General features: G+C 49.6%; 48 protein-coding genes and 4 pseudogenes (1 of these 52 only partly in view). 28 read left to right on the forward strand and 24 right to left on the reverse strand.

Features of this window, described 5'->3' with window-relative positions; genetic code table 11:
• The 11 genes and pseudogenes from ABD920_RS07670 to ABD920_RS07720 all read left to right on the forward strand — a co-directional run.
• Positions 1–1,636: heavy metal translocating P-type ATPase (locus ABD920_RS07670; protein WP_345158036.1), on the forward strand; the 1,636-nt coding region annotated here is incomplete at its 5' end.
• 230 nt (positions 1,637–1,866) lie between these two features.
• Entirely contained in the window at positions 1,867–3,147 is a 1,281-nt protein-coding gene (locus ABD920_RS07675) for an efflux RND transporter permease subunit (protein ID WP_345158037.1), read from the forward strand.
• 1 nt (position 3,148) lies between these two features.
• Complete coding sequence (locus ABD920_RS07680; RefSeq protein ID WP_345158039.1) at positions 3,149–5,095, forward strand: efflux RND transporter permease subunit; 1,947 nt, start codon at positions 3,149–3,151, stop codon at positions 5,093–5,095.
• Between the two features lie 14 nt (positions 5,096–5,109).
• The gene (locus tag ABD920_RS07685; protein WP_345158040.1) at positions 5,110–6,363 is read left to right on the forward strand and encodes a TolC family protein; all 1,254 of its coding nucleotides are present in this window, start codon (positions 5,110–5,112) and stop codon (positions 6,361–6,363) included.
• A 4-nt stretch (positions 6,364–6,367) separates the two neighbouring features.
• The gene (locus ABD920_RS07690) at positions 6,368–7,690 is read left to right on the forward strand and encodes an efflux RND transporter periplasmic adaptor subunit (RefSeq protein ID WP_345158042.1); all 1,323 of its coding nucleotides are present in this window, start codon (positions 6,368–6,370) and stop codon (positions 7,688–7,690) included.
• Between the two features lie 131 nt (positions 7,691–7,821).
• The gene (locus tag ABD920_RS07695; protein WP_345158043.1) at positions 7,822–8,811 is read left to right on the forward strand and encodes a permuted SH3 domain-containing protein; all 990 of its coding nucleotides are present in this window, start codon (positions 7,822–7,824) and stop codon (positions 8,809–8,811) included.
• Between the two features lie 81 nt (positions 8,812–8,892).
• The gene (locus ABD920_RS07700; protein ID WP_345158045.1) at positions 8,893–10,932 is read left to right on the forward strand and encodes a glycogen debranching protein; all 2,040 of its coding nucleotides are present in this window, start codon (positions 8,893–8,895) and stop codon (positions 10,930–10,932) included.
• 118 nt (positions 10,933–11,050) lie between these two features.
• Positions 11,051–13,723: a cation-translocating P-type ATPase gene (locus ABD920_RS07705; protein ID WP_345158046.1), complete on the forward strand. Its 2,673-nt coding sequence runs from the start codon at positions 11,051–11,053 to the stop codon at positions 13,721–13,723.
• Positions 13,724–13,832: 109 nt separating this feature from the next.
• The gene (locus tag ABD920_RS07710) at positions 13,833–14,486 is read left to right on the forward strand and encodes an NAD(P)-dependent oxidoreductase (protein ID WP_345158048.1); all 654 of its coding nucleotides are present in this window, start codon (positions 13,833–13,835) and stop codon (positions 14,484–14,486) included.
• Between the two features lie 235 nt (positions 14,487–14,721).
• Positions 14,722–15,744, forward strand: coding sequence for an IS110 family RNA-guided transposase (locus tag ABD920_RS07715; protein ID WP_345158050.1), 1,023 nt, complete (start codon positions 14,722–14,724; stop codon positions 15,742–15,744).
• Positions 15,745–15,776: 32 nt separating this feature from the next.
• Positions 15,777–16,118 (forward strand): annotated as a pseudogene (locus tag ABD920_RS07720) (NAD(P)-dependent oxidoreductase); the annotation flags it as partial.
• A gap of 129 nt (positions 16,119–16,247) precedes the next feature.
• Here ABD920_RS07720 and ABD920_RS07725 read toward each other — a convergent pair.
• Together ABD920_RS07725 and ABD920_RS07730 are read right to left on the reverse strand one after the other, a co-directional pair.
• Positions 16,248–17,117 (reverse strand): transketolase, encoded by an 870-nt coding sequence (locus ABD920_RS07725; RefSeq protein ID WP_345158051.1) that lies wholly within the window; start codon positions 17,115–17,117, stop codon positions 16,248–16,250.
• Between the two features lie 141 nt (positions 17,118–17,258).
• Entirely contained in the window at positions 17,259–18,275 is a 1,017-nt protein-coding gene (locus tag ABD920_RS07730; protein WP_345158053.1) for an ion channel, read from the reverse strand.
• Between the two features lie 254 nt (positions 18,276–18,529).
• Here ABD920_RS07730 and ABD920_RS07735 point away from each other — a divergent pair, with 254 nt between their 5' ends.
• The 10 genes from ABD920_RS07735 to ABD920_RS07780 all read left to right on the forward strand — a co-directional run bounded on the left by ABD920_RS07735 (position 18,530) and on the right by ABD920_RS07780 (position 27,314).
• Positions 18,530–18,850, forward strand: a complete 321-nt coding sequence (locus ABD920_RS07735; protein ID WP_486357932.1) for a four-helix bundle copper-binding protein — start codon at positions 18,530–18,532, stop codon at positions 18,848–18,850.
• A gap of 71 nt (positions 18,851–18,921) precedes the next feature.
• The gene (locus ABD920_RS07740) at positions 18,922–21,402 is read left to right on the forward strand and encodes a multicopper oxidase domain-containing protein (protein WP_345158055.1); all 2,481 of its coding nucleotides are present in this window, start codon (positions 18,922–18,924) and stop codon (positions 21,400–21,402) included.
• A 172-nt stretch (positions 21,403–21,574) separates the two neighbouring features.
• Positions 21,575–22,087: a hypothetical protein gene (locus ABD920_RS07745; protein ID WP_345158056.1), complete on the forward strand. Its 513-nt coding sequence runs from the start codon at positions 21,575–21,577 to the stop codon at positions 22,085–22,087.
• A 237-nt stretch (positions 22,088–22,324) separates the two neighbouring features.
• Positions 22,325–23,764, forward strand: a complete 1,440-nt coding sequence (locus tag ABD920_RS07750; RefSeq protein ID WP_345158057.1) for an MATE family efflux transporter — start codon at positions 22,325–22,327, stop codon at positions 23,762–23,764.
• A gap of 250 nt (positions 23,765–24,014) precedes the next feature.
• Positions 24,015–24,806: a DUF6503 family protein gene (locus ABD920_RS07755; RefSeq protein WP_345158059.1), complete on the forward strand. Its 792-nt coding sequence runs from the start codon at positions 24,015–24,017 to the stop codon at positions 24,804–24,806.
• 12 nt (positions 24,807–24,818) lie between these two features.
• Positions 24,819–25,436 carry a DUF2911 domain-containing protein gene (locus ABD920_RS07760; protein WP_345158061.1) on the forward strand — a complete coding sequence of 206 codons (618 nt, stop codon included), beginning with the start codon at positions 24,819–24,821 and terminating at the stop codon, positions 25,434–25,436.
• A gap of 64 nt (positions 25,437–25,500) precedes the next feature.
• Positions 25,501–25,806 (forward strand): DUF6122 family protein, encoded by a 306-nt coding sequence (locus tag ABD920_RS07765; RefSeq protein WP_345158063.1) that lies wholly within the window; start codon positions 25,501–25,503, stop codon positions 25,804–25,806.
• A 348-nt stretch (positions 25,807–26,154) separates the two neighbouring features.
• Positions 26,155–26,586 (forward strand): hypothetical protein, encoded by a 432-nt coding sequence (locus tag ABD920_RS07770; protein ID WP_345158065.1) that lies wholly within the window; start codon positions 26,155–26,157, stop codon positions 26,584–26,586.
• A 63-nt stretch (positions 26,587–26,649) separates the two neighbouring features.
• Positions 26,650–26,841 (forward strand): hypothetical protein, encoded by a 192-nt coding sequence (locus ABD920_RS07775; RefSeq protein WP_345158067.1) that lies wholly within the window; start codon positions 26,650–26,652, stop codon positions 26,839–26,841.
• Positions 26,842–26,933: 92 nt separating this feature from the next.
• Positions 26,934–27,314 carry an MATE family efflux transporter gene (locus tag ABD920_RS07780; protein WP_345158068.1) on the forward strand — a complete coding sequence of 127 codons (381 nt, stop codon included), beginning with the start codon at positions 26,934–26,936 and terminating at the stop codon, positions 27,312–27,314.
• 324 nt (positions 27,315–27,638) lie between these two features.
• Here the strand turns inward: ABD920_RS07780 and ABD920_RS07785 are convergent, their stop codons facing one another.
• The 14 genes and pseudogenes from ABD920_RS07785 to ABD920_RS07850 form a co-directional block, all read right to left on the reverse strand.
• Positions 27,639–28,265: a DUF305 domain-containing protein gene (locus ABD920_RS07785; RefSeq protein ID WP_345158069.1), complete on the reverse strand. Its 627-nt coding sequence runs from the start codon at positions 28,263–28,265 to the stop codon at positions 27,639–27,641.
• A gap of 130 nt (positions 28,266–28,395) precedes the next feature.
• Positions 28,396–28,866 (reverse strand): hypothetical protein, encoded by a 471-nt coding sequence (locus ABD920_RS07790; RefSeq protein ID WP_345158071.1) that lies wholly within the window; start codon positions 28,864–28,866, stop codon positions 28,396–28,398.
• Between the two features lie 27 nt (positions 28,867–28,893).
• Positions 28,894–30,041, reverse strand: a pseudogene (locus ABD920_RS07795) (HAD-IC family P-type ATPase).
• Positions 30,038–30,232 (reverse strand): hypothetical protein, encoded by a 195-nt coding sequence (locus ABD920_RS24940; RefSeq protein WP_425568575.1) that lies wholly within the window; start codon positions 30,230–30,232, stop codon positions 30,038–30,040. The pseudogene ABD920_RS07795 and the gene ABD920_RS24940 overlap by 4 nt, the downstream one beginning before the upstream one ends.
• A gap of 23 nt (positions 30,233–30,255) precedes the next feature.
• Positions 30,256–30,561, reverse strand: coding sequence for a phosphoribosylpyrophosphate synthetase (locus ABD920_RS07800; protein ID WP_345158073.1), 306 nt, complete (start codon positions 30,559–30,561; stop codon positions 30,256–30,258).
• 78 nt (positions 30,562–30,639) lie between these two features.
• Positions 30,640–31,305, reverse strand: a complete 666-nt coding sequence (locus ABD920_RS07805; RefSeq protein ID WP_345158075.1) for a DUF2231 domain-containing protein — start codon at positions 31,303–31,305, stop codon at positions 30,640–30,642.
• A gap of 221 nt (positions 31,306–31,526) precedes the next feature.
• Positions 31,527–32,114: a helix-turn-helix domain-containing protein gene (locus tag ABD920_RS07810; protein ID WP_345158076.1), complete on the reverse strand. Its 588-nt coding sequence runs from the start codon at positions 32,112–32,114 to the stop codon at positions 31,527–31,529.
• 205 nt (positions 32,115–32,319) lie between these two features.
• Entirely contained in the window at positions 32,320–32,805 is a 486-nt protein-coding gene (locus ABD920_RS07815; protein WP_345158078.1) for a hypothetical protein, read from the reverse strand.
• A gap of 242 nt (positions 32,806–33,047) precedes the next feature.
• Positions 33,048–33,707, reverse strand: coding sequence for a DUF3347 domain-containing protein (locus ABD920_RS07820; protein WP_345158079.1), 660 nt, complete (start codon positions 33,705–33,707; stop codon positions 33,048–33,050).
• Positions 33,708–33,862: 155 nt separating this feature from the next.
• Positions 33,863–35,035 carry an efflux RND transporter periplasmic adaptor subunit gene (locus ABD920_RS07825; RefSeq protein WP_345158081.1) on the reverse strand — a complete coding sequence of 391 codons (1,173 nt, stop codon included), beginning with the start codon at positions 35,033–35,035 and terminating at the stop codon, positions 33,863–33,865.
• A gap of 26 nt (positions 35,036–35,061) precedes the next feature.
• Positions 35,062–36,393: a heavy metal-binding domain-containing protein gene (locus ABD920_RS07830; protein ID WP_345158082.1), complete on the reverse strand. Its 1,332-nt coding sequence runs from the start codon at positions 36,391–36,393 to the stop codon at positions 35,062–35,064.
• Positions 36,371–37,588, reverse strand: a complete 1,218-nt coding sequence (locus ABD920_RS07835) for a TolC family protein (RefSeq protein ID WP_345158162.1) — start codon at positions 37,586–37,588, stop codon at positions 36,371–36,373. The genes ABD920_RS07830 and ABD920_RS07835 overlap by 23 nt, the downstream gene beginning before the upstream one ends.
• Positions 37,589–37,619: 31 nt before the next feature.
• Positions 37,620–40,826, reverse strand: a pseudogene (locus ABD920_RS24945) (efflux RND transporter permease subunit).
• A gap of 158 nt (positions 40,827–40,984) precedes the next feature.
• Positions 40,985–41,419 (reverse strand): HYC_CC_PP family protein, encoded by a 435-nt coding sequence (locus ABD920_RS07850; protein WP_345158085.1) that lies wholly within the window; start codon positions 41,417–41,419, stop codon positions 40,985–40,987.
• 419 nt (positions 41,420–41,838) lie between these two features.
• Here ABD920_RS07850 and ABD920_RS07855 point away from each other — a divergent pair.
• Both ABD920_RS07855 and ABD920_RS07860 read left to right on the forward strand, forming a co-directional pair.
• Positions 41,839–44,106 (forward strand): annotated as a pseudogene (locus ABD920_RS07855) (heavy metal translocating P-type ATPase).
• 109 nt (positions 44,107–44,215) lie between these two features.
• Positions 44,216–44,425 carry a heavy-metal-associated domain-containing protein gene (locus tag ABD920_RS07860; protein WP_345158086.1) on the forward strand — a complete coding sequence of 70 codons (210 nt, stop codon included), beginning with the start codon at positions 44,216–44,218 and terminating at the stop codon, positions 44,423–44,425.
• 10 nt (positions 44,426–44,435) lie between these two features.
• Here the strand turns inward: ABD920_RS07860 and ABD920_RS07865 are convergent, their stop codons facing one another.
• The 6 genes from ABD920_RS07865 to ABD920_RS07890 form a co-directional block, all read right to left on the reverse strand.
• Complete coding sequence (locus tag ABD920_RS07865) at positions 44,436–44,663, reverse strand: transposase (protein WP_345158087.1); 228 nt, start codon at positions 44,661–44,663, stop codon at positions 44,436–44,438.
• Positions 44,664–44,767: 104 nt separating this feature from the next.
• Positions 44,768–46,765, reverse strand: a complete 1,998-nt coding sequence (gene mobC / locus ABD920_RS07870) for a conjugal transfer protein MobC (RefSeq protein ID WP_345158088.1) — start codon at positions 46,763–46,765, stop codon at positions 44,768–44,770.
• A gap of 4 nt (positions 46,766–46,769) precedes the next feature.
• Positions 46,770–48,089 carry a relaxase/mobilization nuclease domain-containing protein gene (locus ABD920_RS07875; RefSeq protein ID WP_345158089.1) on the reverse strand — a complete coding sequence of 440 codons (1,320 nt, stop codon included), beginning with the start codon at positions 48,087–48,089 and terminating at the stop codon, positions 46,770–46,772.
• Positions 48,077–48,463, reverse strand: coding sequence for a plasmid mobilization protein (locus tag ABD920_RS07880; RefSeq protein WP_345158091.1), 387 nt, complete (start codon positions 48,461–48,463; stop codon positions 48,077–48,079). Before ABD920_RS07880 ends, ABD920_RS07875 begins: the two co-directional genes overlap by 13 nt.
• Positions 48,464–48,710: 247 nt before the next feature.
• Positions 48,711–49,619 (reverse strand): toprim domain-containing protein, encoded by a 909-nt coding sequence (locus ABD920_RS07885; protein WP_345158093.1) that lies wholly within the window; start codon positions 49,617–49,619, stop codon positions 48,711–48,713.
• Positions 49,620–50,113: 494 nt separating this feature from the next.
• Complete coding sequence (locus tag ABD920_RS07890) at positions 50,114–50,644, reverse strand: hypothetical protein (protein ID WP_345158094.1); 531 nt, start codon at positions 50,642–50,644, stop codon at positions 50,114–50,116.
• An 832-nt stretch (positions 50,645–51,476) separates the two neighbouring features.
• Here ABD920_RS07890 and ABD920_RS07895 point away from each other — a divergent pair.
• The 3 genes from ABD920_RS07895 (at position 51,477) to ABD920_RS07905 (ending at position 55,595) form a co-directional block, all read left to right on the forward strand.
• Complete coding sequence (locus tag ABD920_RS07895) at positions 51,477–52,049, forward strand: GNAT family N-acetyltransferase (protein WP_345158095.1); 573 nt, start codon at positions 51,477–51,479, stop codon at positions 52,047–52,049.
• Between the two features lie 14 nt (positions 52,050–52,063).
• Positions 52,064–54,247, forward strand: coding sequence for an ATP-binding response regulator (locus tag ABD920_RS07900; RefSeq protein WP_345158163.1), 2,184 nt, complete (start codon positions 52,064–52,066; stop codon positions 54,245–54,247).
• A gap of 142 nt (positions 54,248–54,389) precedes the next feature.
• Positions 54,390–55,595, forward strand: a complete 1,206-nt coding sequence (locus ABD920_RS07905; RefSeq protein ID WP_345158097.1) for a hypothetical protein — start codon at positions 54,390–54,392, stop codon at positions 55,593–55,595.
• A 336-nt stretch (positions 55,596–55,931) separates the two neighbouring features.
• On the opposite strand, the gene ABD920_RS07910 is transcribed toward ABD920_RS07905, so the two are convergent.
• Both ABD920_RS07910 and ABD920_RS07915 read right to left on the reverse strand, forming a co-directional pair.
• The gene (locus ABD920_RS07910) at positions 55,932–56,384 is read right to left on the reverse strand and encodes an RES family NAD+ phosphorylase (RefSeq protein ID WP_345158099.1); all 453 of its coding nucleotides are present in this window, start codon (positions 56,382–56,384) and stop codon (positions 55,932–55,934) included.
• A 4-nt stretch (positions 56,385–56,388) separates the two neighbouring features.
• A complete protein-coding gene (locus tag ABD920_RS07915) occupies positions 56,389–56,541 on the reverse strand; it encodes an antitoxin Xre/MbcA/ParS toxin-binding domain-containing protein (RefSeq protein ID WP_345158101.1) in 153 nt (50 codons plus the stop codon).
• Positions 56,542–56,780: 239 nt separating this feature from the next.
• On the opposite strand from ABD920_RS07915, the gene ABD920_RS07920 reads away from it, so the two are divergent.
• Together ABD920_RS07920 and ABD920_RS07925 are read left to right on the forward strand one after the other, a co-directional pair.
• Positions 56,781–57,281, forward strand: coding sequence for a hypothetical protein (locus ABD920_RS07920; RefSeq protein ID WP_345158102.1), 501 nt, complete (start codon positions 56,781–56,783; stop codon positions 57,279–57,281).
• A gap of 232 nt (positions 57,282–57,513) precedes the next feature.
• Positions 57,514–57,671: the 5' portion of a DUF4134 domain-containing protein gene (locus ABD920_RS07925; protein ID WP_425568577.1), read on the forward strand. The gene runs 181 nt beyond the window's last position; only the first 158 of its 339 coding nucleotides appear in the window; its start codon is at positions 57,514–57,516; the stop codon falls past the right edge of the window.

Here is a 57,671-nt window from a genome sequence, read left to right on the forward strand (position 1 = left end):
TTTCTGGGAACTGGCCACCCTGATCGTGATCATGCTGCTGGGGCACTGGATGGAAATGAAATCCGTACTGGGCGCTTCCAAGGCTTTACAATTGTTGGTAAGCATGATGCCTTCCGAAGCACATCGTATAGTTGGCGACAAGGTAGAAGATGTCAAGCTGGAATCCTTGCAACCCAATGATGTCATTCTCATCAAACCCGGAGAAAAGGTGCCAGCCGACGGGCTGATAGTAGAAGGATCCAGTTATTTGAATGAATCCATGCTTACCGGCGAATCCAAACCGGTGAAGAAAGAAGTGAATGACAAAGTAATTGGAGGCTCTATCAGTGGTAATGGGTCTATGAAGGTAAAGGTACTGCACACCGGGAAAGACAGCTATCTTAGCAAGGTCATTACCTTGGTAGAAGAAGCGCAGAAGTCAAAATCTAAAATGCAGAACCTTTCTGACCGGGCCGCCAAGTGGCTGACCTACATTGCCCTTTTCGTTGGCTTTGGCACCTTGGCCGTCTGGCTGCTTTTAGGCTATGAGTTTGTCTTTGCCCTGGAGCGCATGGTCACCGTGATGGTCATTGCCTGCCCTCACGCGCTGGGTTTGGCTATACCTTTAGTCGTGGCTATCTCTACGGCTGTCTCTGCCCAGAACGGTCTGCTCATACGCAACCGCACCGCTTTCGAGGAGTCGCGTAAGATCACAACCCTGCTTTTTGACAAGACAGGCACACTAACTACCGGAGAGTTCGGCGTTACCCGTTACGAAAGTTTATTGCAAGACCTTTCAAAGGAAGAAATGCTGCAAATTGCCAGTGCCTTGGAGCAAACTTCAGAGCATCCTATTGCGGTGGGGATCATGAATAAGGTTAAAGAGTTGCAAATCGCTGTTCCCAAAGTGGAGAAGTTCAACGCCATCACCGGAAAAGGGGTAGAGGCGCAGGTGAACGGGCAGGCCGTTAAAGTGGTCAGCCCAGGGTATCTGAGGGACAGTGGTATGAGCATACCTGAGGAGGCTTTTTCCAGTGAGGCGGAGACAGTTGTGTTTGTTATCCTCAACAATGCGCTGGCAGGCTACATCGCACTGGCAGATGCTGTCCGTCCGGAAAGCAAAGGGGCTATCGCAACCTTTAAAGAAAACAACATCAAAGTACTTATGGCCACCGGAGACAACGAGGTAGTGGCCAGGGCAGTAGCCAAAGAACTGGGATTGGACGGGTATTATGCAGAGGTGCTGCCTCACCAAAAAGTGGAGATCGTCAAAGAACTGCAGGGCAAAGGCGAGTTTGTGGCCATGACGGGGGATGGTGTCAATGACGCCCCTGCCCTGGCGCAGGCAGACGTGGGGATCGCCGTCGGGTCCGGCACCGACGTGGCCGCCGAGACGGCCGACATCATCCTGGTCAACAGCAACCCGCAGGACATCGCCTCGCTCATCCTCTTCGGCAAGGCCACTTACCGCAAAATGATCCAGAACCTGATCTGGGCTACTGGTTACAATGCTTTTGCCATTCCATTGGCGGCAGGAGTACTGTATACTAATGGCTTTGTGCTTGGCCCTGCTGTAGGTGCTATCTTCATGAGCCTAAGCACGATTATCGTAGCGGCCAATGCCCAGTTGCTTCGGAAGAGTATTAGCAAGAAATAGCGGCACCCTTGCGTAACGTCAGATAGGAATTGTTTAAGGCTTATTCATCGTAGTGCCTTCCTGAAAAGATGATAAAGGTCATATTATATAGTATTATCTGTTATTTTTTTGGTGATATGGTTAGTATAGCTTTGTAATAATGGTTTATCCATCCTGCCATATGCTTACATGTTGGCGTTGTAAGACCTCTTTGTGAACCTTCTATCAGATTAGAGTATTAACATGAAATTATGATAGAGAACATTGTCTCCTGGTCCATCCGCAACCGTTTCTTTGTCTGGCTCGGCATTGTACTGGTAGTAGTAGGCGGGTTTTATTCAATTAAAGAAACCCCGATAGACGCCTTGCCCGACCTTTCCGAAAATCAGGTGATCATCTACACAGAGTATATGGGTCGGAATCCCAAGATAATGGAAGACCAGATCACCTATCCGTTGGTTTCCAACCTGCAGGGAATCCCGAAAATCAAATCCATTCGTGCCGCCTCTATGTTCGGCATGAGTTTCATTTACGTGGTGTTTCAGGATGATGTGGATGTGTATTGGGCCCGCACCCGTGTACTGGAGCGCCTCAACTATGCGCAACGCTTCCTGCCGCAGGGGGTCACACCAAGCCTGGGTCCGGACGGGACCGGCCTGGGGCATGTGTTCTGGTACACGCTGGAGGGTGACGGGTATAACCTGGGAGAGTTGCGGGCCCTTCAAGACTGGTACGTGAAGTTCGCGCTGCAGAACGTGGAGGGCGTGAGCGAGGTGGCCTCCTTCGGGGGCTTTCAGAAACAGTACCAAGTAACGATTGATCCGCATAAGCTGGTGTACTACGATGTGCCTTTGATGGATGTTACCCGGGCGGTTGCTGCCAACAACCGTGATGTAGGCGGCAGCCTTTTTGAAATGAACGCCACCAGCTACCTTGTCAGGGGGCTGGGCTACATCTCCAGCCTGGAAGACATAAAGGAGATATCCATTGGCACCTATAAGTCTATTCCTGTCCGCCTAAGTGACATAGCCGATGTGCAGATGAGCTCCGATCTGCGGCTGGGCATTACCGAGGAGAACGGGGAAGGCGAGGTGGTCGGGGGCATTGTGGTCATGCGCTTCGGAGAGAACGCCCGGGATGTAATTGAGCGGACTAAGGTTAAAATGGAGGACGTGGCGAAAGGGCTGCCGGCAGGTGTCAAGTTCAAGACTGCCTACGACCGCAGCGACCTTATCCTGGCCTCCATCAATACCCTGACAGAAGCACTTTGGCAAATGATCCTGATCGTGTGCACTGTCGTGATTTTATTCTTGTTCAGTTTCCGTACTGGCCTGGTGGCAATCGCCTGTATTCTGCTCTCAGTGCTTATCGGCTTTATCCTGATGCGGCTGTTCGGGGTTACCTCCAACATCATGTCGCTGGGGGGCATTGCCCTGGCTATCGGGGATGTGGTGGACCCCGCTATTGTGATGGCAGAGAATGCCTACCGGTCCCTTACCAAAAGGGTTTTAACCAATGAAACAGGCGGGTAGTATGGCAGGATCTAAAGAAAACCCGGGAAAAGAGCGTATCGGACACACAAACGAGATACCGGAAGAGGAGCGCGTATCCATTATCGAAAACTCTTCCCGTACACTGGGCCGGTCTGTTTTCTTCTCGGTCCTGATCATGATCATATCCTTTGCGCCTATACTTTTCCTGACAGGCCAGGAAAGGAAGCTGTTTTCGCCCCTGGTGCTTACCAAGACATTTTCGCTTATTGGCGCTGCCATGCTGGCCATCACGGTAGCCCCCATGCTTACAAGGATGCTGGTGAAGGGTAAGCTCATACCGGAGAGCCGTAACCCTGTTTCCAATTTCTTTGTCAGGTTGTACGGGCCTGTTGCCCGCTTTTGCCTGGAGTGGCGCAAAAGTGTGCTGGCTGCTTGCGTCGTCTTATTGTTAGGCAGTGTCCCCTTTGTTATCAACCTCGGCACGGAGTTTATGCCACCCTTGGATGAAGGCTCTCTGTTGCTGATGCCAGTTACGTTGCCGGATGTTTCTAATTCGGAAGCGAAGCGCATCATGCAACTGCAGGACAAGATCATCAAAGGCTTTCCGGAAGTAGAGAACGTGCTGGGCAAGGCCGGTCGCGCCTACACGGCTACTGACAACGCCCCCATCAGCATGATTGAAACCATTATTGTACTGAAGCCAAAGAAGCAGTGGCGGGATGGCCTTAGCAAGGACATGCTGATCCGGGAGATGAACGAGAAGATCCAGATACCCGGAGTGGTGATAGGCTGGACCCAGCCCATCATCAACAGGGTAAACATGTTGTCAACCGGTATTCGGACTGATGTAGGCATTAAAATATATGGCAGTGACCTGGACAGCATATATGCCATTTCCAGACAGGTGGAGAACACGATCAAAGGTATAGAAGGCCTGGAAGACCTGTACGTGGAACAGCTTACCGGCGGGAAATACCTGGACATACAGATACGGCGCCCTGACATTGCCCGCTATGGGTTGAATATAGATGACGTGAACATGGTCATTGAAAGCGCACTGGGCGGCATGGTACTCACTACCACCGTGGAAGGGAGGGAGCGTTTCAGCGTAAGCCTGCGGCTGGCGCAGGAGTACCGCAACGATATGGACGAGATCAGAAGAATTCCGGTACAAACCATGGCCTATGGGGTAGTGCCGCTCTCTGCCGTGGCCGACATCAAGGTTTCGGAAGGACCGCCCATGATCAACTCCGAGAATGCCATGCTCAGGGGAACGGTGCTCTTCAACGTGCGGGGCAGGGATATGGGCAGCGTGGTGAACGAGGCAAAGGAAAGAATAGATGAAGCCTTTGAAAAGATGCCCCAGGGGTATTTAGTGGAGTGGAGCGGCCAGTATGAAAACCAGGTGCGGGCACAGCAGCGCCTCAGTATCATCATTCCCATCGTGCTGCTGATCATTGCGTTTATACTTTATATTACCTTCCACTCTTTTAAATGGGTGCTGGTGGTGCTCCTCAGCGTGCCGGTAGCGCTAATCGGCGGGGTATACTCACTTTATTTCTACAATGTAAACTTCTCTGTGGCGGTGGCGGTGGGCTTTATCGCCCTGTTTGGCGTGGCTGTGGAGACAGGCGTGCTGATGATTGCCTACCTGAACGACACCATCCGGAAGCTGGTGGCAGAAAGGGGCAATGGCCGGCAAAACATCAGCTTCCCCATACTTAAAGAAGCTATTTTAGTTGGCGCCACCCAACGGGTACGGCCGCTGTTGATGACCGTGCTGGCTAATATTCTCGGACTGATACCGGTACTGGCCAGCACCGGTACGGGTAGCGATGTCATGAAGCCCATTGCCATCCCCTTCGTGTTTGGGTTGATGTCGGCTACGTTGTTTGTCCTGATCCTGCTGCCGGTCATATACAATCTTCTTATGGAGTGGGAACTGAAGAAGCATGGGGCATTGTCCGTGCTGGAAATTAAGGAATAGCAAAAGAGACGAGCATGAAAAGGATAAGCCTGTTGTTAATCGGTCTTTTGGTTGCCGTTGTCTCCCTTCGGGCGCAGGATACGGTGCGTCTTTCCTTGCCGCGAATATTTGAGCATATTGATGAAACCTACCCACAGTTGCGACACTACGAGAACAGGATAAGAAGCGTCAGGGCCCTGGCCGAGGGGGCAAAAAGCTGGATGCCGCCCACTGTTTCGCTGGCCCTGGACCAGTTTCCGTACCGGAAAGAGATGGTGGAGACCATGCCGGTTAACCTGGCGGGATATATGGTATCAGTGCAGCAGATGATCCCCAACCCGGCTAAGCTCAATGCCCGGAAAAGCTACATCCTCTCGCAGGAGAATATTTTGCGGCAAGAAGAAATGTGGGCGAAGAATGTGCTGCACTACACGGCGCGTGTTTACTACTACCGCCGCTACACGGCAGAAAAGAAAATGGAAGTGATAAGCGGGTACGGCGACCTGCTGAGGATGCTGATTACAACAGCAAAGGACCGGTACGTCTATAATCAGGCTGACCTGCCCACGGTGTTCAAGGCAGAAGCCCTATTGAGCGAACTGAACAATATGGAGACCATGCTACGGTCGCAGGTGGCCGAGAGCAGAATAGGCCTCAACACGCTGATGAGCCGGGAGGTAAGCACCCCTTTTCTAATCGATTCTGTCTTACAGCCAACCGATTACCATAGCGATTATGCGTTATTGGCCGATTCGTCTTTCCTGAAGCGCAGCGATATTCTGGCAGTTGAGAGTCGTATCCAGTCCATGCGCAGCAATCAGCGTTTGATGGCTACCGGCGCCAAGCCAGATTTTGGTATTCAGTTCAATCACAGCCAGATGAAGGAAATGCCAAACACATTTTCCATAATGGGCATGGTCACAGTCCCTATTGTCCCCTGGTCATCCCGGATGTACAAGTCTGAAGTACGTTCGATGGAGTTCGAGATACAGGCTATGGAGAATGAAAAAGCAACCATGCAACTGATGGCCAACCAAATGATCCGGGAGCGGATCACCATGCTTGTTTACGAAAGCCGCCAGTTGCAGAACTACGACACGAGCATTCTGCCGGCCTACCGCAACAACCTGGAAAGTAATCTGCTGGCCTACCGACAGAACACCGGAAACTTCTTTGTGCTGCTGGATGCCTGGAACATGCTGCTGATGAAAGAACTGGAACGCATCGATAAGCTGGGGCAGGTGTTCAACCTGCAGGCTGAGTACGAATACCAACGGGAAATCAACTAAGGCCATGAGAAAAAGTATCCAGTTAGGAACGAAACGGTGCTCGGCGACAGTCATTATGGCTTTCCTGTTGCTGGCAGCGGTGGCCTGTCGCTCAGGGGCCGGCGACGAAGCACAACAGGGAAACCCGGGTGACACATCTCATAATGGAGCCGGCATGGAGATGCCCCGTGAGGCGGATCATGAAGGCCATCGGCAGATGCCGGGCAAGCAGCAGCCGTCAGACAGCACGGATGAAGCCTTCTGGAGTACCTTGCCTGCCAATCAAACGGTTATTTCCAGGCAGGCAGTGGTGCAGGCAGGCGACAGCAGCATGCAATACAGCTTTTCCGGTAATGGCTATGTTGATTTTGACCAGCGGCGCAGCCGAAAGATTGCAGTGCGTGTCGGAGGTCGCATCGAGAAGCTTTATACAAAGTATAACTACCAGTATGTACGGAAAGGAGAGAAGCTGATGGAACTCTACAGCCCGGAACTGAACACGTTTGTAGAGGAGTTTTTATTTGTCAGCCGCCAAAGCAAGGATCCGGTGCTACTTGACAAGGCAAGGCAAAAACTGAGGCTCCTGGGATTGACAGAGGCTCAGATAAATCAGTTTACCCGCAGTGGCCGGGCACCTTTTACTATTTCCGTTTACAGTCCCTACGAAGGATACGTGTTGTTTAGCCCCTCCGGCTCCGGGGGTGGTATGGGCACCGGAGCCGGTACAGAAAGCGGGAGTATGGGTGGAATGGCTGCAGCCGGTCGCTCCACCAGCATTTCTGGCTCTGTTTTACCCGATAATAGCATTAGGGAGGGCATGTATGTGAGCAAAGACCAGACGGTATTTTGGGTAAACGACTTCCTGGAAGCCTGGGGCGTCGTCGCTTTCACCAGCGAAGCAGGGGCAGTCCTTGAACCGGGGCGGGAGACCGTGGTTACAAGCGAGCTGTTCCCGGAGAGGCCCCTTCGTGCGGTTATCGGCATGGTGGAGCCGGTGTACTCCAGCGGACAAAAATTTACGCAGGTGCGCCTGTACCTGCCTAATCCCAACCGCCAGCTGAAGCAGAACTCTTTGCTCACGGCAAAAGCCTATGCTCAGAGGACGTCGCCTGTGGTGCCGGCCTCCAGTGTTTATTACGTGGGCAGAACAGCCATCGTGTGGGTAAGGACAGGAGTGACAGAGAGTGGGAGTAGCATTTTTCAGGCAAGGGCTGTCCGTGTCGGGCACCGTGACAAGGAGATGGTTGAGATAACCAAAGGTTTGAAGGCAAATGACTGGATAGCCCGGGACGCCGCTTACCTGGTTGACAGTGAAACCATCATACAGTATTTAAGCCAAGTAAAATGAGTAGGGAATTGAAATATACAACACTAGGCAGGTGGGTACTTCTTCCGGGGATAGTGCTACTTGTTTCCTGCTCTGGCGACAAAGAGCCACATGCGGCACATGAAGCCAGCAGCTCTGCCGGGAACATGGATATGATTACACTGAATAAACGAGAGGAACTGTATGCTAACATCACCCTTGACACGGCGCGGATTAAACCGATAAGTGAAACAACGACGCTGGTGGGCAGAACGGCCTTTGATGAAAGAAAGGTAGTCGTAGTCACCTCACGCGTACGGGGCCGAATTGATCGGTTGTTCGTGCGCAACCCATTGGAGCCGGTAAGGCAGGGGCAGCCGCTGTACGCCTTGTATAGTGAAGAGCTGCTTTCGCTTGAAAAAGAGCTGCTAAATGCCTTGCAGCAGCAAGAAAAGTTCGGCGCTACGCAGGAGGTGATGAACCAACTGGTGGAAGGTGCGCGTCAGCGCTTGCTGCTATATGGGCTGACAGCGGCGCAGGTGCGGGAAATAGAGAAAAGCGGAGAAGCCTCATCACTCGTCACCTTTTATAGCCCTACATCCGGCTATCTGACCGAATTGCCGGTCAGCCAGGGCCAGTATGTGGATACGGGGGCACCTTTGTTTCGGATTGCGGATGTCTCGGCTTTATGGGTTGAATCACAAATGTACACCAGCGAACTGCACTGGCTAAGTAAGCAGCCCTCCGTTCTGGTTACGTTTGAGGCTTTCCCGGATGAGACATATACAGCGGTTCCGGTATTTGATAACCCGACGGTGGAACCCGGGCAGAAAATCAGCCTGGTGCGCTTCATGATTAAGAATCAAGGAAATAAAATCAAGCCGGGCATGATGGCATACCTAAGCGTGCGCAGGAATGAGAAACGTGGCCTTGTCATACCCAAATCCGCCATTTTAATTGGGAGCATGACAACGGCTTGGGTAAAAACAGCTGACGGCATGTACGAGAACAGGGCCATAGATACAGGTATACAGAACAAACAGGAAGTGGAAGTGCTCAAGGGTATAGAAGAGGGCGAAGTGGTGGTGGCTACCGGCGCCTATGCCCTTCAGGGTGCCCAGGTGCTGAAGAGCGGTACCGGTATGGGCGGCATGAAGATGTAAGTATCTTAAATAGGTGCTTTGAGCTTTGTCGGCAGATTATGCGGGAATAGTTGATCAAATACCAGTAAACTTTTGGTACAGATGGAGTCATGGTATGCTACAGAAGGTTCTTCTTACCCCTTAGGGGTAGTGTTTGTGCCCGGGGAGGATGCATACAACTTTGCACTATATTCAAAAAACGCTACTGATGTCAAGCTCCTCTTGTTTTTGGACGAGGAGTATGAGAAGCCAGTTGTGACTTTTGAACTTGACCCAAGCAAGCATAAGTCCCAACGTGTGTGGCACTGTCGGCTCAAGCGTTCCGAGTTGGCCGGTGCCAGGTTCTATGCCTATCAGGTTCGATGCTGTTCTGACAGGCGGTGCTTACTTTGCAGAATTGACCCGCAAAAGCTCTTGCTTGACCCTTACGCCAGGGAGGTTTTCTTCCCGCCTGATTTTAGCCGAAGCGCCGCAAGTCGCCCGGGTTCGAATATCGGCAAGGCACCATTGGGATATATTGTACCTGACCATAGCGGCTTTCCCTGGCAGGAAGACCATGTCGTGCCGCATGAGCACGACCTGATCATATATGAGATGCATGTGCGGGGTTTTACCCGCAACCCCAATGCAGTCATGAGCAAGGAAGACCGTGGCACTTTCAGAGGCGTGGTGGAGAAGATCCCTTACCTGAAGGAGTTGGGTATAACAGCTGTCGAGCTGCTGCCGGTGCACCAATATGACCCACACGCCGGAGACTACTGGGGCTATATGCCGCTTAACTTCTTTTCCCCGCATAGAAGCTACGCAGCAGAACAGGTGCCATCCGGTGCCACTGCCGAGTTCAAAACGATGGTGCGGGAATTGCATAAAGCCGGGATTGAAGTCATCCTGGATGTCGTGTTCAATCATACCACGGAGGAAGGCACAAGTGGACCGACCTATCACCTCAAAGGGATAGACACCTCTACCTATTACCTGGTGCGGAACGACCCCATGGATCCGTTCTTCAACTTCAGCGGCACCGGCAACACGCTCCGGACTGACCACCCCGCCGTACAGCGGATGATCATGGACAGCCTGCGGTATTGGGTAAAGGAAATGCATGTGGACGGCTTCCGCTTTGACCTGGCCTCTGTCTTCACCCGCCGGTCTGACGGATCTGTCGGCGCAGCGCCCATCTTCTCCGATATTGCTACCGACCCTGATTTGGCCCATACCCGGCTGATCGCCGAACCATGGGATGCACAGGGCCTCTACCAATTGGGCCGCGACTTCCCGGGAAGTACCTGGCTACAGTGGAACAGTGGTTTCAGAGATGATGTGCGCCGGTTTATAAAAGGAGACCCAAGTATGGTGGGTGCCCTGATGCATCGCCTTTATGGAAGTGATCATCTTTTTCCCGATGATCTCCTCCACGCCTACCATCCCTACCAAAGCGTCAACTACATCACTTCCCATGATGGCTTTACGCTTTATGACCTCGTTTCTTATAATGAAAAGCATAACACAGCGAATGGCCATAATAACATGGACGGCACTTTCGCGAACTATAGCTGGAACTGCGGCTGGGAAGGAAATCAGGATGTGCCGGAGGAGGTGCTGGAGCTGCGCAAAAGACAGGCAAAGAACCTGTTCATCCTACTCATGCTGTCGAATGGGACCCCCATGTTTGTGGCGGGTGATGAGTTTCTGCAAACGCAGGGGGGCAACAATAACCCTTATAATCAGGATAACCAGACAACTTGGCTGGACTGGAGTCGCCTGGAGCACATGCAAGAGCACTTTGCATTTGTTAAAAAAGCTATTGCCTTTCGTAAGGCTCATCCAAGTCTGGCGCGCAGCCGCTTCTGGCGTGCCGATGTAAAGTGGTATGGCGCAAACGGAGGGGTAGATTTTGGGGCCTCCTCACACACGCTGGCCTTTTTCCTTTCAGGCAAATCTGTGGGAGACCGGGATTTATACGTGATGATCAATTCCCATTGGGAAAGTAATGAGTTTACATTCATGGAGCCAGGCCCTTGGAACCGCGTGGTGGACACCAGCCTGAAGCCACCGTTAGATTTTATGGAAGAAGAACAGGGAGAGGTAAGACATTCACACTATACGGTTAGTCCCAGATCCGTTTTGGTATTTATAAAATAGTCATGCTCCAGAAACTAGGGCAGCAAAAGAGGGTGAAGTACTGCAAAAGCAAGACAGGTACAAAAGGGGCTTTTTAATTGTAAGAACATAGTTTAGGACAAATAAATAAAAAGGGAATATGCTTGTTCAGCCACCATACACAAAAGACACTGCTGTCCTTGCTGCCGAGATGCACTCAGAGGTACAGTGCGGGCTATCCAGTGAAGAGGCCGACAAATTACTGCAGCAGCATGGGCAGAACACCATCCAGTCGGAGAAGCAAAGAAGCCTGCTAAGCATGCTTTTGCAACAGTTCGCAAGTCCTATGGTGTTACTGCTGTTGTTTGCTGCCGGACTGTCCTTCTTTTTTAAGGAGTGGCTGGATGGAACGGCTATCCTTGCCGTGGTCGTCATTAATGCACTGATCAGCTTTTACATGGAGCTCCAGGCCAATCGCTCCATGAATGCCTTGAAACATATGGTCTCTCTGTCAGCCAAGGTGATTCGTGATAGCAGTCTTCAGGAGGTTCCTTCCGAAAATGTTGTGCCAGGCGATGTGCTTTATGTGGAAGCGGGGGACATGATTCTGGCTGATGCGCGCATTTTTAGCTCCACACAACTGGAGGTGGATGAGTCGGCATTAACCGGAGAGTCGCTTCCTGTGACAAAAGACGAGGCGGTGTTAGCAGGGGAGGTGCCATTGGCTGAGCGGGTTAACATGCTTTTTAAAGGAACCTTTGTAACCAAGGGAAACGCGTATGCCTTAGTGACGGGAACCGGCATGGGCACAGAGCTTGGTAAAATAGCTTCACTGGTACAACAGGCTGAACAAGCCGCCACTCCTTTAGAGAAAAAGCTGGAGCAACTCAGCAAAAAACTGATCTGGATAACCGTAGGGCTGGTAATAGTGATCTTCTTTGCCGGTCTGGCGCAGGGCGCTGAATGGGTGAAGGTGCTCGAGGTGTCCATTGCGCTGGCGGTGGCTGCTATTCCGGAAGGACTGCCGATCGTGGCTACACTGGCCCTGGCACAGGGTATGCTCCGGATGGCGAAACACAAAGTAATTGTCAAAAGGCTGGCTGCCGTAGAAACCCTTGGAGGTACCAATGTAATCTGCACCGATAAAACCGGAACCCTCACCCAGAATATAATATCAGTTAACACCATTCTCATACCCTCCGGTAAAACGGAAGTAATATACAGCCCTGACGGGACTGTAGCAGTTCCAAAGGAAGTCCAAAACTCAGTAAACTATCAAAAGATTGTGGATGCCGCTATTCTTTGTAATACAGCTAACCTGGAGGTGAAAAACAATGTTTTGCGAGAGGTGGGGGATCCGCTGGAAGTAGGTCTTTTGAAGTTTTCTACTACTGAAGGTAAAGATGTACATCAGGTAAGAGAGAAGTTCCCGAAAACAAGAGAAGAGGCGTTTACCTCTGAGACGAAAATAATGGCTACGCTTCATGAAAATAGGAGTACCTCTATCGTGTTTGCCAAAGGAGCCGTGGAAGAGCTGCTTCAAAAATGCACCCGGATTCTGCTGGAAGGAGACCCGCAGGATTTTTCAGACAGCCAGAAAGCAGCCTGGATCGCCCAGACCGAGCTGTTGGCTTCGGAAGGCTTACGGCTGCTGGCCTTTGCTTATAAGGAAACACCCTCCTTACAAGAAAGCTTAACGCAGGGGCTGGTTTTTACAGGGGTTCTGGGGCTTTTGGATCCTCCGCGGCTTGAAGTATCAGCAGCGCTGGAAGAATGTAAGTCTGCTGGCATCAAAGTCATCATGATAACCGGGGACCACCCGGCCACAGCAAGAAACATTGCCTTAAAGCTGGGGTTTATAGGCGACAATGAACTCCCTATCATGCATGGCAAAGACATGAAGGATTTTGCCGATCTGACCAATCAGGATAAAAAAAGGTGGTTGGAAACCGTGGTTTTTGCCCGTGTCACGCCCAAACAGAAGATAGACTTAATTACGCTCCTGCAGGAGAACAAGTATATTGTGGGAATGACAGGGGATGGCGTCAATGACGCCCCGGCGATAAAGAAGGCCGACATCGGCATTGCGATGGGCCTGCGCGGCACCCAGGTGGCGCAGGAAGTATCGGACATGGTACTAAAAGATGACTCTTTTACCTCTATTGTAGTAGCCATCAAACAAGGCAGAATCATCTTTGAGAACATTAAGAAGTTTGTTGCCTACCTGCTTTCCTGTAACCTCAGCGAGCTGTTCGTCGTTGCTTTTTCCTCTGTTTTGAACCTGCATTTTGCATTGGTGCCGCTGCAGATCCTTTTTATCAATCTTGTTACCGATGTGCTTCCGGCGTTGGCCTTAGGTGTCACCGAGGGAAATAATTTGATCATGAAAAACAAGCCCCGCAACCCGGATACACCTATCATTGACAATCAGCAGTGGAAGGCTATTTTTACCTATGCAGCCGTCATAACGTTCTGTGTGCTGGGAGCGGTGTTTGCCAGTCACTATTTGTATCACCAAACGGAGTTATGGAACCCGCAACTGTGCAACAACATCCTTTTCTTCACGCTGGTGTTCTCCCAGTTGTGGCACGTCTTCAACATGTCCTCTGCACAGGTGGCTTTCTTTAAAAGTGAAGTAGTAAAGAACAAATATGTATGGTATGCGCTTGCCGTATGCATTGTGTTAGTTTCTACTGTGTACTTCACACAGCCACTTAGGGATGTTTTATCGATTTATACTATGAGCATTATGGACTGGGTTATCAGCCTCGGGTTCAGTTTTCTTTCCCTGCTTATCATCCAGGTTCTTAAAAGAACAGGTGTAGTTTTATAAAATAGTTTGGAATTACCTGGGACAATAGGGGCTACAAACAAGGATGATCGCAAGGTTAATATGGCGCAAGCTAAATCAACACAATAGATAAGAAAAGCTAAGAGTTGCCATGTACAGTACACATACTTTCGAGAGAAGTTTTCTGGAGCAGGCCAATGACGCCAAGCATGAGCTTCTCTTCCTAAAGCCCCGTCTCTCAGATACAACAGTTCCTCTGGCTCAGGGGTGCCTGGCAGTATCTATCTTTGTCGGCGACGATGCCTCCCAGCCAGTACTGGAAGCGCTATCCGAAATAGGGGTGCAGTTTTTAGCTTTGCGCTCTACTGGTTACAACCACGTAGATTTAAAAGCAGCTGCCATGCTACAAATGCGGATAGCCCGTGTGATGGAATACTCCCCCTATGCTGTAGCCGAACACAGCGTGGCCCTTATGTTGGCACTGAACCGGAAGCTAATAAAGGCACATACCCGTGTCAGGGAACTTAATTTCTCTTTAGATGGCCTGGTAGGGTTCGATATGCACCGCAAAACTGTGGGGATAATTGGATTAGGCAAGATAGGTAAAGTAGTTGCAACAATTCTGCGTGGCTTTGGGTGCGGCATTCTGGTTAGCGACCCATCACCGGACTATCACTTTGCTACTCACCTTAAAATTAAATATACCGATGTTGATACCCTCTGCACCCAATCAGACATTATTTCCCTGCATGCACCTCTTACCGCACAGACCAGGTATTTAATCAATGCCGAACCTTTAGATTAGTGCTGTATCATTTTTCTAATAGCTATACTTTACTTATACCAGGTATATAGGTAATTTTTACCTGTACCTGAAGAGCAGCCAGTGAACTACACGCCAACAAGGCGAAATTCCTACAATCCGAATCAGTCTGGCTGCTTTTACTTTCATTGCAGGCGAGGAGTCATATAGATTTTCGGGATTACAGGCCCATGATAAAGGTTTCGATTCGCAGCTTGCCTTATTTATACCAAAAGATATGGAAAAGCTAATACAACAGCAAGAGGCTTCTTTTATCCTGGGCATCGACGTCTCCAAGGACAGCCTGGACGCTTGCCTGACCCGAAAAGGTGACGCAGTTCTGCTCCACCAGAAGTTCAACAACAACAAGGAGGGCTTTCAGCGGATGAAGGCCTGGATGAAGCTGCAGGGATGCGAGGCAGGTCCTGACACCCTGTGCTGTCTGGAGCACACAGGCATGTACACAAGGCAACTGGTGCACTACCTGCTGGCAAGAGATGTGAACGTGTGGCTGGAGAGTGCCCTGCAGATAAAAAGGAGCATCGGTATGGTCAGGGGAAAAGACGATAAGGCGGACGCCCAGCGCATCGCCCGCTATGCACTTTTGCACCAGCAGGAGGCACAGTGCCTCTCCCTTTCAGGTGTGACGCTGGAGCGGCTCAAGGACTTGCAGGCAAGCAGGAACAGGCTCATAAAGGCCTTGAAGAGCATCAAGGGCACCATCAAAGAACTACTCTCTATAGACCCTGTGTCTGGAAAGACGCTGGAGCAGGTAAACAGGAAAGCCATCAGGGGCCTGGAGAAGAGCAAAGAGCAGGTAGAGGAAAAGATGCAGCAGTTCATCGCAAAGGACGGTGAGCTGAAGCGCAAGTACGACCTGCTGACAAGCGTCAAGGGCGTAGGAAAGGTGCTCGCCATCTCCCTTCTGGTCTATACCCAGGGCTTTACGAAGATGGAGGACGGGCGCAAGTTGGCCTGCTACTGCGGGGTGGCACCCTTCGAGTACAGAAGCGGCACGAGCGTGATGGGAAGGACGGGCGTCTCCAAGTTTGCCAACAAGGAGTTAAAGCAGGTGCTGCACATGGCGGCCCTGAGCAGTATCCGCAATAACGGGGAGATGAGGACTTACTTTGAACGGAAAGTCGGGGAAGGGAAAAGCAAGATGAGCGTCTTGAATGCGGTCAGAAACAAGCTGCTACACCAGGCGGTGGCCGTCATCAAGAGAGGGACCCCTTATGAGGTAAGATTGAACATTATTTAGAACAAAGCGCTTGCTTTTATCATAGATTTCGGATTAGTAAAATGAAAAGAGGCGTAATGCTGATCAATACCAGCCGAGGCGCCCTTGTTAACACGAAGGACGTGATTCAGGGCTTGAAGACTGGTCAGATAGGCAGTTTAGGACTAGATGTGTACGAAGAAGAGCAGAACCTGTTTTTTGAAGATCATTCCGAAGAAATCCTGCAGGATGATATAATTGCCCGTTTGCTGACATTTCAAAATGTACTTATTACCAGCCACCAGGCTTTCTTAACAGACACTGCTTTGCAAAATATTGCCCGCACCACCATCTATAACTTAAAATGTTTTGAGCAGGGGGTAATTGGAGTAAATGAGCTTAACGAAATGATGTAAAGGTAATTGCCCTGTTTACTCATATAGATGCCGTTTCTACAGATAACCAAACTTAGAAAATTGGAATAGAGCACAGACAGAGAGGCAAAGAAACAAGCCGCCCGTACACCCTTAAATAGTTTTGTACTTTCACCTTTCCGGGTAATCCCCCAGCGTCTCCGGCAGCTGGGCGAGCGCCTGCCCCAGCTGCTCATCGTTGGGGGCCACCCCGTGCCACTTGTGGGAACCCGTCATGAAGTCCACGCCGTAGCCCATCTCCGTGTGCATCAGAATCATAACAGGCTTTTTTTTGCCTGTGGCTGCTTTGGCTTCTTTAAAAGCAGAAAGCAGCTTTTCAACATCATTTCCCTCCGCCTCCAGTACATGCCACCCGAAGCTCCCGAACTTAGCGTGTAAATCACCAAGGGGCAGCACGCTCTCCGTGGTGCCGTCTATCTGCTGGTGGTTCCGGTCCACGGTGGCGATCAGATTGTCTACCTGCTTGGCTGCGGCATATAGGGTGGCTTCCCATATCTGGCCTTCCTGCAACTCACCGTCCCCCATCAGCACGTACACCAGGTGCGGGTCCTTGTTCAGCTTCTTTGCCTGCGCGGCCCCGATGGCCACCGACAGGCCCTGCCCTAGGGAGCATGAGGCAACGCGTATGCCGGGCAGATCCTCCGCCGTGGCCGCATGTCCCTGCAGCCGGGAATTAAGCCTGCGGAAGGTGGCCAGCTCACTCAAATTAAAATAGCCGGAGCGGGCAAGCACACTGTACCACACCGGGCAGATGTGGCCGTTGGAGAGAAAGAAAAGGTCTTCGCCAACCCCGTTCATGTGGAAGGCAGGGTCGTGGCGGAGCACCCTGAAGTACAGCGAGACAAAATACTCGGTGCAGCCCAAAGAGCCGCCGGGATGTCCGGAGTTGACGGCGTGCACCATCTGGAGGATGTCCCTTCGCACCTGAGAGGCGATAGCTTGCAGCTCTTCTACATTCTTCTCAAAAGGATTGTCAGTCATAGTTCAGCGCTTTCATAAAAACCGTTTAAGATAAAAATAAACAAGACCTTGCCGTAAGGCTGTGCGTCCCACTTTGGTGAAGCTCTACATAAAGTGAAAGGCATCTGTTTGCTCCCAAAACAGAAGGGAAGTTGCAGACCCCTATTCAGGCTGGTACACTTCTTTCCAGGACCAGCCGTCCATCTCCAGCAGCGCAGTAAGCAGTTTGCGGCGCTCCCGTAGGTCCTGTTTGAAATATTGTCTTACAGCCTCCTTACCCTTCAGCGGCACCCTTTTCTCCTCCAGCTGCCTTAGCTCAGGGACAGGAGCCTTTTCGTTGGGGGAAGCGTTCTTCAGGAAGCCCTCCCTCACCACCTCCAGGTAAGAGTCTAACGCGGTCTGCAGCATCGACATCTTCACTTCATCAACAGCCACATTCTGCTGTAGGGCATTTCCCAGCACCTGATACGTCTCGTCCAATAGTGCAATGGCAGGCGTAATAGATAACTTCGGGTGGCTGTTGTGAAAGTGATGGATAACAGGGTAGGAGTGATGGTTCATTGTATGCTTCATCAGCATCTGGCACAGATCGGACGTGTTGTCAAAGAAGGAGGAGAAGTCTTTGCCGTTCCAGCTTTTGGTCAGGATCTGCTGCGGGGTTTTCCCCATGCCGCTGATGTACAGGCTAAGTGTGCTCTGCAGGCCCACGGCAGAAAGCACCGGTAAAAAGTAGGTAACAGAGGTGGTAATGAAAACCAGTCCCGAAAACGCCGCCACGTTCGTAACGATGCGCCAGAAGTCGTTTGAGGCAACATAGTCGCCTACTCCCAATGTGGACAGGGTAAATCCCGCGTAGTACAGTTTCTCCCCCGCACTGGCATTGGTCTTGGTGATGCTGTGCACAACAGAACCAGGGTCGGACAGCAAGGCGAGAAACAAACCCGACCAGAATCCCGCGATCCAGACTAAAAGTACAGAAACCAGCACAGCTGGACCTGCATAGCCCAAGAGCTTGGACTTTCCCCTCCTTCCTGCAGCTAAGAAGAAGACTTTATACACAGCCCGGGACACCAGGCTCGTCACCATGCCGCCGCCGTTGGAGGAAAGGGCGGTTTTGATGATGTCCAGTGCGGTGATGGCAAAAACAAGAATTCCAAGAGAAAAATACAAAACATTCATGAAAGGCTAGTAGATTTAATCCTGTTCACTAAACGGAATTGCTTTTTATTGGGTTGACAGACCTTTTTACAGTGGGAGCAACAGATGTGCCTGGTGTTTAGCTGGCAACGTTGCTATCGAGCCCATTGGCATTTTTTTGCCGGAAGGCAAAGGGCTGCTACTAAAAATGTATAAAAACCAACAGTAAATATGTAAAACATAGGGGGCGCGTGTGGGTATAAATCAAGGCATGTATCATATAAACTTAAAATACTATGAACAAAGACTTGATAAGAACCTTGGCTGAATGCGCCGCTGCCTGTAACAACTGCGCCATTTCCTGCCTTCAGGAAGAAGATATCAAAATGATGGTGCCCTGCATCAGACTGGACCTGGACTGTGCCGCCATTTGTAAAGCTGCCTTGGACTATGTGTCCCGTGACTCCCGCTACGCTGGAGATATTCTACAGCAGTGCGCCAGAATCTGCAGGGCCTGCGGTGAGGAGTGCAACAAGCATGAGGCGGAGCACTGCAAAGCATGCGCGGAGGCCTGCTTTAAATGCGCCGAGGCCTGTGAGCAGCATCAGAGTGCTTAAGACATTGTTTTGTTTAAGTGCAAGACACGGTTTAAGCAATGCTTAAACCGTGTCTTGCATTACTCCAGAAAATGAAAAAATACACTGTCCTAATTACTGCTCTAGTGACAGTACTGTCACTCTTTGGAGTAGAGGCTCTCGCCCAGGTTGATACCGTCACCTACCATCTGACTATAAACCAGGAGAAAGTAACGGTTGCCGGTAAAACAAGTATGGGCATGACCATTAACGGATCCATTCCTGGCCCAACCCTGCGGTTTACTGAGGGCGACTATGCCGTGATGTATGTAACCAATGAGATGGATGAGGAAACGTCGGTACACTGGCACGGTCTGCTACTGCCTAATTTCTTCGACGGTGTACCTTATCTGACTACTCCTCCCGTTGAGCCTGGCACCACGTTCAAGTATGAGTTCCCGCTGAAGCATGCCGGCACCTACTGGTACCACTCTCACACTGGCTTGCAGGAGCAATCCGGAGTGTATGGCTCCATTGTTATTGAGGCCAAGGAGGAGCGGATGGCCTATGACACAGACTTGGTGATCGTGCTGTCGGACTGGACATACGAAAAACCAAAGAATGTGCTGAAGACGCTAAAGCGAGGCCTGGAGATATACGACATCCAGAAAGGCACGTCGGTGCCGCTCAACCGGGTTATTGCGAGAGGGGCTTTGGGGGCACAGCTCAATTTCTGGAAACAACGCATGGAGGGGGCAGACATTGCAGACGTCTACTACCCCGCTTTCCTGACCAACGGGCAGCCCGTGCGGGAATATACGGAGTTCAGGCCTGGACAGAAAATAAGGCTCCGGGTGATCAATGCGGCTGCCTCCAGCCAGTTCTGGCTGACCTTTGGCGGAGCTGCTCCGCAGCTTATCGCCGCTGACGGTATGGAGGTGGTGCCGGTGCAGCACAGCCCGACTTTTATCGCGGTAGCCGAGACCTATGATTTTATAGTGACCATTCCGGAAAACGGGAAAATAGAAATGAAGGCCACCGCACAGGATGGCTCCGGCCACACTTCCGCCTATCTCGGGCAGGGACCTGTAATCCCTGCTCCGGATGTGCCGCGTCCTGATAAGATCGCCATGATGCAGCAAATGGCCGCAATGGACATGAGAATGGGTGCTCCAGCCACAAAGTTCAATCCCAGCGATGTAGATCCTTATGAGATGATGAAAGAATGGGGGATGCAGATGGATGAAGGCATGCAAATGGAGAAGGGCAAAAGTATGGACCACAATAAGATGCCTCCTAAGAAAGAGCAGAATCCCATGCAGCAGCATGAGATGAAGAAAGATACGGAATCATCCAAAGAAACGGACCATTCCAAGATGGATCACTCTAATATGGTAAAGAGCATAATGGGGGAGCAGATGCAAAAAGATTCTACAGTTGTAAAAGAGGCAAACCACTCCAAAATGGGCCATAACATACATGGTGAAGAAGACGACAAGCCTCAAATGCAGCAGGAGAAGCCAATGGCGGGGATGCAGCATGAAGGAATGTCGGATATGGGTATGTTCTCTGAGTATAACTACGATTACCTGAAAGCCCCTGAACCAACCGACTTTGCAGAGGGCAAACCGGTGCGCGAAATCCTGCTGAACCTGACCGGAAACATGGTGCGTTACATCTGGAGCATGAACGGAGTGCCGCTGAAAGAAGCGGATAAAATAAAGATCAGGCAGGGTGAAGTTACGCGTATCACACTTAACAACCTGACCATGATGCATCACCCAATGCACCTGCACGGCCACTTCTTCCGGGTAATCAACGAACACGGGGAATACTCGCCGCTCAAACACACGGTTAATGTGGCTCCGATGCAGAAGGTCGTCATTGAGTTTGATGCCAATGAGTCCGGTGATTGGTTCTTCCATTGCCATATCCTTTATCATCTTGATGCCGGTATGGCCCGGATTTTTAGTTATGACACGCCCCGCGACCCACGCTTGCAAAGATACCCGCTCAACATCCTGACAAACAAAAGCAACCATTTCTTCTTCTGGGGAGCCGTTGACGCGGCCTCACATATGAGTGAGGCAAATCTGGTGCTGTCTAACCTGCGGAACCAGTTTACCTTAACGGCAGAGTACGGCTGGAACAAAAACCTGGAGGCGGAGTTCACCTACGGAAGGTACCTGTACGACTACCTGAGTGTCTTTGGCGGCGTCAACGTGGAGAACGAAGGGGAAGATAGCCTGGATGAGATAGAAACCACGGCCATTGCCGGTATCCGATACCTTACGCCCTATATGTTTAACCTGGATGTGCGCATTGACAGTAAACTGCGGCCACAGGTAACTTTGGCTCGTGAAGTGCTCATATTCCCCCGCACATTCCTGTTCGGCGAGTATGAGTATCAGGCGGACTTCGGCTGGGTCAGCGATTTTACACCGGAAGAAGGCTCCGGGGGCAAGGAAGACAGTTACAGGGACGAAAGAACCTGGTCTCTGGGACTGGAATACCTGATGTCAAAGACTTTCTCGTTGATGGGCAGCTATGACAACCGTTTTGGTGCGGGCGGAGGGTTGACCATAAGGTTCTAAGGAACAGAGGCTGACAGCAAAACCAAATAGAAAACTTTGGTGAGAACGGCAATGTGCTGCGTGTACAGCTGCAGCCACAAGGGTGAACACAATTTAGGAGAACTCAAAAGTACAAGAACATTAGGTTTCCTATCCCTAGAATAAGATTTTGAACTTGAAAATGAACTGTACAATGGATGTGTTAGTAAGTCTTAAACCTGAAACTGTGATAGCACAGCAAGAAACTGTATTGTTGTTGTCTCCTGTTGATTCCAAAACCAACAATAACATGCTTGATCTGGAGCCTGTCCACACCAAAGACATACACCTGATCATTGTTTCAGAAGATTTGTCCTACTTTGCCCATGAGCACCCGGAGAAGCATGAAAAGCAGTATAAATCAAACTTTTCCTTTCCCTTTGCAGGCAAATTCTTATTGTACCTAGATATCAAGCCCCACAACGGTTCACCTGTAGTTATCCGCAAAACTGTGGGGGTTGACGGGCAGAAACGACAGGCACAAAGTTACCAGCGCAATGTACTGAGCAGTTCCGCCGGAGATGTAACTGCGGAGTTGGATATGAACGACCTGAGTGCCATGAAAGTAAAAATCACGCAGGGCAGGACGGTAGTGCCTGTCGTTTCTGCACGTACACCCCATGGTACATCAGGACGTGTTGCAGCTACACTCGGCATTTACTATTAAGGGCCTTTACCGGGTGTGGTTCATCCTCAATGAGAGGCTGTATACAATGGACTATGCGCTGCACATAACAGATGTTCCCAAAAGTGAGGGACACCATCATTGACTGCGCACCCGGAAGCGACAACAGTCCGTCTGCTTTCGGGTAGTGCTGTGCTAAAAGAGACACATTGGCAAGAGAATGTGAACTGCTAAAAGTTATTCATATCAACTTGATAAAACAAACTCCTGGTGTTGCCAATGGACCTTAACAGCGAGAACCCGCAAGCACTTTTGAAAGAGACATTATCAGGAAAAGTTAAGGTGATATTGTTGCTGGCTATTCCGGCCGTTATCGAAAACTTCTTTCAGACATTTATCGGTTTTGTTGATGTTTACTTTGTTTCAAAAATAGGATTAGCCGAAGTTTCCGCCATCGGTGCCACTAATGCCCTACTTGCTATATATTTCGCCGTGTTTATGGCTATCGGTGTAGCCTCAAACGTGCGGGTGGCAAATGCGTTGGGGGCAAAAAAAGTGGAAAGAGCAAGGCACATAGCCCAGCAGGCTTTAATTCTGTCCATTCTGTTTGGGATATTTACAGGGGCGGTAACTCTCTTTTTTGCCAGGCCACTGCTGATGCTCATGGGCCTCGAGGAGCAGGTCCTGGACATAGGGGAAACCTACTTTAAGATCGTGGCCATTCCCTCTGTTTTTATGTCTCTGATGTTTGTGCTGAGCGCTAACCTACGGGGTGCCGGTGACACCAGATCGCCCATGAAGGCGAGCATTATCATCAATATCATTCATGCTGCTTTAGGGTATGTGCTGATTTTCGGAATTTGGATATTCCCCGAAATGGGTGTATCGGGTGCGGCTTGGGCTACTGTTGCTTCCCGTATACTCGGTACCCTGATACTCATTTACTACAACCAGCGTTCAGGGGTGTTGGTGTTCAGAAAAGACTTCTGGACTGTGGATTGGCAGCACCAGAAAGAGCTTGCTTCGTTGGGGAGCCCGGCGGCAGGGGAGAGGTTTATCATGCGTGCCGGGCAAATCGTGTATTTTGGATTCATCGTTTCTCTGGGCACCAGTGTTTTTGCTGCGCACCAAATTGCAGGTAACGTGGAGGTGATCTCCTATATGGTAGGCTATGGCTTTGCCACAGCCGTTACCGTACTGGCCGGGCAGCAGATAGGGGCTGGAAACATAGACGAGGCGGTTTCTTACACAAAAATCGGCACCTGGATGGCTGCTGGGTTAATGGGAGTAATGGGAACACTGCTCTTTATTTTAGGTGAATGGGCAGGCAGCTTATTCTCAGATGACCCAACTGTAATTTCCAAGATAGGGGATGCCCTGAAGGTATCTGGCGTCTTTCAACCATTCCTGGCTGTGCTCTTAACGCTAACAGGTGCTTATCAGGCGGCAAACAACACCAAGTTTCCCATGTATCTTACAGCAGCCGGTATGTGGGCGATACGAACTGCGCTTGTTTATTTTCTCGGGATTTATCTTGGCTGGGGCCTCCTGGGAGTTTGGATTGCAATTGGTGTTGATATAATTTTCCGGGCGGGTGTGTTGACTATAAAGTTTATCAGGGGCAATTGGATGAGACTGGAAGAGAAGGTAGATGTGGAATCTCAGTGTCACCCGCAGTCTAATAAAGAAACAATGTCTGACTGCGTGAATAACTACTAATAAAATACTGCTTCCTCACTCACAGCTCCCACATCCCTAGATTGAGAGTTCAGGCAGCAAGAAGTTTAGTGTGCAATCTAAGTAACTGGCTTTGAACGGAGTGTTATTACTTATCTTCAATTTAATCTTTCAGGGTTTAATACCCAGGCTCTTGAGGCGAAAGTAGTTTGAGATACCCCGCTGCTTGCGGCGGGGAGCTTTATTTTATCTCCTGTGAGAAAGCTAAAAAGGAAAACCAGCAATTGATACTATGAAACGTTACAGGCAGACCACCTTAAACTTATTGTTCTCTATAGCCCTATTGGTAGCACTGGTTTCCTGCCAGTCCTCTACTGATAGGCAAGGGGGAAAAGCTGCTACGAGTAAGGCCCAAGAAATAGTAGATGCATCGATAGAGGCACACGGGGGAAAACTATTTGATAAAATGGCGGCGGGCTTCGATTTCAGAGACAGGCATTATACAATTCTTCGAGAGAATGGCGCTTACGTGTATACACGTGAGTTTACAGATTCGCTGGGCCAGGTCAGGGACGTGTTGAGCAACGATGGCTTTTACCGGGAGGTAAACGGCCTCAAAGTGGAGCTAACGGAAGAGAGAGAAAAGGCATACGCCAATTCAGTGAATTCTGTGATTTACTTTGCCCTTTTACCCTACGGTCTGAATAACACAGCGGTGAACAAGAAGTACTTGGGAGAAACGAGCATCAAAGGGAAACCCTACCATAAAATAAAAGTCACTTTCGACCAGGAGGGCGGAGGGAGCGACCATGAAGACGAGTACATTTACTGGATACACCCGGACAACTATACTGTTGATTACCTGGCCTACAGCTTTAACGTGAACGAAGGCGGCCTGCGGTTCAGAGAAGCGCACAATGTTCGGAATATCAGAGGTATCTTGTTTGCTGATTACATAAATTACGAACCTGTTTCCGATACTATAGCACTGGAGAAGCTTGATGTCGCCTTCGAAAACGAAGGCCTGGAAAAGCTCTCTGATGTAAACCTTAGGAACATAACCGTCAAAACCGAGATACTTTAGAAACTGAAAATAATGAAGAAAACATTTCTCATAATCGCACTTGTAGCAACAACAGCATCCGCGTTAGTGGGCTGCTCGGATACGAACCAGGAAAGCCTGCAGGAGCAGGCTGTTTCATCGGAAAACAGAGAAACGTTGGATAATGTAAGCACAGTAGCTCAGCAGGACACCATCAAAGGAAGTATTCCTTCTGAGGCTGCAGGGAGCATAGGTGACGTAAACATTAAAATAAGCTACTATGCACCAGGTGTAAAAGGCCGCATCATATGGGGCGGCCTTGTTCCGTATGATCAGGTGTGGACGACAGGTGCGCATATGGCCACTTCCCTTGAGTTTGAGCACGACCTGGTGATAGGCGGCCAGGAAATCCAGGCAGGCAAATATGCCTTGTTCACCAATCCGGGCCGCGAGGAGTGGACAGTGATCATCAACAAGAATTGGGAGCAGCACTTGGCGGATGAGTATGATCAGAAAGAGGACGTACTCCGTGTCAAAGTGAAGCCGACTGTGCAAAATCAACACCAGGAAAGACTAAAGTATGAGATAAAGCAACTTTCAGAAAAGAAAGGAGCAATCCATATGGCTTGGGATGATCTCATTGTTTCGGTTCCTGTAAGCATTCAACCTTGAACAGGACATGGTTTAACCACCGTGCCGGCTGTCTCTATCCACTAAAATACAGATCCTATCCCACATGAACCTTGGTTTTCTGTGGCACCTTGTCTTGCATTTAATAGTGCCTGTGGCGGTTGCTTGGCTGTTCTTTCGCCCTAAGTTTAAGCGGGCAGCCTTGATAATGTTTGCAGCAATTCTCATAGACTTGGACCACCTTCTGGCTGACCCCATTGTTGATCCCGACAGGTGCAGTGTTGGTTTCCACCTGCTGCATAGCTACTGGGCCATCCCGCTGTATCTGCTGATGGTCTTTATCCCTAAGACAAGGCTTATTGGTTTAGGACTTGTTATACATATCATACTGGACTGGCTGGAATGCGTTTGATCGGCAAATAAATATATAAAGAGTGCTTTAAAATATATAAAACTCTATATTATTGGGCCTGGTATAACAGGAAAGTTTACAGCTGAAAAGGAAATTGAGGTGTCTGAGTTATCAATGAGCACGGGGTACCGACCAAGAAAGGTGAAAATCTATAAATACCGACGTACTGTTTGTTTTGTAATTGGGACAGGGCTGTGCAGCACAGCCCTGTCCCAATTCAGGCTTACCTGTACACCATGGTGCCCCATACCAGAGAGGTGTCGGAGCGTTGGTTAAGGGAGTAGCTCTGAGGCTATTGGCCTCAGAGCTACCCCAAGTCATAAAGTACAAAACCAAACAATTTAAATTATGATGATTGACGTTTTATTAAATTTTGAGCCTCCCTTCATAAAGGTACAGGAAACGGTTAGACTACTGCTTACGCCTATCAACCAAGAGGTCAGCAACGTTACCCTTGCGCTGGAAGAGATGCACACCAAAGACGTTCACCTCATTGTAGTTTCAGATAACCTTTCCTTCTTTGCCCACGAACACCCACAAAAGGCAGGCAAGGACTACGCCGTGGACTTCTCATTCCCCTTCGGTGGCAAGTTCTTCCTCTACTGCGATGTAAAGCCTCTGAACGGCTCACCGGTTGTTATCCGCAGAACGGTGGATGTGGCTAGTGATATACAGGAGGCACAGCGCTACCACCAGGATGTTCTCAATGCAACCGTTGACAATGTTGCCGTGCAGCTGGATGTGCAGGACCTGAATGCCATACAGGTTACTATCAAATAGGAGGAGGCTGTCATACCGGCCTCTTCATTAGGTGATTACCTGGGAGCCAAGGCGCATGTGGTTATGATTGATACTCAAACAAAAGAGTACCTGCACGTACATCCCATGGTGCACCAGGACAAGTTGGTGTTGCACACTGCCTTCACGGTTAAGGGGACATACCGGGTGTGGGTGCAGTTCCTGCTAAAGGAGCTACTGCTTACGACAGACTTTGTGCTGCATGTAACAGAACTGTCAGCAGGCCACCATCATTGAAACATCCACAAGAGCTATTCTAAAAGCCTATTAATATAAGTACGCAGCAGCACATTTCTTCATTTACCTGATGAGCTTGGCCCTTTTAGACCATGAAAATCAACAACGAAACAAAAGAAAACATTGAGCCTGTATCGCTTTCATCAAAAATGAAAGTGATCTTGCTGCTTGCTTTTCCTGCCGTTGTGGAGAATTTCATCCAAACCTTTATTGGGTTTGTGGATGTATACTTTGTGTCAAAAATAGGGCTAGCCGAGGTCTCGGCCATAGGCGCCACGAATGCCATACTTGCCATTTATTTTGCGGTGTTTATGGCTGTTGGCGTAGCATCAAATGTGCGGGTGGCAAACGCCCTAGGAGCCAAACAGGTTGAAAGAGCCGGGCACATAGCACAACAAGCTATTATTCTTTCCATTCTTTCGGAATCCTTACAGGGTTATTACGCACTTTTGTGGGAGCCAAGGCGCATGTAGTGAGGATACACCTGGAGAGCAAAGGCCACTTGTATATTCACCTGACAGTGTACCAGGATGCGCGCGTACTACCTACCTGTTGCACCTCCAAGGGTATTTACAGAATTTGTGTTAACTCTTGCTGAAGGAAAAGCTGCACTCCTTTGACTTTTTGCTGCTTGTAAAGGATGTTTGGTCGTATGGGAACACCAACTAATTGGAAACAGAAAGGGATCTTCCCTTTCAGAGGGCTAGAGACGCCGCTTCTTTATGAGCATTGAAAAGACAACATAGAGGCTGTCTCTAAAGTATAGACGGCCCCTATGTTGCATGAAGTAAACAAACTTACTTTGGCTGCCCGTGCTCATTTCTGAACTCGCCCAACTCAATAATGTCTTCCTGCTGGTGTTCAATAATCATCCTCGCCTCGTCCAGAGCCGGCTCGTCTTTCCCATGCTTGAGTTCGATCTGAGACATGTCAATGGCTCCCTGGTGGTGGTGGGTCATGATCTCAGCGAAATCGTAGTCCGGGTCATTCGACATGTTATAGGCCCGCATGGTCTGGTTCATTTTCATCATCGCCTGCTCCATCTCCTGCATGAACTCAGGCCCTGCTGTGGGGACCGGATCACCATGAGCATCCAGGAAAGATCTTAACCTGGCTTGGCTCTCGCTGTCCCCTTCTTTGAACTTTCTGGCCAGCTGCTTCATCTCCTCATGCTTCGCATATTTGAGCACAATGTTGCTCATGTCAATGGAGCCTTGGTGGTGGGGTATCATCATGCGGGCAAAGTCTACGTCAGGGTCCATGGTCATTTCCACGGAGTCCATTGCCTGCTCCATTTTATCCATGGCCGCCTCCATCTCAGCGTGGAACGCATAACTTCCGGGGTTGATCTCGTCATCGTCGTTACAGGCAACCGAGAAAAGTGCTGTTAACAGCAGTAAACTGTAAATTTTAAGCTTGTTCATATACAAAAGTTAGGTTAAACATGCTGTTTTTACGGCATCGGAGTAGGGGCGTTGTTGTGGTGTCAGGAGGGGCAATAAATATATAACTTTTTGTCATTTAAATGTAAAATTTAACCGTAACAAGCCACAGTCACCGTCTTCTAAAAAGATTAAGCTTTGCAGTGGTTGCACTAATGTAAAAGGTCAGGCCCGGGAGCAGTAGAAGCTGCAGAAAAGGCAGCAGCCCAACATCGAAAACCGGAACGATGGGCATCTCGTCTGTGTAGGCCCATTGCTCTCCTGCCAGCGCCCATTTCTCGAACCACACGGCAAGCAGACCCCCGAAAAGGGCCAGCAGGCCGTACTGCCACGGCTTAACGTTTAGCGGCCAATACAAGCTACGGTTCAACACTGCAAACAGGGTGTATAGGAGCAGGAGCACCAATGCATCTATCACAGATGCAACCAGGCAAGTCCAAAAATGCCCGAAGAAACCATTGTATCCCCTGTAAAGAGGGGCCTGCGCGTTTTCCCAAATCAAGTTCAGGGAGAACCCTATAACCAGCACAATACTACACACCGGGAGGAGGTCCTTTAAGTTGCTCTTGTTCTCCATTTTCATATGTAGCCTCCTTGTAGTCGTATGACGCTATTTTATTTGCCGCCGCAGCAGTTGCGCGTTGATGGCCACAATCACGGTGCTCAGGCTCATCAGGGCCGCACCTACGGCAGGCGAGATCATAATGCCCTGCTGATAGAGTACACCCGCCGCCAACGGAAGCGCAATGATGTTACAGCCGGTGGCCCAGATCAGGTTCTGGATCATCTTCCGGTTGGTGGCCTTGCCGAAGAGGATGAGCGAGGCGATGTCCTGCGGGTTGCTGTTCACCAGGATGATGTCGGCCGTCTCGGCGGCCACATCGGTGCCGGAGCCCACGGAGATGCCCACATCAGCCTGGGCCAGGGCAGGGGCATCGTTTACCCCGTCGCCGGTCATGGCCACAAACTCGCCTTTTGCCTGCAGTTCCTTCACCTTCTCCTGCTTCTGGTGCGGCAGCACATTGGCCAGGAAACCGTCCATACCTAATTTGTCGCTCACGCTTTTGGCCACCCGCTCGTTGTCGCCGGTCAGCAGCAGGTTCTTGATTCCGTTCTCTTTCAGCACCCGTATGGCACTGGCAGACTCTTCCCTTATCTGGTCGCGCATGGTGATGTAGCCGATTGGCTGGCTATCTACCAGCACGTATACCACGGTTTCCACACCCTCCTCCGCGTCGCTGGCAGGTACTTTCTCGCCCGGCTTCACCAGGATCAGGTCGCCCTTCTGGAGGTCTGCGATACGCACCCGCACTGTTTCTCCGTTACGAACCAGCATGGCCTCTGCGGGCATCATGCTCACGAGCAGCTCCAGCTCCTTGGAGGCGCCCAGCACCGATTTCATCTCTATCCAGTGCCCCAGCAGCATGATCACGATCAGGGTGGCCAGTTCCCAGAAGAAGTCCATCCCCTCCAGCCCGAACACGGTAGCCGTGCTGTAGAAATAAGCCACCGAAATAGCCATGGATATCAGTGTCATCATGCCCGGGGAGCCTTTCTTTACTTCTTCCCAAAGCCCCGTCAGGAAGGGCCACCCACCGTAGAAATAGATGATAGAGGAGAGCACAAGGCGATGTATAGGCTGTAGGGCACCTCGAGTGAGTACCCGAGTATATGCTGCACCATCGGGCTCAGGACAATTACGGGGATAGACAGCGCCAGCGATACCCAGAACCGCTTCTTGAAGTCGTCGATCATCATGCGGTGGTGATCGTGCCCGTGGCCCCATGCCCTACATGCTCCTCGTGAGGCGGATCGGTACCATCTCCATGTGGCATTGCTTTTCTGTGGGCGTGTAGTGTTTTCTCCTCCAGGCGCTCTTCTATTTTGCCAGTCTCCTTCTCGGCCTGTTCTTTAGCATGATGGTGGCCGTGTTCATGTTCGTGTTTCATAGGTGTTTGCCGCTTTAATTTCGTTAATCAATTCTCAGCTTCAGGGCCATTTCAGGCGTCACGGAGTCAGCAAAAGTCCCATACGCATCTACCAGCACTCCATTGAGCCCTCTATCAGAGGAAATGGCGTACACAACAGTGTTATCGTCAGGATTGTTAACCCCCTCAAAGCGGTGTGTCTCATCAATTTCAAACTCCCCTGCCCCTAATTCCAGTTGTAGTCGCGGACATTCCAGACAATACGGCCTTAGGTGAAAGTCCTCGGTATAACCTCTTTTCTTTAAGTCAACGAGTGCCTCGGCTATCGTGTCATAGTTGTACCTGCTCATTTTGTTCACTTTGGTTTGTATCAGTACGGTAAACGACTGAATAAAAAAGGCGCAGCTATGGGGTCTGCGCCTTTCCACTTAGTGGTGGCCTGTATCCAGATACCTGCCCTGGGGACCGACTCCCTCTATGTGTACGAGCTGCGCGCCATAGTGTCCCGCCATGGCCACACAGTAGGCGGCACCGGTGAGAAGCAGGGCTACCATCGCTACGCTCCAGCGCCTGCCTTTAAACAGAAACTGGTTTAGCAGTTGGGCGCCCAGGCCTATTCCTGCAAGGTAGATAGTCCAATCGGCATAGAGGTCATGCTGATCAAGCACCAGTTTGGCGTGCTCCGTAAGGCCACTGGTGTGCGGGTGTGCAAATTTAGTTACATAGTAGGCCGTGCTAAAGCCTATTATAGTAGCCACGGTGGTGATCCAATCCAGCTCCCTGCGCAGGAACAGGATATTGCACAGCTGCACGGCAGCGGCTACCAGCAGCAGCACGATGGGGAAGTGCACGACTAAAGGGTGCTTGTTTGGAAAGTCATCTGGCCTGGCGTGCGCCGTAGCGGGTTCCTGCACGTGCGCCGCATGCTCTTCGGGTGCTACGCTTTGTGGTGCAGAAGTATCTGGCTCCTGCGCATGCTCTTCTGTTTGCGCGGCCTTGTCGTGCTTCTCGCCTCCATGCGCATATAGTGGCTCCGTGTGGATGATAGACAACAGCAAGGTCAGTAGCATTAGTAAAGGGATTTTCTTCGTCATTTATTAGGTTTTAGATAAGTTGGATGTACAAATTGGAATAGTACCTTTCCACGATACCTGACTACATCCCAACGTATAAAACCGCTGGTATAAGCGTCCCCTATAACCTTGCTGATTAAGCGAAGTCATACATGTAGACACACTTACAGTACTTAGCCAAAGCTAAAGCAGTTTTATAGATTCATGGGGCAGCGTTATATATCTGTGGAGCGCTCTAGGTGTCAATGCAGGTTATCTATGGGATGGCGGTCTATGCCACCCTGCTTTTTATATTTGTTGGGTGTTGTGCCAGTCACCTCTTTGAACTGGCTCGACAGGTGCTGCAGGCTTTTATAACCAAGCTTGGCAGCAACAGCACTAAGCGGAAGCTCGTCGTAGGTCAGCAGCTCTTTGATTCGCTCCACCTTCTGCAGGACAATGTACCTGTTCAGGGCTATCCCTTCGGAGGCCTTAAAGGCAGTGCTGATGGTAGAGTAGTCTTTCCCGAGCACCTCAGCCAGATAAGTGGACAGGTTCGTAGCAAGGGTTGATATCTTGTCCGTATAGATCAGGTCAATGACAGCCACCTTGATGCTTTCCACCAGCTCTTCTCCCTTATCGTGGAGCAGCTCGAACCCTTTGCTGACCATAGCCGCTTCTATAGCGCCTTCGTCTACCTTATCGTTTCCATCGATGACAGCCGTGCCAAGCTCCACCTCCAGCACATGCAGGCCGAGGCTTTCCAGTTCCTGGCGCACTGCCATGATGCAGCGGGGGCATACCATATTTTTAATGCGAAGCACCTTTTGGTGCATATTCTCTTCGTTCATTTTCACAAATAGCATGTGAAGCGAGGCTGCTGCTTGAAAAGCGGGGCCCGCATAATTTGATACACAAACATGCCTGAGAGGCTGCATGTCCTGCTGCAAGCCATGGAAAAACGGTGCAGGTATGGAGCCACAGCAGGTTGCCTGCCTCCGTGCTGGATGAGCATAGCTCTTCCAGCACGGAGGCAGTACAGCCACAGTTTGTGCATCAAATAATGAGAGAGTGCAGGAATACCCGGATATCGGGTATTTTAGGAACCGGGGCATCGGGGGGAGCGTGCGCCACCGCTGTGATACGGCTCTTGTACAGAAAACTCAGAACCGCCTGATACAGGCCGCCCAAGAAGGCAAAGGGTGCCTTTACAAGTGACGGAAGCTCTACGGAAGGGGAGGCCTTGAGAATAGGAGCGTATTCTTTCCCTGCACAGCAGCCAGCATCCTCCGTTGACGAAGCAGGATGCTTACCCTTGTGGTGTGCGTGCCCGTCACCGTAAGACGTCTCCTGTCCATGCGTATGGCTGTGTTCGTGATGCCCTTGGCTGTGATGATGTGCCGGGGCGGAAGCCACAGGTCGGAGCCGTTGCACCAGGTGCGGCAGGTTGCAAACCAGCTGGACAAGGTACAGGTTTACGAAGACCGTCAGCAGAAACAGCCCCATAAAACTCGTCTTCTTGTTATGTCTGGTTCTTCTCATAGAGCAAAGCCTCTATTTTACAACACTTTAACCTGCACCTGTGGCAAATATATGGGAAAAATAATAAAGTAACGCTTTGTCCCGTGCTTGAACAGGACACGCCTTCACACATGCTGCATAGCCTTGGGATGAAAGCCTCTCAGCCGGTCCCGCCAGGTATTCAGCAACGTCTCTGATCGGCGTACAGGTAAAACACGGTTAAATCATGCGTGAGCCGTTGCTAGGCCCACGCATGAATGGTTTTAATTGAGCACTTCCTCCGTGCTGCCGCATTTGAGCATCTGCTCACCAAAATACGGGTTGCGGATCTCCGGGCTAGAGCTCAGCCAGTAGGCCCCCTGGTTATTGCTGGCCATCGGGCAGTGCTGGTAGTACAGTTTCTGATCTGTGGCGCCAAAGGCTTTCGTAAGAGAGAATGTAGCCTCTGAAAGTAGCTCCAGGCTCTCACGCTGCGCGCTTACATCGCCTGCCGCTGCGACGCTGGAGGCACTTTGCCTTACCTCTTCCAGCTTGTCCTCCGCAAATGCCTGCTGCTCGCCTTCCAGCGCAGCAAGGTCTATTTTTTCGGCGGCGGCTAACACAGACTCCGCCGCCGCCTTCGCTGCTTGGGAGTCGGAAGCAACTAGCGCGTCTTTCAATTTCAAGTAGCTATCCACCAAAGCTGCTACCTGGGCTTTCACAGGCGCTGCTACCGACGTATAATCAGGGGTTTCTACCACCTCCTGGGCTGTCATCTGCCCGTGGTTCATGCCGCTGTGGTCCATGTTGCCATGATCCATGCCCTCGTGCTGGTCCTGGGTTGTTCCGGCGGCTTCCTGCTGCTTCTCAGCACAGGCCGTGAAGGCAAAGGCACCCATGACGGCCCCCGCGAATGCGATTCTTTGAATTGGTCTTCGGTTCATTTTAAAGGTTATTTGGAGTTAATGATTCATTTGGTTTATTGTTACAAAAGCGACTAAAGCGCCTATAATGAGGTAAAGCGACCACCTGAGCCACTTTCTATACTTCTGTCTATTTGGGTCCTCTGGTTCTGTTCTGCAGCAGTCTTTCATCGGTGTCAGTGGTTATGGCCAGCCATGGGGTCGCCACCCTTCTTCAGCACGAACTCGCTGTAAAGGAGGTAGGCACCCGAGGTAACCACTTTGTCGTTTTCCCTGATCCCTGAAAGTACGGCTACGTTGTTAAAGCTTTCCTCCCCGAGCGTCACCATGCGCGCCTGGAAGGTTCCTTTCCCTGTCTGCACCCACACATGGCTGCCACTTTCGTCACGTATGACCGCATCGGTGGGAACAGTCAGTGCAGCGCCGCTCTTGCCAGGAAGCAGCACATTCGCCTGCATGCCGGGCAGGTACTGGCCTTCTTTGTTCGGCAGCTCGGCACGCAGCACCGCCACCTGGCTCCCGGCCCTGAGCTCAGGGCTCAAGAACGTGACTTTGGCCGGGACAGTGCCCTCGGCAAAACCCTGCACCGACACCTGAACCGGATCCCCTGCCTGCACTTGGGCCACCTCCTGGGGGTACAGCTCGGCCTCCACCCAGATACTGCCCAGCTTGCCAAGCCTGTAGAGCACGCCGCCTTCGGGTATGTACTGCCCCTCGGCGGCGGCGACTTCCGTTATCACGCCTGAACTTGGGGCCATGAAGGTCACGCGGGCATCCAGTTGCTCAATACTGGCCAGGTTTCGGACCTGCACCTCGGTCAGGCCATAAAGCAGGAGCTTCTTTTTGGCCGCTTCCAGGAAGGACGCAAAGCGCGGGTTCTCTTCTCCGAATTCCTGGTTTTGCCTCAGGGCCAGCAGGTACTCGCGCTGCAGGGTCAGGAGCTCCTCTGAATACAGCTCGTACAGCGGCTGGCCTTTTCTGATGCTTTGCCCTGTCTCTTTGATGTGGAGCCGTTCGATACGGCCCGCGGCACGGCTGCTGACGACGTCTGTTTGTGTCTCGTCCAGCACCAGCTGCCCCGTCAGGATGGTGCTGCTGCCCACATCGCCGTACTTTACACGCTTTACCGCGATGTTACCCAGTGCGATCTGGCTTTCGCTCAGCATCAGCTCGCCTTCATTCTGCCCAGACTGCGACACCGGCACCAGGTCCATGCCGCAAATAGGGCATGTGCCCGGCTCGTTCTGCACGATCTGCGGGTGCATCGGGCAGGTATAGGTAGTCTCGCCGTCAGCATGCTCTTCATGGGATTGCTCGCTGCAGGCCACAGTGCTGATTATAAGCATCATCAGTAGCGTGTTTATGATCCATCTCTTCATCCGTCTGTTTCTTTAAGTTTGATAAAACTTTCACTGTCCACCAGGAACCGGGCATTAGCGGCGACAACATCATTCTGCTGCAGCCCCTCCACAATCTGTACCTGATCCCCCTCCGTGGTGCCGACGGTTACGGCCACTGGCTTGAAGGCACCATTTTGTTGCTTAAAGGCAACCGACTTTGTGCCAATATCCAGCACGGCCTCGCGCGGTACCCATAGGGCGGGAGCCGTGGTATAGCTGGCGGTAGCCGACACCAACTGGCCTACGCGCGCCAGCTTTTGCTGCCCCGGTATATAGGCCCTTACCTTGGCAAAGTTCTCGCCCGCCTTATAAAACGGCTGCAGGAAATCTACCTGCGCGTCCAGCTTTTCGCCGGGCAGCTGCGGGAAAGTGATCTCAATCGGAGCGCCTTTGGCAATAGACGTGACCTCCCCGGCGGGTATGTTAAACTCGGCCCATAACTGGTCAGGGTTTACCACGCGCACCAGCGGCTGTCCAGCGGTTACATACATGCCTTCGCGTAGCGGCAGTTCGCTGCCGCCCGCTGCCGGGGCTGTTGCACCCGAGCCTGCGGCAACACCGCCGCTCATACCACCCATGCCCCCTGCTGCATTTGGAGCTGTTACAGGTATGGCGCTCGGCGTGGCCGATGGAGCGGTGGTGTTGAGTCCGATCACGTAGCCGTCGTAGGGGCTGTAGATGGCGAACGTATTGCTCGCCTCACCTGTCCGGAGCAGGCGGCTGATCTGGGCTTCAGTGGCACCCAGAAGACGCAGTTTCTGCTTGGCCGCCTCAATCAGGGCCTTGTCTTCCGGGGCCGACTGAACCAGGTACAGCAGCTCTCTCTGTGCCGTCACCAGCTCGGGGCTATATACCTCCAGCAGCTTCTGGCCTTTACGGATGGGCTGGTAGTTGTACTTCACAAACAGCTTCTCGATGCGGCCGCCCACACGCGCCGGAATAGAGAAGATGCGGCGTTCGTCGTACGTGATGATGCCTTCCATCTCCACAGAAGCGGGCACCGTCTTTTCTTCCGGTTTGATGGTGCTGATATCCGCCACCACCGACTCGTTTGTCGGCTGCAGCAGGAAAGCGAGATCATCTGTGACAACGATCGGCTCCCCCTGAGCAGATGTCGGAACCAGATCCATCCCACAGACAGGGCAGGTGCCCGGCTCGTTCTGCACGATCTGCGGGTGCATCGGGCAAGTGTATTCAGTAGTGCCTTCCGCATGCTCCTGCTCTTCCCCGTGGCTGCAGGCCCCCAATGTGATGAGCAGCAGGATAGCCAGTAGGAATAAGGTGCTATTTCTCAATTTCTTTCTCATAATTCACAACCATTAAGTACAGCTCCTGCAGCCTGTTGAGGTATTCCATCTGCGCCATGTTCAGCGCCTCCCAGGCATCGATCACCTCGGGTAGCTGGGCGCTGTTCTGCTCATAGGCCAGCATGGTCACGTCGTAGTTCTTCTTCAGGGCGGGGATGATCTTGTTTTGATAATTCTCTGCCTGCTCCCGCATGGTATTCAGCTCCAGGGCCATGCTCCGCACCATCCCCTGGGCCTCATTTATAACAGACTCCCGCTCGCGCTGCATGGCCTCAATCTCCAGGTTCATCGCCTTGGTATTGGCCTTGTACATCTTGGAGGACCACGGCGCGATGGGAATGGACACCATGCCCATCGCCGTGAACTGCTGCGGCATCATGTTGTCGCGCGGGTACATGTGCTCAAAGCGGATACGGAAATCAGGCTTGCGCTCCAGCTGCTCCAACTGCACATTCAGTCGCATGGATTCAATGGTCCTGTCAAGCTGGCGCAGGTCGCTGCGGGCATTGATCAGGCTGGTCGTATCCACAGCCAGTAGGGCTGGCTCAGGTACGGCTACTACCGTGTCAATGCGGAATCGCTGCTCCGTAGGCAGGTTCATCAGGGTGTTGAGCTGCACGTTCTGCTGCTCAATCTGGCTGACCGTCATCAGCTGCATGTTCTCCACCTCGTGCAGCCTCGCTTCCGCTTTATAGATACTGCCCAGGCTGCCCTGGCTGTAGGGGTAGCGGATCCTGGCCAGCTTCAGCATGTACTCCATGATGCGCTCGCTGTCCTGCAACACGTCCATCTTTCTCTCCAGCACCACCCAGTTGTAGTAAGCGGTCTTTGCCTGTGCACGCAGCTCATTGAAAGTCACGTCCCTACCCGCATTCTCGATGGCCGCCCTGGACCTCATGTAGCTTTCTTTGGCACGCAGCTTGGCGGGGTTCGGGATGTCCTGTTCCGCCGACAGCATGAGCATGCCTTTGTCACGCCCCTCCATCACTTCTGCGCCTGGGTAAGGGTACATGAAAACGCCGCCGCCCACCATGGGTGCCATCCAGCTTTTAGCGCCTTGGGCATAGGCATCCATGGCCCTGGCGCGGTAATCATATTCCTGTAGCATGGGGTTGTTGCTGCTTATTGTTTGCAGCACACTGTATAGATTCATGGTCTGCTGCTGGGCCAGCGCCGGAGCGCCGGCCAGTAACATCACAAACAACCAGCTTAAATGCCTGTATTTCTTAATGCTTGACATCGTAGATTTCCAGTTTACCGCGTTTCTTTAACTCATGCTCTTTCGTCATCTCAAACACCACCGGGGTTACCAGCAGGATGTGAACGGAAGAGGTGAACACGCCCCCGATCAGCGGGAGCACGATGGGCAGCATCACGTCGGTGCCCACCCCTGTGGCCCAGAGCACGGGAATCAGACCGAAAAGGGACACCGACACCGTCATGATCTTCGGGCGCAGGCGCTTGGCCGCTCCCATAAACACATAATCGCGGATGTCCTGCTTGGTGATCGTTTCGGAAGAGTTGCCTTTGGCAGCCACCAGCTGTTGCATCGCCTCATTGAGGTACACCACCATCAGCATGCTTGTCTCCATCGCCAGGCCGAACAGCGCGATAAAGCCCACGGCCACCGCCACCGACAGGTTCACGCCATAGAAGTAGACAATGTACACGCCGCCTATCAGGGCGAATGGGATTGTGCCCAGGTTGATGAGCGCCTCCTTCATCGACTTGAAGGAGAAGTACAGAATGAGAAAGATAATCAGCAGCACCAGCGGGATGATGATCTTGAGGGTATTGTTGGCGCGCACCTGGTTTTCCCACTGCCCGCTCCACTCCAGGTAGTACCCCTCTGGTATGGCCGTCACTTCGCTGTTGATCTTTTCGATAGCCTCCTGCACGGTGCTGCCCAGGTCACGGTCGCGCACGTTAAACAGAACCGCCCCGCGCAGCTGCGCATTCTCGGAGTTGATCATGGGAGGGCCGCTTGTAAAGTTGATCTCTGCTACCGATGACAATGGAATGGTGCCAGCCGAGGCCGTTTGGATCGGAATCCGCCGGATGCGCTCCACGCTGCTGCGGTACTCCTGCGCCAGGCGCACGTTGATCGAGAAGCGTTCCCTTCCTTCGATGGTGTTGCCGATCGGAGTGCCCCCCAAAGCAGACTCCACGATCATGTTCACGTCATCCACCGTCAGGCCGTAGCGGCCCAGGGCTTCCCTGTTTATGTCGATCTCGAGGTACTTGCCGCCCGTGACGGGCTCCACGTACAGGTCTTCCACGCCGGGCACGCCGTTTAGGGCTGCTTTTACCCGCTCTGAAACCACTGCGATAGAGTCCAGGCTCTGACCGTACACTTTCACGCCCACATCGGTGCGGATGCCGGTGGCCAGCATGTTGATGCGGTTGATGATGGGCTGTGTCCAGCCGTTCACCACGCCCGGAATCTGCAGCTTCGCGTCCAGCTCCTGGATGATGTCCTGTTTAGTCATGCCCTCGCGCCACTCCGACTCCGGCTTGAGCATGATGATCGTCTCGATCATGCTGATGGGGGAGTTGTCGGTCGCGGTGCTGGCGCGGCCCGCCTTGCCCAGCACGCTCTCCACCTCCGGCACCGACTTGATGATCTTGTCCTGCACCTGCAGGATGCGCTTGGCCTCCGCATTCGAAATATCAGGCAGCGTGACAGGCATGAACAGGATAGAGCCCTCATCCAGCGGCGGCATGAACTCCGTACCCATGCTAAACAGCATCGGAATAGCGATTAGCAGCGCTATGATGTTGATGCCCAGCGTGGTTTTGCGCCACTTCAGGCACCATTTCAGCACCGGGCTGTACACTTTCTCAAGCCCTCGGTTAATAGGGTTTTCGCTCTCGGCCTTGAATTTTCCTTTGAGTAAATAGGAGAGCAGCACGGGCGTGAGCGTGATGGCCAGAATGGCGTCCACAATGAGGATAAATGTCTTCGTCCAGGCCAGGGGGCTGAACAGCCTCCCTTCCTGGCCTGTCAGCAGAAACACCGGCAGGAAAGAGGCGATGATGATCACCGTGCTCCAGAACACGCTGGGTCCTACCTGCTTACTGGATTTCTCTATGATTCGAATTCTATCTTCTTTTGTCAGTTTCATGTTCATTCCATGTTTGAATGATGCGAATTAATCCTCCGATGGCTTGCCCTGTTCCGCACCGGCCAGGTGTCGGTAGGCGTTCTCCACCATCACGATGGCGTCATCCACGATCACACCGATGGAGAGGGCGATGCCGGTCAGGGACATGATGTTGGAGGAGATGTCGAAGGCGTTGAGCAGGATGAAGCCGATGGCAACTGCGAGCGGCAGCTGGATCATGATGATCAGCGCGCTGCGCCAGTGGAACAGGAACAGGAGCACGATGACGGAGGCCACGATCATCTCCTCGATCAGCGTGTGCTTAATAGAGTCAACAGACTCGTTGATCAGCCCGCTGCGGTCGTAGACGATGTTGAACTTCACGCCTTCGGGTAAACCCTTGGAGACTTCCTCCATCTTCACCTTCACGTTTTCGATTACCTCTTCGGCGTTCTCGCCATAGCGCATCACCACGATGCCTCCCACCGCCTCGCCCTCGCCGTTCACATCGAAGATGCCCAGGCGGCTCTCGCCCGTCATCTGCACGGTGGCCACGTCCTGCACGCGCACCGGGATGGTGTTGCTGGTGGTGATGGCGATGTTGCCGATCTCCTCCGCCGACTCCAGGTAGCCCGTGGTTTTGATGATGTAGCCGATGTCGGAGCGCTCGAACTTGCGGCCCCCGGCCTCGTTGTTGTTGGCCCGCACCGCCTGTATCACCTGCGGGATGGTGATGTTGTAATAGGTAAGTTTGTTGGGATCCACCGTCACCTCGTACTGCTTCTGGAAGCCGCCGAAGGAGGCCACTTCGCTCACGCCATCGACGTTTTGCAGCGCGAACTTCACGTACCAGTCCTGGATAGCGCGCTGCTCGCCCAGGTCCATGCCGGGGGCGTCGAGGGTATACCAGAGGATGTGCCCCACGCCAGTGCCGTCTGGCCCAAGGGTAGGCGTGGCACCGTCGGGCAGCATGTTGCCAATGGAGTTCAGGCGCTCCAGCACCCGCGAGCGGGCCCAGTATACGTCGGTGTCATCCTCAAAAATGATGTAGATAAAGCTCATGCCGAACATGGAGCTGCCGCGCACATACTTCACCTCGGGCAGGCCCTGCAGGTTCGTCACGAGCGGGTAAGTCACCTGGTCCTCCACCAGTTGCGGGCTGCGGCCCATCCACTCGGTGAACACGATCACCTGGTTCTCCGACAAATCCGGTATGGCGTCCACCTTGCTTGTCTGCACTGAATAAACGCCCCAGCCAAACATGCCTGCCGCAATGAGCAGGATTATCACTCTGTTGTGGAGCGAAAAGGAAATCAATCTCGCAATCATGGGTATAGAAAAGTAACCTTAAACAGGAAATTTAGAAGCCGCCGGGAAGCGGCAAGTAGAAAGCAATGCTGAAGTGTAAAGTATGGCCAGTCCTGCTAGTCTCTTCACAAAAAGACACAGCTATACCAGCCAACGAATGCACTTAGCGGCCTGTAAGGTTAAATTAGGAAGGATTGCACCAGAACGGGTATGTCCCGGGCGATTGGAGGGGAAGTATAAAGCGCGTAAGCAGATTTGAGGCCTTCCTGATGTCCAAACAACTGCAGGATAACCGCTTTTACAGCGGCAATGAACTTAAGGTCCAACTTTTTTATGAGGACAAGCGCTTTTGAGTCAGAAGCCATATCCAGGCGCTCTACTACCAGTTGGTGGTCTTCGCAGCAGCTGCTTTGGGGAGCCTTTTCTTTTTCAGGAGCATGGCAGGGAGGCAGTGTTTCTTTCTTTTGCCCCATGAGACATTCTGTTGCCTCTCCGTAAAAGGTCAGGTCACGTACCTCTCCGGCGCATAAATGCATTCCCACCGAGAAGCCTGTCGAGGAGACAAGCACCAGCAGCGCAAGGGAAAACAATACAATCCGGCGGAAAAACTTCATGAACAGCTTTATTTACGTTTGCAAAGGTACTACGGGAGCAACAAGAACTATTACATAGTTAACAAAAATTTTTATATATTTTTTGTGTAGGTCGCGCCGTAGGGCATCCTTACTGCACGCAAAGCTTGATACTTCCGAAGCCTGGAATGGTTCTTGAACACCAGCAAACGATTTGCCCCTCCCATTTGTTAAGTTCAGTAACCGTTCATGCCGTTGTGACACCCTCAGCACATACCAGAGGCAGCACATACCAGAGGGTTTTCGTACGAATATCCTGTAGACTGGTAGACTGGCTAACGATTGCTCTTCTACAGTTCCCTGCAAGAGACTTTGTAACTCTTATCCAGAATTATGTAAGAGCCAGGGCAGGGGGAGGACGTATCTTTGTATCATCCTAATTGACAAAGCGAGGAGAAATAATGGAAAACAATATAGTAACGCCAAATAAGACTACCCGTCAGCCTGCTGTGAAGGAGCAGAAAGCATCCTTACCGGTCACCGGTATGAGCTGCGCCTCCTGCGCCCTCAGCGTAGAGTCCATGGTGGGAACGCAGCCAGGGGTGTCTAAGGCAGCGGTGAACTTTGCCTCCCAGACACTGCAGGTGTCTTATGATCCTGATAAGGTGGCTCTTTCGGACATACAGCGAAACGTGCAGGAAATCGGCTTCGACCTGATCATTGACCAGGAAAACGCCCAGGAGAAACAGGAGGAGGCGCAGCAGAACCATTACCAGGCGCTGAAGAAACGGACCATAGCGGCGGGCATTCTCACCCTGCCGGTATTCATCATCGGGATGTTCTTCATGGACATGCCTTACGGAAACTGGATCATGATGGTGCTCAGCGCGCCCGTGCTGTTTTACTTTGGCCGCAGCTTCTTCATCAATGCCTACAGGCAGGCCAGGAACGGGAAGGCGAACATGGACACGCTGGTGTCGCTCAGCACAGGCATCGCCTTTGGCTTCAGTATGTTCAATACCTTCTTCCCGGAGTTCTGGCTGGCACGTGGAGTGCAGCCGCACGTCTATTTTGAGGCCGCTGCCGTAGTCATTGTCTTCATCATGCTGGGCAAGCTGCTCGAGGAGAGGGCCAAGTCCAACACTTCCACCGCCATTAAAAAGCTGATGGGGCTGCAGCCGAAGACCGTGTGGCGGGTAGAGGGTGACCAGGAGCAGGAGGTGCCCATCTCCCAGGTACAGAAAGGCGACCTGCTGCTGGTGCGTGCCGGTGAGAAGATTCCTGTAGACGGAGAGGTGGCGCAAGGCTCCACTTATGTGGACGAAGCGATGATCTCAGGGGAGCCCGTGCCAGTGGCCAAGCAGAAAGGAGACAAAGTCTACGCAGGTACCATCAACCAGAAAGGCAGCTTCCGGTTTGTGGCTGAGAAAGTCGGAAGCGAGACCATGCTGGCGCAAATCATCAAAATGGTGCAGGAAGCGCAGGGATCCAAGGCCCCAGTACAGAAACTGGTAGATAAAATTGCGGGCATCTTCGTGCCTATCGTGCTGGTGATTGCGCTCGTAAGCTTTGCCGCCTGGTTAACGCTGGGTGGGGACAGCGGCCTGACGCAAGGACTACTGGCCCTGGTGACCGTGCTCGTGATAGCCTGCCCGTGTGCCCTCGGTTTGGCAACCCCTACCGCTATCATGGTGGGCGTGGGCTAAGGGGCTGAAAACGGCATCCTCATCAAAGACGCGGAAAGCCTGGAACAGGCCCATAAAGTAAATGCCATCATACTCGATAAGACAGGCACTATAACAGAAGGAAAACCTGTCGTTACTGACGTTGTCTGGGCTGATACAGCAGATATTAACAGGCAAAACCTGCAAACAGTACTGCTCTCCCTGGAGTTGCAGTCAGAGCACCCGCTGGCAGAAGCTATGGTGCGTCATCTGAAAGCGCAGGAGGTAAGGTCGTTGGAACTCAAGAACTTTGATAGCCTTACCGGGCGTGGCGTTAAAGCCTCTTTGAATGGCAACCAGTATGTAGCAGGTAATCATAAACTGCTGGAAGAGGAAGGTGTGTGTGTTGCACCGGAGCTGGCACTTCGGGCAGATGCCTTACGTGGTGAAGCCAGGACAGTCATCTTCTTTGCAGAAAATAAAGAGGCCGTTGCCCTGGTGGCCATTGCCGACCAGATCAAGCAGCATTCCGCGGCAGCCATTCGCACTCTCCAGGAGCAGGGAGTAGAAGTGTACATGCTCACCGGCGATAACCAGCAAACAGCTGCCAGTGTAGCAAGGCAGGTGGGCGTGAAAAACTTTGTAGCGGAGGTGCTGCCGTCTGAAAAAGCAGCTTTTGTAAAGGACTTGCAGGCTAAGGGAAAAGTAGTGGCCATGGTAGGTGACGGCATCAACGACTCACATGCACTGGCGCAGGCGGATGTAAGCATTGCCATGGGCAAGGGCTCTGACATCGCCATGGATGTCGCCAAAATGACGCTTATCTCATCAGACCTGCTACAGATTCCAAAAGCGCTGAAGCTGTCGAAGCAAACGGTACGGACGATAAGACAGAACCTGTTCTGGGCTTTCATCTATAACCTGATAGGCATTCCGATCGCGGCGGGTGCTCTTTACCCGTTTTACGGCTTTCTGCTGGATCCCATGATTGCAGGCGCGGCCATGGCCCTGAGTTCTGTGTCAGTGGTCACGAACAGCCTGCGGCTGAAGGTGCAGAAGATATAGGCAACGCCTGGAAGCAATGGAAAAAACTAAGAGGTAAGTACCAGGCAGGACATAGGCCTGCTTTACCTTAAAGTGTAAAATCGATTAGTACAATTAAAAACGTGAAATCATGAAAGACTTACAATTCAAAACCAATATCAACTGCGGAGGCTGTGTCTCTAAGGTAACCCCTGTACTAAATTCCACTGAAGGCGTTTGCGAGTGGAACGTGGACACCACCCAGAAAGACAAGGTATTGACCGTAAAGACAAATTCCCTTTCTGCCAACGAGGTCATTGCCGCTGTCGAGAAGGCTGGTTTTAAGGCGCAGCCTGTATAATTCTTAGAATTCAGGTGTACTTAAACCCATACACCTGCATTCTATTCCCCTGTCTTATTTTTTGAATCAAGAGGAGCAATATATCTGATGTAGAGCGGTATATAAGATTCTCGCCGATGATACCCAAGGAGCGGGCCACCCGGCTAACAGGGTGGCCATTGAACACCATCTGGAGCACTTCCTCTTTGAAGGCCGCACAGTACTTGCGACGCTTCTCTGTTACCGTTTTTTCTTTCATCTTGATTTGCTAAGCAAATCAGCTGTCAGTATTTATTGAAGCATTTCAAGCTTCATGGCTGTATGTAGTGTAATCTCTTAGAGATTTCTAAGGGTAAGACTGTTTCAGGAATCTATCTTTCGGATAATTAAATGTTTCAACCCTGGATCGTTCAGCAGCCGCTCCATTTCTGATTGGATGATATCTTGTACATCCTGCTTAATCTGAAAGTAGTTCCGCTGTACCATAATGTTATTAAGCTTGCGCACAACAGGAATATCTTCATAGCTATCCTGTTCTTTTTTCAAGGCCTCATGATTATTCAGTATCTCGCAGTGGAAAGCTTTTAATTCAACTTTACAGTCTGGGTTATCGGCTACCATGCCCACGAACTCCCCGGAGCTTAAGGCAGATATGCGAGAGGGGGGGATGGCTGATTCCAGTTGCTTGGAATGGTTGACGGAGGTATCGCTGCTATTAATGGAGAAACTGGCCCTGTCCTGCATAATCTTCCCGAAGCGCTCGGACAGTTGCTTGGCTGATTCGCCAGTCACCTGTCCACTGATGACGTTTCCTACAATGTTCATGATCACGTCGGCTTGCTCCCTGCCATAGTCTTTTCGTAGCTGGCTAAAATCTTGAATGCCCAGGCAAGTGGCCACCTTATTGCTTCTGGCAGTGGCAATGAGACTGTCCATGTTGTTGAGGTAGATGGTTGGAAACTCGTCGAAAATAAGGCTGCTTTTCTGCTTTCCTTTTTTGTTCACCAGCTTTACCAACCGAGTTACATAGAGTGATAAAACCGCTCCGTAGATCTGTATCTTCTGCGGATTATTGCCCATACAGATTACCTTCGGTTCTTCCGGGTTGTTGATGTCCAGTGTGAAGTCATGGCCAGACAGCACATAATATAGTTGTGGCGACGATAGCCTTGCCATAGCCACCTTCGCGGCGGCAATCTGCCCTTCCAGTTGCTCCATCACGTCGTTCAGGTAAGCATTGACAAAGGGGTTGATCAACACTTCGATTTCCTTTTCTGTCCTTAGGGCGGTAAACAGGCTGTCGTAATCTACCTGCATCAGCTCTATGACGTGCGGCAAGGTACATAATTCACCGTTTTTGTATTTTCGTAAGTACCAGATGATAGCGGTTAAAAAGTTAATGGGAGACTCCACAAAAAAGTCACCCTGCCGCTTGATCCATTCCCGGTTCAGGCCCATCAGGATCGTGCGGGCGGATTCGGCGGCATCTGTAATATCCGACATCGTGGCAGGATCAAGCGGGTTGCAGCGGTGGCTGCGGGCAAGGTCGTCAAAATTGATGACGAAGAATCGGGGGGGTACAGGGTATTTATCCTTGTACTTCAGCCAGGTGTTGTAGGCTATTTTGGAAAGGTCATCAAACTTAAAATCATACACGAATATGGTAAAGCCTTTCCTGATGTGCTGTGTGATCACGTGCCGTATCACAAAGTAGGATTTTCCTGCTCCGGGGGAACCCAGCACCAGTAACGACCTGAACGGATTAATGATGTTGATCCAGCTCTTGCGTACCCTGTTCTTTAGATGATACTGCGCGGGCAGGTTAATGGAGTACTCATTTTCCAGCAACCGTTCTTCCTGTGGGAAGGTCTCGTTTTCCTTGTTGAAAACATCTTGGTTATTGAACTTCATCCGTATGACGCGGGAGAGCAGAGTACCTCCGGAAAGCACCAGCAGAAAGCCAGCTACTGTCAGCGCAATGTACCACAAGGCAGCGTCTGCCGTCTGTAGTTTGAGTAGTAGAGAGAGATAGCTGGAAAAGTAAAGCAGCAGCCCGTTGATGAGATAGGCAAAGCCTGTTTTATAGTTCAATTTTTCGCTTTTCCTGCCCTTGGCCCCCATAAGGGAAATGAAAAGGAAGCCTAAGGCAATCAGCTTTGACTTGTGAAAGTTGTTGAATAAACCAGTGTTGCGGATGTTGTCCATGAATTGGTCGGTGAAGCTGACAGTTAGGTGCCAAGCTTCAAAGGCTGTATAGCAGTAATAATAAAAGTGCAATACCAGAATGGTAATGCTGATCATCCTGGTCATGTCCAGGGTTTTCCGCAACGCCTGTTCGTTCTCTCCTGTCTGCATTGCCATAGTTCTACATTTTAAGGTGACCCGTAGTGCGTTTCCGCCTTTTCTTTTTGCCTTTCTTTTTCAGCTGATGCGGTACATAATCAGAGGCTTGCTCCGGCTGCAATAGAATATCCAGTGTTTTGGCTGTATCCATATTTGGAAAAGGCTGTGCTGTTGCAGATTGCCGATTAGAGGTAGCCGGATTTGAAGATGTTTTTTGTGCAGACTGTTGCTGTGTCAACTGCACTTTTTTAGAAGCCTTGGCGTCTTGTTTATATCCGAGTTGCTCACCTTGTTCACATCTTTCCTGTATAGCTTTGGCGCTGTATCTCTTACCTAAGGCACTACCATTGAACACACTTTTTGTCCGGTGATCCACATAAGTAATGCCGTAAACCAACCCTTCCGCATTCTGCCGTAGAACAGTGCTGATACCATCTTTTTCCAGTGCTTTTATGAAGCTCATTAAAGAATAGTTAGGCTGTTTTAGAAAGCTTAAATCAATAGCATTTTTCATCCTGGCTTTATGTGGCTGCCGGGCGGCTTCATTCTGCCGGAATTTTGCTTTCAGGTATTTAAGCGTGGGCTTGCTGTAAAAATCGCTGGCTTTGATGGGAGTACCTATTTTATTGCCGCTCTCGTCTAGTATCCGGTAGGTTAGACCATTATGCAGATAAATTCTTGAATTTTCGCTGCCCCGGTCGGCCGATACATTGTATTGCTGAAGCACAGCGTTCAGCTCCGGCAGGGAGGTGTACTTATAATTTGTTAGTACAGTATCCAACACATTGGCAACGGCTCTTTTGGTTTCGGAGCGTCCATACTGTACCTTCTGTGCATTAACAGGTTTCAGTTCATACGTCTGCCTTTGTTTGCTGTCTTCTGCCTTTACCAACCCATAGGTTAACTCGATTTCTTTGCGGGCTCTCTCAGACTGATTGCGGCCAATGTTCTGTGTGTCTATCCGGCTTCCATCTGCCCTGACTTTAATGGTTATGATATGGATATGCGGATGTCCGGCATCATGGTGCTGGTACACTAAATAAGGCTGATCCCCGAAGCCAATTCTCTGCATGTAGGTAGCGGCAATTTCCCGTAAGCGCTCATGCGAATGGTTTTCTGACGGATCGAAATTGAGTGAAATATGTACACTGTTGCGGGTAACGTTTTCGTTTAAGGCAACTTGATGCAGCAACCGGTTTAGCTTGTTAAGCAGTGTCAAATCCTCTACATCCTTTGGGTAATTGGCAGCCATGATGCATTCGGCAGCGCCTGTCTTCACCTTCTGCTCATTGTAATTTAATATCCGGTGAATGGAAGAACCCGTTTTGATTACTGCAACCATTGGTCGGCAATTTTATTGATGCGGTTTTTGATTTCATCCACCTTATTCAGCAGGACCTTCTTCTCCAACTCCCAGGTAATTAACCAGTCTCTGAACTCGGCTATCTGGCGCAGTGTATGCAGCTTTTTCACAGCCTGGTTGAAGTTATTTCCGAGGCCGTTAAGCTCATTCCTGAGCCGCATCATCTCTGCCATAAAGTCATCCAGGGACTGGTTGCGGGAGGTGGCTGTAATTGGTTTGTTGAGCAGCATTTTTCGGGCATAGTCGCTTATTTTCCGACAGGTGGTTTTGCTGAATCCTCTATGAATCTGAGCATACTCCTCCGGCTTCAGGCGCAGGTGCAGCCACTTTGTGCGGTTACTGTCTTCGCTCATCACATATTCACTTTCACGGTTTTCAATTATTCTTATCTTTTCATCAGCACCGCCCACGACTTCGGAGTGATAGGCGGCCAGATTCGGTTGTGATACAACCGGACATCTGGCCGATTGCGGGAAGGCAGGCAATCTCACAGCCTTTCAGATTTCTTATGGGCTTTTTAGGCTCATACAGATTTTTGGTATGCCTTCTTCAGAGGTCAAAAGCAACATGGCTTTTCATGCTGCTCCAGAAAGTAAATCTTTAGCGGAGCTTTGGCACCAGGTTCTTATTTTGTATTTTCCCGATGTTCATTATCCATTCATTCAGGTCTTTATGATGCCGGTACAGCCGGCTTTCATCCTGGTATTTATTGCTGAGCGACAAAGCATAGCGGCTGTAATTTTGTCCGGTTTCATCACGGTCCAGGTATAGCCGGATTGCTTCGTGCTGTTCCATAAAAGGACGTGCTTTTTCAAAGAAGGAAGCGGAGTTTAAAACCACATAATCACGCTGGAACTGCTGTTGATTTTTATGGATGGCCATGAAAGAAAGGAAGTCCATAAAGCCTTCAAAAACGGCTGCTTCTTTTGCCCCGTTGTTAAAGGTGGTAATATCTTTGGGCGAACTGCTGGCCTTGAAATAAGGATTGCGCAGTTCATACCCGCCCGAATCGTTTTTAAAACCAATGCTGAAATATTCTTTACCGTTCAGCTCATAGCTGACTTCTTTACAGTAGCGCCTGGCCAGTCCCAGGGATATTCTTCTTTGATGCAAATAGCGACAAAGGGGATAGGACAGAAGCGGCCTTTCGCGGAGGATACTTATTTTGCTTTCTTTGCTTTCCGGGTGCTGCTGTTGGGAGACAGGGACAAGCGGGTGGTGAAAAGAAAGATTGCCGCTTACTGCCTGCAGAAATTCACCAACCGTGCAATGGTGGTATTGAATGGCAAAGTCAACTATATTGCCTCCTTTACCTAAGCCATGATCGTACCACCGGTTCAGTTTTCGGTTGACTTTAAAGGAAGGCGTTTTTTCATCCCGCAGGGGTGACAAATACCAATAATCGAAGTTTCTGACCTTAGCTGGTTCATAACCTAACCTGGACAGGTAGGCGACCATGTCCACTTGCCTGGCTTCCTCACAGGAAGTGCTTTGCTTTCTAACATCCATAACCACACCCTTATCAAACCGACCATTCTATCAAACAGCTGTGAAGTTAAGCAAGCGTTACGGCATTCACCTATCCTCTTTAAATTCTGAAGGGGAAAGACTTACTGATGCTTTCCGGAACATGCCGGTTTCTTTTGCTGTAAGCGCCTGATCGAGTGGATGAATGGAATGGAAACATTGAATGAAAAGAAGGAACGAGAGGAGGCGCCATCCCCTCTCAGCATACCGGCTGCAAACCGGTTCAGGCAGTTAAAAAGTAATGTTGCAGCGGGTATGCCGTGTCTGAAGAACATGTTGTCAGCCTGAATTTTGCTGAACGAAGAAAGCGGACGGCGTGAAGTGGAATGCAAGTAAACGCAAACAGTGTGACAAACTACAAAGTAACTCGAAGGGCGGTGCAGTTATTCCCGGAGGAAATACTGTGCCGGTTTGGCGCATTGCTTGTTATCCTTATTAGCTATAGTTTGATAAAACTTTGATAAGACAGTGTAGGATCATTGTTCCTTTTGCAATCTCCAGCCATTGTCATACAGCATGAAGTAAGCTTTGTAAGTAGCTGTTTGATTGTAGTTGGTTTTTGTTAAAGCAGAGAAGTCACTAATATTTTTATAGGCTGTTGTATATTCAGCTGTTGCCTGCTTGCCATCTCCCATAGTTTGAATGCCTGTTACTTCTACCAGCTCTTCATCAGCTATTTTCACCTTTTGAATATCCATCTTTCTGTCTTCGTCAGAAGTGGGTAGCATGTATGGTTTTGCTTTATCTGTAAATTCAATTAAAGGTTCGCCTATGTCAGCCAGCTTTTGCGTGCGCTGAACAGTTACCAATCCTTCTTTTTCTAATCCTGCGTCAAGCACAGCCCGTGCGAATTCTGGGTCGCTACGGTAAATATCATAGTCAATTACTTTAGGATATTGTTTATCCTGCTGGATTTGCCTTAGAGCTTCTTCCCGGCTAAGCTCTTCATTTGAGCTGCAGGCAGCTATTATCAAACAGGCTGTACACACTATAACCAATGTTTTCATAGCGTTCATTTTAAATATATGAATTTAAAGAATTATCTGTTTATTGTCAAGAATGCAAATGGTTGAAAATAACTAGATTGCCCCACCTTGAAATGTATATTGGTTCACACATGCAACAATATGATTTATTCACGGATATAACCGTTACCCTTTCAGCTTCTTTTAAAACACATCCCTGAGGGGCAATCGCTCCGGGCTGCAATAGCGGGAGCTGGGCAAGAACGCCGATCCCTGCAGGCAGAGCCTGTACTACAACTTCCGCAAATGGAGGCTCAGGAGTGCGTGGGAGCAGCTCTTGCATACGCTTACCATACTTGAGCACAGGCGGCTGGAGCGGGAAGAGACGCCGTTCGTGCCGGCAGTCAACAGCCAGAGCGCCAAGAAGGTGGCCTCCGTAAGTCTGGACACAATAAAGCAACAATGTTATATGTGAAAGAAATTGTTCAGGCGCAAAACATTGTTACGGAACTTGTGGAATGGCTGTAGGGTTGCGGTTAAGAGAATGGAGATAAGTTATAGGAGAGTAGGTACCTCGATGAAGGTGAAAAGTTTAGTAGCCATTCAGTCCAAATGCTTCGTTCTCCATATGTCAGGAGATATCGCATGTCTGCTTCTGGTGAATTGGGAATGATAATCTATCTAATCAACTGGATAGATTTATTTTTACAGCGAATAGCTATTAGCAGGTGGATACGACTACCTACTACTATTCCAAAAATTTACTTATTAATGCGTTTGACCTTTTCATTTGATCAGAAATGAATATGATTGCTTCTATTACTAATATCTTTATTAGAAGAAGCGTATTCTAAACTACTTAACCATAATACCTATGATAAAAGCAGAATATTCTGACAAGAACTTGGTAGTAGACATACTTACCAAATCATTTGAGGCTAATCAAAGCGTTAATTACATCGTGAAGCAGGATGAAGATAGGATCCGAAGAATTAAATATTTAATGGATTACTCTTTTGAAGTATGCTATTTGTTTGGCGATGTATTTCTGTCTCCTGATAAAAAAGCATGTGCATTGGTTTTGTATCCAGACAGAAAAAAGACAACGTTCAAATCCCTGTTTTTGGATGCAAAGTTAATCCTCTTCTGTGTCGGCTTAAGGAATATCAAAAAGACTCTTGCCAGGGAAACTATGATAAAGAAGATACAGCCAAAGGAGTTGATGTATTATTTATGGTTTATAGGTGTTGACCCTGCATATCAGAATACGGGAATTGGCACCCAGCTTCTTAATGATATAGTTAAAGATAGTAGCCTTAAAAAGAAGCCTGTTTATTTGGAAACCTCCACATTAGGAAATTTGCCTTGGTACAAGAAGTTTGGCTTTCATATTTATCAGGAACTTGATTTAAGCTACAAACTGTTCTTTTTGAGAAGATATGTGTAAATATTGGGGCGGTGATGTTGGTATTTGGGACAGAAATGCACATTGTAACATTCGTTTTCGTTCTTCTAGAGATCGCAATGTTCTTCTTTCAATTCATTTACTATTTATCAAGGCCTCAGGAAAAAAACAGGCTTTGGTATTTAATACTTCTATTTCTCCTAATTTTATATAATGTGACAGGGGGGCTTTTCCCTGATGAAGATATCTCCATACCCATCATCACTCAAAATATCTTAGCCTATGGGAGTGGGTTCATAATGGCATCCTACATTCCCTATTATTTCTACAAGGCATTTAATCTGGAGCGATTGCGGTTTCATGCCTTATATGGAATTTACATTTTTCTGATTTTGCCTTTTTTGATATTTTTTGTTGTTGAGTATTCTATAAATGGGAATCTTGATTTGGCGAGAAAGCGTGGGATAGTTATTCCATTCTTTTATACGATTGTTTTGCTGTTAAGCATTTTAAGGGCTACTAGGATAAAATATAAGGGAAATAATAATAAAAAGAATTTAACAGAAGTTATAGTAGTTTGCTGTGCGGTAATACCTTGGGCATCTATGCCTATTCTGGCATATTATAACGTTAGTCAATTGTTCGAAGTTATAGTATGTAATGGCGGATTTTTAATTATTACAACCATTTTTATTAAACAATCCATAGATAAATCAAAGGAAGAGTACAGTAAGTTACAGGAATTAAATGCTACCCTTATAGAAAAGGTAAAAGAAAGAACCATGCAACTAGAAAAGCTTCATGAACAAAGGACATATAACTTTATAAATCTTGTTCATGAAACCAAGACACCTCTTACTTTAGTCAATAATTATTTAGAGGAATATATTAATAAGCATGGAACAGGTGAAGAACTTGACATAATTAGGGGAGGCATCAATAAGCTTACAAGGGACATCACATGCTTATTTGATTTAGAAAGATTTAAAAAAGGGTTTTGTGTCTACAACCACAGCCGAACTTCGAATTTCAGTGAAATACTTAAAGATAGCTTGATGCTTTTTGAACATTATTGTCAAAAGCAAAAAATTTCTTGGAGCACGAGCATAGATGAGGATGTCTTTATAAAGGCAGATCCAAATGCTATGAACAGGATAGTAAATAACCTTGTAGAAAATGCTATTAAATTCACTAATCCTGGCGGGGGTATAGAAATCACCCTAAAAGCTACTGAAGATAAGATGTGCTTTGCTGTGCATGATACAGGCATCGGAATCAGTATTCATCATCAAAAGAAGATATTTGAGCCCTATTTTCAGATAAACAATGAAACCACTAGCCTGCAAGGAATGGGGCTTGGGCTGCCCATAGTTAAAAAAGTAACCGACAGTTTAGGAGGGCATGTACTTATTGAGAGCAACCCGGAGAAGGCACACGGAACTAAAATCAGTGTAATTCTTGAAAGATGTTATTTAAGGCCGGACAGTATAGTCACTAAACCTTCAGAAACCTCATCCCCTACCTGTAGCATTGACAATTTTGATGTTGTTGATACACCTTATCTTCCTGATAGACAATCAATCCTACTTATAGAGGACAACAAGGCTATGCTGAATTTTCTTTTTAGGAAGCTAAGCATGAAATATAACCTCTTCTGTTCTGTGAATGGAGCCGAAGCATTAAAAAAACTACATGAGCTTCCGATAATGCCGAACCTAATTCTCTCTGATATTATGATGGACAGAATGGATGGGTTTGGCTTCGCCAAGGTGATTTCTGAACATAACGCCTATAATCACATTCCTATTATTTTCTTATCAGCTAAATCAACGCCAATTGATAAACTAAAGGCGCTGCGCTTGGGTGCTATTGATTTAATTCAAAAGCCCTTTTCCTCTGAAGAGTTAATTCAAAAAATTGAATCGGTACTTGAGAATATTAGAAAGCAAAAAAGAGCTGTATTGTATTCGACAATTTCAAACCTTAAAACATTAAGTAACCCGGAAGGCGCTTCCACAGACACTGATTCTTCATCAGCATTTGAGCAAAATTACAAGCTGTACAATCTTACTTGTCGGGAAATGGATATTGTTAAACTTATCCGACAGGGATTAAAGTATAAAATGATTGCAGAAACCTTATTTATTTCCGAAAGGACGGTTACCAAACATGTGCAAAACATATTCGAAAAAGTTGGTGTGTCTAATAAGGTTGAACTCATTCATAAGCTTGCTCTCTAATTAATACCCTTTTCTACCGCGCCGGAAACGCCATAACTGCATATATACTCATTACTGCGTATGGAATTAGTAGAAATTGCTTATTTCATTCAGACGGTAACACGGTGAAATTTGGATATGTAAAATATTCAAATTTATAATCATGAAGTGCGGGTATACTCTGGAGTGGCTGGATGCTTTGATTAACGTTTCACTTAATCCTGCAAAAACGAAACTGGATGCGGATGCGGTTGCACCCGGGCAAATCCAATATATCAAGTCAAAGATTGAGGAAGAAAAAATCAGGCATCAATCTTTCTTAAACAATCAGGTCTTTGACCTGCTGGAAGAGAATAAGATTGAAGTGTTAATCAGGCAATATTACGCTACTCTTATCCTTCTTCTTGACCAGGCTTGGCATAACGAGATGAATACCTTATCCAGAAATCCGCTGTTTAAAGAAATTCATTTATCTCTTATCCAAAGCCTCGAAGAGTTAATATTATTTATTGAGGTTCGCTTTCCTGCCTATTTAACTACGGATCAAAGAGCGTCAGTAACGCATCTGCTTGCCGTAAAAAAAGAATTAAAGATATTGATGACCTCAACGAAGCCACAATTAGAGAAGAAGATAAACGATAAGCCACTCACTGACATTGTTTTCACTACCCTACATACGTTCCTGACTAAGATCAAAGACAGTGTTCCGGTAGCCTTACATGATGTTTTATATATAAAAAATTTAGTAAAGAAGTTAAAAGAGCTATCTAAGCAGGATGAGCATACTTGTAATTCTGCCAGCTTATATGAGCTACTTATTTACCTGAATTTTAATAGCCCGGCTTATATTAATTATTTCACTCATACAACAACGGAGAAAATAGTTTCTTACAAAACTATTCCTGAGCAACTGGAAACTTTACTCTTACTTAGGAAGGATTTCAAGCAGATGAACAGTAAACCCGGCGTTGCTTTAAATATCCATAAAAAGAACTTAAGAACCATAATAGGGAACTGGTTTGACCAGGAAGTTCAATACCTGGAAAAGAAGCAGCACTTATCGGTTATTCCCCCACAGGGAAGTACAGAAGCTTCCAAAAATAAGCAGGAAGAACCGCTTAAAGTATTATGTGTTCTGTCAGTAGACCAAATGGGCCTGGTGTTACGGGCAGCAGATGAATCAAAAATTATTATGGCCCGTTCACTGAATGCCGTGTTTAAACAGATTGTCCCGTACTTGTCTACTGCCTCTAAAGAGAACATTTCCTGGGACAGTATGCGCAGTAAATCCTATGCGGCTGAAAAAAGGGATAAGGAAATTGTGATTCAAAAACTTGAGCAGATGATTAAGAAGGTAAGGGAATATTAAATCTCTTTAAGAGTTTGATTGAGAGAAGGAGCCTTCTTTCTGTATATTAACTGGTCTTATATTTCTTTTCAGGCGCCGTTAACAATTTCTGTAAGCACTTTTAGAACATGCATGTTTCTTTTATACTAAACGCCCGGTTGCGTGGATGAATGGAATGAAGGAACGAAACGGGGCGTTATTCCTTATAGCGTACCGGTTGCAAGCCTTTTCAGGCTTTACATGATATCATTGCAACGGGTACGCTGTGGCTGGAAGAATTTTATCTTGCTGTGACAATACACTTGGACAGGAAAGAAGCATCTTTACAAATGGTGGCTTACTAAGGTGTTTTAACTACTAATCTTTCAGGCGCTGGTCAAACTCATGCGGCATTACATCAATTATCTTCATGTCCTCGAAGCTTGGATGTAAGGGATTGAATAAAAAATTTGACTCAAATGGAGAGTGAACTGATGGCACCTTCATCACCAGGAACTGATTCTCCTTTATCCAATCGTTTGTGAAGGTAACCAGTTCTTTCGGATGAGGAAAGTCTTTCCAGTTGGGTGGCAGATTACGTATGAAGAGTTCTTTATAAGTGATATAGGAAGGAACCTCCAGTATCAGAATAGCATAGTTGCGAGGGATTTTCCTGGTATTGGCCAGTATTTCCATCTTAGCCAGTGACAGCGTTTGGGAGGTGTAGAGGATGCGGGTACCTTTCTCATGCCACCCGGCAGAGCCATATAAGCCTCGGGTTCCAGAAATATCGCGGATGAATTCTCTTTTCCCTAACCGATAAACCACCATGGGTTCAGGAGTACATGCCGTATTCAATACTCACCAACAAATCCAAGAGCTGTTCTCTGCCAATGGAGGAACTCATCCAGTCGATAGGTGCTGCTCCCCCCAAAGCCGTGTTGCTGGTGTGCAGCCACTCCTTGAAGTCTGCATCATCTTCAAACACTTCCAGTTCTTTCGCAGAAGCTTCCTAATGGAGGCTTTTTTTATTTTCTTCAATATTTTAATTGTTTATACCTGATAATCAGCAGGGTACAAGGGGCACAAAAAGGGTACAACATAAAGTTGGACTTGAGAAGCGCTGTTTGTTGATGTTCCTTTGGGAGGTAATTATAAACAACCCGGCCCTCTGGCAGCTCACTGCACAGAACCGGATTGATTGGTGATGAACGAAAAGCGAAGTGTATGTTTACAAACATCTCCTGGGCAAACTATCTGGTGGTAGTTACCCTCCTGCTGGCAGCCTATTACTTAATCATCGGGACACGGTTCTATTCCCGCGAGCTGCAACATCTTTTATCCGGTAAACGAAAGCCGGCCATGCGCCCTGTCCAAGTGAAGGCTCCCGAGGCTCTGAATCATGACCATTCGGCGGCATTTCTGGATGGGGGGCCGGAAGACTTTGTCTCTGAAGATTCCCCTGTGCAAGCTGCAGATAACACTCTACAGGAAATAGAGCAGCTGGCTGACCATTTGAAAGAAGTGCTGGCCGAAGCAGCCAGCAAACGGTATGGTAAAGAGGAATTTATCCTGCTACTCCAAGCGGTACTGAAAAAATACCCGGCCTTAAAGGATGCACCGTTCCGGTCAGCCATCCACGAGCTGATTATTTCAGAATGTGAAAAGTATGGCTCCATTACGCTCAGTGAGGAAGAGATCGTGCTGTTGTGGAATGAAGCAGTGTGATGGAGCCGTCTTCCAGCCGCTCCGTCTTTCTGGCGGAGTGGCTCACGGAAGGGGGTACTTAGTTGGCATTTAATGAAAGATATGGCTCCCATCCGTCTCCATGCTGTAGAGCGTGTAGTGTTGTGGAAGGAGTAATGTGATGGCAGCCACCTTCCGGCCTCTCCGACCATTATTGGCGGAGAGGTGCAGGAAGGTAAAAACAGTGTCATGTTTAACTTTTAAAATTTGTTTTATGAAAATGAAGAGATTGAAGTTTGAAGGCTTCTCCCGGAGGCATGGGATAGCCATCGGTGTCACCATCATCCTATGCGCTGTCCACTTAACTGTAATGGCACAGGATGGCATAGCGGGTATCAATGAGGCCAACCAGAAAGTGCGCAGCTACTTTGA

It is taken from the genome of Pontibacter saemangeumensis (assembly GCF_039541895.1).
Classification (GTDB): Bacteria; Bacteroidota; Bacteroidia; order Cytophagales; family Hymenobacteraceae; genus Pontibacter; species Pontibacter saemangeumensis.

Coding starts and splice junctions, on each gene's coding strand:
- ABD920_RS07675 (WP_345158037.1), top strand. CDS start 1,867: ATGATAGAGAACATTGTCTCCTGGTCCATCCGCAACCGTTTCTTTGTC.
- ABD920_RS07680 (WP_345158039.1), top strand. CDS start 3,149: ATGGCAGGATCTAAAGAAAACCCGGGAAAAGAGCGTATCGGACACACA.
- ABD920_RS07685 (WP_345158040.1), top strand. CDS start 5,110: ATGAAAAGGATAAGCCTGTTGTTAATCGGTCTTTTGGTTGCCGTTGTC.
- ABD920_RS07690 (WP_345158042.1), top strand. CDS start 6,368: ATGAGAAAAAGTATCCAGTTAGGAACGAAACGGTGCTCGGCGACAGTC.
- ABD920_RS07695 (WP_345158043.1), top strand. CDS start 7,822: ATGATTACACTGAATAAACGAGAGGAACTGTATGCTAACATCACCCTT.
- ABD920_RS07700 (WP_345158045.1), top strand. CDS start 8,893: ATGGAGTCATGGTATGCTACAGAAGGTTCTTCTTACCCCTTAGGGGTA.
- ABD920_RS07705 (WP_345158046.1), top strand. CDS start 11,051: ATGCTTGTTCAGCCACCATACACAAAAGACACTGCTGTCCTTGCTGCC.
- ABD920_RS07710 (WP_345158048.1), top strand. CDS start 13,833: ATGTACAGTACACATACTTTCGAGAGAAGTTTTCTGGAGCAGGCCAAT.
- ABD920_RS07715 (WP_345158050.1), top strand. CDS start 14,722: ATGGAAAAGCTAATACAACAGCAAGAGGCTTCTTTTATCCTGGGCATC.
- ABD920_RS07725 (WP_345158051.1), bottom strand. CDS start 17,117: ATGACTGACAATCCTTTTGAGAAGAATGTAGAAGAGCTGCAAGCTATC.
- ABD920_RS07730 (WP_345158053.1), bottom strand. CDS start 18,275: ATGAATGTTTTGTATTTTTCTCTTGGAATTCTTGTTTTTGCCATCACC.
- ABD920_RS07735 (WP_486357932.1), top strand. CDS start 18,530: ATGAACAAAGACTTGATAAGAACCTTGGCTGAATGCGCCGCTGCCTGT.
- ABD920_RS07740 (WP_345158055.1), top strand. CDS start 18,922: ATGAAAAAATACACTGTCCTAATTACTGCTCTAGTGACAGTACTGTCA.
- ABD920_RS07745 (WP_345158056.1), top strand. CDS start 21,575: ATGGATGTGTTAGTAAGTCTTAAACCTGAAACTGTGATAGCACAGCAA.
- ABD920_RS07750 (WP_345158057.1), top strand. CDS start 22,325: ATGGACCTTAACAGCGAGAACCCGCAAGCACTTTTGAAAGAGACATTA.
- ABD920_RS07755 (WP_345158059.1), top strand. CDS start 24,015: ATGAAACGTTACAGGCAGACCACCTTAAACTTATTGTTCTCTATAGCC.
- ABD920_RS07760 (WP_345158061.1), top strand. CDS start 24,819: ATGAAGAAAACATTTCTCATAATCGCACTTGTAGCAACAACAGCATCC.
- ABD920_RS07765 (WP_345158063.1), top strand. CDS start 25,501: ATGAACCTTGGTTTTCTGTGGCACCTTGTCTTGCATTTAATAGTGCCT.
- ABD920_RS07770 (WP_345158065.1), top strand. CDS start 26,155: ATGATGATTGACGTTTTATTAAATTTTGAGCCTCCCTTCATAAAGGTA.
- ABD920_RS07775 (WP_345158067.1), top strand. CDS start 26,650: ATGATTGATACTCAAACAAAAGAGTACCTGCACGTACATCCCATGGTG.
- ABD920_RS07780 (WP_345158068.1), top strand. CDS start 26,934: ATGAAAATCAACAACGAAACAAAAGAAAACATTGAGCCTGTATCGCTT.
- ABD920_RS07785 (WP_345158069.1), bottom strand. CDS start 28,265: ATGAACAAGCTTAAAATTTACAGTTTACTGCTGTTAACAGCACTTTTC.
- ABD920_RS07790 (WP_345158071.1), bottom strand. CDS start 28,866: ATGAAAATGGAGAACAAGAGCAACTTAAAGGACCTCCTCCCGGTGTGT.
- ABD920_RS24940 (WP_425568575.1), bottom strand. CDS start 30,232: ATGAAACACGAACATGAACACGGCCACCATCATGCTAAAGAACAGGCC.
- ABD920_RS07800 (WP_345158073.1), bottom strand. CDS start 30,561: ATGAGCAGGTACAACTATGACACGATAGCCGAGGCACTCGTTGACTTA.
- ABD920_RS07805 (WP_345158075.1), bottom strand. CDS start 31,305: ATGACGAAGAAAATCCCTTTACTAATGCTACTGACCTTGCTGTTGTCT.
- ABD920_RS07810 (WP_345158076.1), bottom strand. CDS start 32,114: ATGAACGAAGAGAATATGCACCAAAAGGTGCTTCGCATTAAAAATATG.
- ABD920_RS07815 (WP_345158078.1), bottom strand. CDS start 32,805: ATGAGAAGAACCAGACATAACAAGAAGACGAGTTTTATGGGGCTGTTT.
- ABD920_RS07820 (WP_345158079.1), bottom strand. CDS start 33,707: ATGAACCGAAGACCAATTCAAAGAATCGCATTCGCGGGGGCCGTCATG.
- ABD920_RS07825 (WP_345158081.1), bottom strand. CDS start 35,035: ATGATGCTTATAATCAGCACTGTGGCCTGCAGCGAGCAATCCCATGAA.
- ABD920_RS07830 (WP_345158082.1), bottom strand. CDS start 36,393: ATGAGAAAGAAATTGAGAAATAGCACCTTATTCCTACTGGCTATCCTG.
- ABD920_RS07835 (WP_345158162.1), bottom strand. CDS start 37,588: ATGTTACTGGCCGGCGCTCCGGCGCTGGCCCAGCAGCAGACCATGAAT.
- ABD920_RS07850 (WP_345158085.1), bottom strand. CDS start 41,419: ATGAAGTTTTTCCGCCGGATTGTATTGTTTTCCCTTGCGCTGCTGGTG.
- ABD920_RS07860 (WP_345158086.1), top strand. CDS start 44,216: ATGAAAGACTTACAATTCAAAACCAATATCAACTGCGGAGGCTGTGTC.
- ABD920_RS07865 (WP_345158087.1), bottom strand. CDS start 44,663: ATGAAAGAAAAAACGGTAACAGAGAAGCGTCGCAAGTACTGTGCGGCC.
- mobC (WP_345158088.1), bottom strand. CDS start 46,765: ATGGCAATGCAGACAGGAGAGAACGAACAGGCGTTGCGGAAAACCCTG.
- ABD920_RS07875 (WP_345158089.1), bottom strand. CDS start 48,089: ATGGTTGCAGTAATCAAAACGGGTTCTTCCATTCACCGGATATTAAAT.
- ABD920_RS07880 (WP_345158091.1), bottom strand. CDS start 48,463: ATGAGCGAAGACAGTAACCGCACAAAGTGGCTGCACCTGCGCCTGAAG.
- ABD920_RS07885 (WP_345158093.1), bottom strand. CDS start 49,619: ATGGATGTTAGAAAGCAAAGCACTTCCTGTGAGGAAGCCAGGCAAGTG.
- ABD920_RS07890 (WP_345158094.1), bottom strand. CDS start 50,644: ATGAAAACATTGGTTATAGTGTGTACAGCCTGTTTGATAATAGCTGCC.
- ABD920_RS07895 (WP_345158095.1), top strand. CDS start 51,477: ATGATAAAAGCAGAATATTCTGACAAGAACTTGGTAGTAGACATACTT.
- ABD920_RS07900 (WP_345158163.1), top strand. CDS start 52,064: ATGTTGGTATTTGGGACAGAAATGCACATTGTAACATTCGTTTTCGTT.
- ABD920_RS07905 (WP_345158097.1), top strand. CDS start 54,390: ATGAAGTGCGGGTATACTCTGGAGTGGCTGGATGCTTTGATTAACGTT.
- ABD920_RS07910 (WP_345158099.1), bottom strand. CDS start 56,384: ATGGTGGTTTATCGGTTAGGGAAAAGAGAATTCATCCGCGATATTTCT.
- ABD920_RS07920 (WP_345158102.1), top strand. CDS start 56,781: ATGTTTACAAACATCTCCTGGGCAAACTATCTGGTGGTAGTTACCCTC.